The organism is Janthinobacterium sp. BJB401 (assembly GCF_013372745.1).
Lineage (GTDB): Bacteria > Pseudomonadota > Gammaproteobacteria > Burkholderiales > Burkholderiaceae_D > Janthinobacterium > Janthinobacterium rivuli.
The window spans coordinates 57672-115342 of sequence record NZ_JABXFH010000013.1; the positions used below are offsets into that span (position 1 = coordinate 57672).

At 62.2% G+C, this 57671-nt stretch carries 53 protein-coding genes and 1 pseudogene (2 of these 54 cut by a window edge); 45 read left to right on the top strand and 9 right to left on the bottom strand.

What is annotated here, in order from left to right; all coding sequences use genetic code 11:
- The 26 genes from HWE17_RS11210 to tatC form a co-directional block, all read left to right on the top strand.
- A protein-coding gene (locus tag HWE17_RS11210; protein ID WP_176388812.1) for a glutamate synthase-related protein crosses the window boundary here: on the top strand, positions 1-1922 show its final stretch. The gene continues 2779 nt to the left of window position 1, outside the view; the window shows 1922 of its 4701 coding nt (coding positions 2780-4701); its start codon lies beyond the left edge, outside the window; the stop codon is at positions 1920-1922.
- Positions 1923-1991: 69 nt separating this feature from the next.
- On the top strand, positions 1992-3455 hold the full coding sequence (locus HWE17_RS11215; RefSeq protein ID WP_070257787.1) for a glutamate synthase subunit beta: 1464 nt from the start codon (positions 1992-1994) through the stop codon (positions 3453-3455).
- Positions 3456-3715: 260 nt separating this feature from the next.
- Positions 3716-4525, top strand: coding sequence for an ABC transporter ATP-binding protein (locus tag HWE17_RS11220; RefSeq protein ID WP_034781028.1), 810 nt, complete (start codon positions 3716-3718; stop codon positions 4523-4525).
- Positions 4522-5304, top strand: coding sequence for a lipid asymmetry maintenance ABC transporter permease subunit MlaE (gene mlaE / locus HWE17_RS11225; RefSeq protein WP_035823119.1), 783 nt, complete (start codon positions 4522-4524; stop codon positions 5302-5304). The genes HWE17_RS11220 and mlaE overlap by 4 nt, the downstream gene beginning before the upstream one ends.
- 80 nt (positions 5305-5384) lie before the next feature.
- Entirely contained in the window at positions 5385-5855 is a 471-nt protein-coding gene (mlaD, locus tag HWE17_RS11230; RefSeq protein ID WP_034753810.1) for an outer membrane lipid asymmetry maintenance protein MlaD, read from the top strand.
- Positions 5852-6733 carry a VacJ family lipoprotein gene (locus HWE17_RS11235; RefSeq protein ID WP_035823117.1) on the top strand — a complete coding sequence of 294 codons (882 nt, stop codon included), beginning with the start codon at positions 5852-5854 and terminating at the stop codon, positions 6731-6733. Before mlaD ends, HWE17_RS11235 begins: the two co-directional genes overlap by 4 nt.
- A 71-nt stretch (positions 6734-6804) precedes the next feature.
- Entirely contained in the window at positions 6805-7440 is a 636-nt protein-coding gene (locus tag HWE17_RS11240) for a phospholipid-binding protein MlaC (protein WP_176388813.1), read from the top strand.
- A gap of 52 nt (positions 7441-7492) precedes the next feature.
- Positions 7493-7840, top strand: a complete 348-nt coding sequence (locus HWE17_RS11245) for a lipid asymmetry maintenance protein MlaB (RefSeq protein ID WP_035823111.1) — start codon at positions 7493-7495, stop codon at positions 7838-7840.
- 211 nt (positions 7841-8051) lie between these two features.
- Positions 8052-8969, top strand: a complete 918-nt coding sequence (locus HWE17_RS11250; RefSeq protein ID WP_035823109.1) for an ABC transporter ATP-binding protein — start codon at positions 8052-8054, stop codon at positions 8967-8969.
- Positions 8966-9727, top strand: coding sequence for an ABC transporter permease (locus HWE17_RS11255; RefSeq protein ID WP_034753822.1), 762 nt, complete (start codon positions 8966-8968; stop codon positions 9725-9727). The genes HWE17_RS11250 and HWE17_RS11255 overlap by 4 nt, the downstream gene beginning before the upstream one ends.
- A gap of 70 nt (positions 9728-9797) precedes the next feature.
- On the top strand, positions 9798-10034 hold the full coding sequence (locus tag HWE17_RS11260) for a BolA family protein (protein WP_034753824.1): 237 nt from the start codon (positions 9798-9800) through the stop codon (positions 10032-10034).
- A gap of 4 nt (positions 10035-10038) precedes the next feature.
- Positions 10039-11289, top strand: a complete 1251-nt coding sequence (gene murA / locus HWE17_RS11265) for a UDP-N-acetylglucosamine 1-carboxyvinyltransferase (protein ID WP_035823107.1) — start codon at positions 10039-10041, stop codon at positions 11287-11289.
- 12 nt (positions 11290-11301) lie between these two features.
- Complete coding sequence (hisG, locus tag HWE17_RS11270; RefSeq protein ID WP_035823105.1) at positions 11302-11982, top strand: ATP phosphoribosyltransferase; 681 nt, start codon at positions 11302-11304, stop codon at positions 11980-11982.
- 26 nt (positions 11983-12008) lie between these two features.
- Positions 12009-13334 (top strand): histidinol dehydrogenase, encoded by a 1326-nt coding sequence (gene hisD, locus HWE17_RS11275; protein WP_176388814.1) that lies wholly within the window; start codon positions 12009-12011, stop codon positions 13332-13334.
- Positions 13331-14272 (top strand): site-specific DNA-methyltransferase, encoded by a 942-nt coding sequence (locus HWE17_RS11280; RefSeq protein ID WP_176388815.1) that lies wholly within the window; start codon positions 13331-13333, stop codon positions 14270-14272. The genes hisD and HWE17_RS11280 overlap by 4 nt, the downstream gene beginning before the upstream one ends.
- A 22-nt stretch (positions 14273-14294) precedes the next feature.
- Positions 14295-15389 carry a histidinol-phosphate transaminase gene (hisC, locus tag HWE17_RS11285; RefSeq protein WP_176388816.1) on the top strand — a complete coding sequence of 365 codons (1095 nt, stop codon included), beginning with the start codon at positions 14295-14297 and terminating at the stop codon, positions 15387-15389.
- Positions 15390-15408: 19 nt separating this feature from the next.
- Positions 15409-15999, top strand: a complete 591-nt coding sequence (gene hisB / locus HWE17_RS11290) for an imidazoleglycerol-phosphate dehydratase HisB (RefSeq protein ID WP_010402123.1) — start codon at positions 15409-15411, stop codon at positions 15997-15999.
- A 38-nt stretch (positions 16000-16037) separates the two neighbouring features.
- Positions 16038-16676 carry an imidazole glycerol phosphate synthase subunit HisH gene (gene hisH / locus HWE17_RS11295; protein WP_176388817.1) on the top strand — a complete coding sequence of 213 codons (639 nt, stop codon included), beginning with the start codon at positions 16038-16040 and terminating at the stop codon, positions 16674-16676.
- A gap of 55 nt (positions 16677-16731) precedes the next feature.
- Positions 16732-17505, top strand: coding sequence for a 1-(5-phosphoribosyl)-5-[(5-phosphoribosylamino)methylideneamino]imidazole-4-carboxamide isomerase (gene hisA, locus HWE17_RS11300; protein WP_034753842.1), 774 nt, complete (start codon positions 16732-16734; stop codon positions 17503-17505).
- Positions 17506-17565: 60 nt separating this feature from the next.
- The gene (gene hisF / locus HWE17_RS11305; protein ID WP_058049664.1) at positions 17566-18327 is read left to right on the top strand and encodes an imidazole glycerol phosphate synthase subunit HisF; all 762 of its coding nucleotides are present in this window, start codon (positions 17566-17568) and stop codon (positions 18325-18327) included.
- A gap of 34 nt (positions 18328-18361) precedes the next feature.
- Complete coding sequence (hisI, locus tag HWE17_RS11310) at positions 18362-18799, top strand: phosphoribosyl-AMP cyclohydrolase (protein WP_034753847.1); 438 nt, start codon at positions 18362-18364, stop codon at positions 18797-18799.
- The gene (locus HWE17_RS11315; RefSeq protein ID WP_034753849.1) at positions 18796-19167 is read left to right on the top strand and encodes a phosphoribosyl-ATP diphosphatase; all 372 of its coding nucleotides are present in this window, start codon (positions 18796-18798) and stop codon (positions 19165-19167) included. Before hisI ends, HWE17_RS11315 begins: the two co-directional genes overlap by 4 nt.
- Positions 19168-19182: 15 nt before the next feature.
- A complete protein-coding gene (locus HWE17_RS11320) occupies positions 19183-19554 on the top strand; it encodes a histidine triad nucleotide-binding protein (protein ID WP_176388818.1) in 372 nt (123 codons plus the stop codon).
- Positions 19555-19634: 80 nt separating this feature from the next.
- The gene (tatA, locus tag HWE17_RS11325; RefSeq protein ID WP_034780931.1) at positions 19635-19871 is read left to right on the top strand and encodes a Sec-independent protein translocase subunit TatA; all 237 of its coding nucleotides are present in this window, start codon (positions 19635-19637) and stop codon (positions 19869-19871) included.
- Positions 19872-19919: 48 nt separating this feature from the next.
- Complete coding sequence (tatB, locus tag HWE17_RS11330) at positions 19920-20453, top strand: Sec-independent protein translocase protein TatB (protein ID WP_176388819.1); 534 nt, start codon at positions 19920-19922, stop codon at positions 20451-20453.
- Entirely contained in the window at positions 20450-21205 is a 756-nt protein-coding gene (gene tatC, locus HWE17_RS11335) for a twin-arginine translocase subunit TatC (protein ID WP_035823092.1), read from the top strand. The genes tatB and tatC overlap by 4 nt, the downstream gene beginning before the upstream one ends.
- Before the next feature lie 82 nt (positions 21206-21287).
- Here tatC and HWE17_RS11340 read toward each other — a convergent pair whose 3' ends face one another.
- The 5 genes from HWE17_RS11340 to HWE17_RS11360 all read right to left on the bottom strand — a co-directional run bounded on the left by HWE17_RS11340 (position 21288) and on the right by HWE17_RS11360 (position 30621).
- A complete protein-coding gene (locus HWE17_RS11340) occupies positions 21288-21755 on the bottom strand; it encodes a hypothetical protein (RefSeq protein ID WP_176388820.1) in 468 nt (155 codons plus the stop codon).
- A 171-nt stretch (positions 21756-21926) separates the two neighbouring features.
- Positions 21927-23786, bottom strand: coding sequence for a DUF885 domain-containing protein (locus HWE17_RS11345; RefSeq protein WP_176388843.1), 1860 nt, complete (start codon positions 23784-23786; stop codon positions 21927-21929).
- A 169-nt stretch (positions 23787-23955) separates the two neighbouring features.
- On the bottom strand, positions 23956-24444 hold the full coding sequence (locus HWE17_RS11350) for a hypothetical protein (RefSeq protein ID WP_035823090.1): 489 nt from the start codon (positions 24442-24444) through the stop codon (positions 23956-23958).
- Between the two features lie 55 nt (positions 24445-24499).
- Positions 24500-28681: a DEAD/DEAH box helicase gene (locus HWE17_RS11355; protein WP_176388821.1), complete on the bottom strand. Its 4182-nt coding sequence runs from the start codon at positions 28679-28681 to the stop codon at positions 24500-24502.
- Positions 28678-30621 carry a prolyl oligopeptidase family serine peptidase gene (locus HWE17_RS11360; protein WP_176388822.1) on the bottom strand — a complete coding sequence of 648 codons (1944 nt, stop codon included), beginning with the start codon at positions 30619-30621 and terminating at the stop codon, positions 28678-28680. The genes HWE17_RS11355 and HWE17_RS11360 overlap by 4 nt, the downstream gene beginning before the upstream one ends.
- 198 nt (positions 30622-30819) lie before the next feature.
- Between HWE17_RS11360 and hemE the strand changes: the two genes are divergently transcribed.
- Both hemE and HWE17_RS11370 read left to right on the top strand, forming a co-directional pair.
- The gene (gene hemE / locus HWE17_RS11365) at positions 30820-31905 is read left to right on the top strand and encodes a uroporphyrinogen decarboxylase (RefSeq protein WP_035823084.1); all 1086 of its coding nucleotides are present in this window, start codon (positions 30820-30822) and stop codon (positions 31903-31905) included.
- 841 nt (positions 31906-32746) lie between these two features.
- Positions 32747-34798, top strand: coding sequence for a primosomal protein N' (locus HWE17_RS11370; RefSeq protein WP_176388823.1), 2052 nt, complete (start codon positions 32747-32749; stop codon positions 34796-34798).
- Between the two features lies 1 nt (position 34799).
- Here HWE17_RS11370 and HWE17_RS11375 read toward each other — a convergent pair whose 3' ends face one another.
- Positions 34800-35690, bottom strand: a complete 891-nt coding sequence (locus tag HWE17_RS11375; RefSeq protein ID WP_176388824.1) for an ArgP/LysG family DNA-binding transcriptional regulator — start codon at positions 35688-35690, stop codon at positions 34800-34802.
- Positions 35691-35819: 129 nt separating this feature from the next.
- Here HWE17_RS11375 and HWE17_RS11380 point away from each other — a divergent pair, with 129 nt between their 5' ends.
- The gene (locus tag HWE17_RS11380; protein WP_176388825.1) at positions 35820-37268 is read left to right on the top strand and encodes a dihydrolipoyl dehydrogenase; all 1449 of its coding nucleotides are present in this window, start codon (positions 35820-35822) and stop codon (positions 37266-37268) included.
- A gap of 166 nt (positions 37269-37434) precedes the next feature.
- Positions 37435-38556 carry an HD-GYP domain-containing protein gene (locus tag HWE17_RS11385; RefSeq protein WP_369681722.1) on the top strand — a complete coding sequence of 374 codons (1122 nt, stop codon included), beginning with the start codon at positions 37435-37437 and terminating at the stop codon, positions 38554-38556.
- A gap of 1 nt (position 38557) precedes the next feature.
- Here the strand turns inward: HWE17_RS11385 and HWE17_RS11390 are convergent, their stop codons facing one another.
- Complete coding sequence (locus tag HWE17_RS11390) at positions 38558-39043, bottom strand: SRPBCC family protein (RefSeq protein ID WP_176388826.1); 486 nt, start codon at positions 39041-39043, stop codon at positions 38558-38560.
- Positions 39044-39252: 209 nt separating this feature from the next.
- Here HWE17_RS11390 and HWE17_RS11395 point away from each other — a divergent pair, with 209 nt between their 5' ends.
- On the top strand, positions 39253-41313 hold the full coding sequence (locus HWE17_RS11395; protein ID WP_051991465.1) for a UvrD-helicase domain-containing protein: 2061 nt from the start codon (positions 39253-39255) through the stop codon (positions 41311-41313).
- Positions 41314-41320: 7 nt separating this feature from the next.
- Here the strand turns inward: HWE17_RS11395 and HWE17_RS11400 are convergent, their stop codons facing one another.
- Both HWE17_RS11400 and HWE17_RS11405 read right to left on the bottom strand, forming a co-directional pair.
- Complete coding sequence (locus tag HWE17_RS11400; RefSeq protein ID WP_141171090.1) at positions 41321-41677, bottom strand: addiction module antidote protein; 357 nt, start codon at positions 41675-41677, stop codon at positions 41321-41323.
- Positions 41674-42060, bottom strand: a complete 387-nt coding sequence (locus tag HWE17_RS11405; protein WP_255206200.1) for a type II toxin-antitoxin system RelE/ParE family toxin — start codon at positions 42058-42060, stop codon at positions 41674-41676. The genes HWE17_RS11400 and HWE17_RS11405 overlap by 4 nt, the downstream gene beginning before the upstream one ends.
- 161 nt (positions 42061-42221) lie before the next feature.
- Between HWE17_RS11405 and HWE17_RS11410 the strand changes: the two genes are divergently transcribed.
- The 14 genes and pseudogenes from HWE17_RS11410 to HWE17_RS11470 form a co-directional block, all read left to right on the top strand.
- Positions 42222-42440 carry a SlyX family protein gene (locus HWE17_RS11410; RefSeq protein ID WP_034753936.1) on the top strand — a complete coding sequence of 73 codons (219 nt, stop codon included), beginning with the start codon at positions 42222-42224 and terminating at the stop codon, positions 42438-42440.
- Between the two features lie 154 nt (positions 42441-42594).
- Positions 42595-44730, top strand: a complete 2136-nt coding sequence (locus HWE17_RS11415; RefSeq protein ID WP_255206201.1) for a M3 family metallopeptidase — start codon at positions 42595-42597, stop codon at positions 44728-44730.
- 225 nt (positions 44731-44955) lie between these two features.
- On the top strand, positions 44956-47109 hold the full coding sequence (locus HWE17_RS11420) for a M3 family metallopeptidase (RefSeq protein ID WP_176388827.1): 2154 nt from the start codon (positions 44956-44958) through the stop codon (positions 47107-47109).
- A gap of 111 nt (positions 47110-47220) precedes the next feature.
- Positions 47221-47433 (top strand): VF530 family DNA-binding protein, encoded by a 213-nt coding sequence (locus tag HWE17_RS11425; protein WP_070219603.1) that lies wholly within the window; start codon positions 47221-47223, stop codon positions 47431-47433.
- Positions 47434-47444: 11 nt separating this feature from the next.
- On the top strand, positions 47445-47723 hold the full coding sequence (locus HWE17_RS11430) for a DUF4404 family protein (RefSeq protein WP_035823070.1): 279 nt from the start codon (positions 47445-47447) through the stop codon (positions 47721-47723).
- A gap of 237 nt (positions 47724-47960) precedes the next feature.
- Complete coding sequence (locus tag HWE17_RS11435) at positions 47961-50222, top strand: YgiQ family radical SAM protein (protein WP_217916754.1); 2262 nt, start codon at positions 47961-47963, stop codon at positions 50220-50222.
- Positions 50223-50503: 281 nt separating this feature from the next.
- Positions 50504-50611 (top strand): annotated as a pseudogene (locus HWE17_RS28950) (zinc-ribbon domain-containing protein); the annotation flags it as partial.
- 351 nt (positions 50612-50962) lie between these two features.
- Positions 50963-51523 carry a hypothetical protein gene (locus tag HWE17_RS28650; RefSeq protein ID WP_255206203.1) on the top strand — a complete coding sequence of 187 codons (561 nt, stop codon included), beginning with the start codon at positions 50963-50965 and terminating at the stop codon, positions 51521-51523.
- Between the two features lie 47 nt (positions 51524-51570).
- Complete coding sequence (locus tag HWE17_RS11445) at positions 51571-52296, top strand: hypothetical protein (RefSeq protein ID WP_152598803.1); 726 nt, start codon at positions 51571-51573, stop codon at positions 52294-52296.
- Between the two features lie 65 nt (positions 52297-52361).
- Positions 52362-53486 carry a zinc ribbon domain-containing protein gene (locus tag HWE17_RS11450; protein ID WP_176388829.1) on the top strand — a complete coding sequence of 375 codons (1125 nt, stop codon included), beginning with the start codon at positions 52362-52364 and terminating at the stop codon, positions 53484-53486.
- Positions 53487-53494: 8 nt separating this feature from the next.
- Positions 53495-54595, top strand: a complete 1101-nt coding sequence (locus HWE17_RS11455) for a zinc ribbon domain-containing protein (RefSeq protein ID WP_176388830.1) — start codon at positions 53495-53497, stop codon at positions 54593-54595.
- A 159-nt stretch (positions 54596-54754) separates the two neighbouring features.
- The gene (locus HWE17_RS11460) at positions 54755-55636 is read left to right on the top strand and encodes an EamA family transporter (RefSeq protein ID WP_176388831.1); all 882 of its coding nucleotides are present in this window, start codon (positions 54755-54757) and stop codon (positions 55634-55636) included.
- A 231-nt stretch (positions 55637-55867) separates the two neighbouring features.
- On the top strand, positions 55868-56803 hold the full coding sequence (locus HWE17_RS11465; protein WP_255206212.1) for a sugar ABC transporter substrate-binding protein: 936 nt from the start codon (positions 55868-55870) through the stop codon (positions 56801-56803).
- A gap of 79 nt (positions 56804-56882) precedes the next feature.
- Positions 56883-57671: the 5' portion of a sugar ABC transporter ATP-binding protein gene (locus tag HWE17_RS11470; protein ID WP_176388833.1), read on the top strand. 765 nt of this gene lie beyond the right edge of the window; the window shows 789 of its 1554 coding nt (coding positions 1-789); the start codon lies at positions 56883-56885; its stop codon lies off the right edge, out of view.

Below are 57671 nucleotides of genomic sequence, written 5' to 3' on the forward strand. Positions count from 1 at the left end.
ACCGCTACACGCAGGAATTGAAGGGCATCCCGATCCGCCAGGGCGACACCATGGCTTCCATCGTGGGCGCCGAGCAGATCGTCGTCGATATTCCGCTGCAGGAAGGCGATTCCATGCGTTCGCGCATCAAGCAGGTGGCGTCGGGACGTTTCGGCGTCACGGCCGCCTACCTGAACTCGGCCGACCAGATCCAGATCAAGATGGCGCAAGGCGCGAAACCGGGCGAGGGCGGCCAGTTGCCGGGCCATAAAGTGTCGGAATACATCGCCAGCCTGCGCTTTTCCGTGCCGGGCGTGGGCCTGATTTCGCCGCCGCCGCACCACGATATCTATTCCATCGAAGATCTGGCGCAGCTGATCCATGACTTGAAGAACGCCAATCCGCGCGCGTCGATTTCCGTCAAACTGGTGTCGGAAGTGGGTATCGGCACGGTGGCCGCCGGCGTGACCAAGGCGAAAGCCGACCACGTGGTCGTTGCCGGCCATGACGGCGGCACGGGCGCCTCGCCATTGTCGTCCGTGAAGCATGCGGGCACGCCGTGGGAGCTGGGTCTGGCCGAAACGCAACAAACCTTGGTCTTGAACGGCTTGCGCAGCCGCATCCGCGTGCAGGCCGATGGCCAGATGAAGACGGGCCGCGACGTGGTCATCGCCGCCTTGCTGGGCGCCGACGAGATCGGTTTCGCCACGGCGCCGCTGGTGGTCGAAGGCTGCATCATGATGCGCAAATGCCATTTGAATACGTGTCCGGTGGGCGTGGCCACGCAAGATCCCGTGCTGCGCGCCAAGTTCTCGGGCAAACCCGAGTATGTCGTCAATTACTTCTTCTTCGTTGCCGAAGAAGCCCGTCAATTGATGGCGCAGCTGGGCATCCGCACGTATGACGAACTGATCGGCCGTGTCGACTTGCTCGACAAATCGAAGGCGATTTCGCACTGGAAGGCGCAGGGCCTGGACTTCTCGGCCATCTTCCACAAGCCGGAAACCCCGGATGGCCAAGCCTGCCGCCACGTGGAATTCCAGGACCATGCACTGGAAAAGGCGCTCGACCACAAGCTGATCGCGCAAGCGCGCGCGGCGCTGGAAAAGGGCGAGCGCGTTTCCTTCATCTCGCCCGTACGCAACCTGAACCGCACGGTGGGCACCATGCTGTCCGGCGAAGTGGCGAAGAAATACGGTCACGCCGGCTTGCCGGACGACACCATCCACATTCAATTGCAAGGCACGGCGGGCCAGTCGGCCTGCGCCTTCCTGGCGCACGGCATCACGATCGACCTGGTGGGTGAAGGCAACGATTACGTCGGTAAAGGCCTGTCGGGCGGGCGCATCATCGTGCGGCCCAATACCGAGTTCCGCGGCTGGGCCGTGGACAACATCATCATCGGCAATACGGTGCTGTACGGCGCCATCGCCGGCGAAGCCTTCTTCAATGGCGTGGCCGGTGAACGCTTTGCCGTGCGCAACTCGGGCGCCACCACGGTGGTCGAGGGCTTGGGCGACCATGGCTGCGAATACATGACGGGCGGCACGGTCGTGGTCCTGGGCAACACGGGACGCAACTTCGCGGCCGGCATGTCGGGCGGCATCGCCTATGTGTATGACCCGGCGGGCGACTTTGCCAGCAAGTGCAACACGGCCATGGTCAGCCTGGACAAGGTCGTGTCGGCAGCGGAACAGCATCTCGACCGTGATGCCTGGCATACGCAGCACCGCGACGGCGTGCCGGAAGCGGACGAGGTCATCCTCAAGCGCCTGATCGAACGTCACTTCAAGCACACGGGCAGCACGCGCGCCCGCGTCCTGCTGGACGACTGGGCCGCGGCGCGCGGCAAGTTCGTGAAAGTCTTCCCGAACGAATACAAGCGCGCGCTGATTGAAATGGCAGCTGACGCCGCCATGGAAGTGCAAGCCGTCGCCGCCTGAGCCAGCCGAGATGAATGTGAAGGGAGCGGCCGAGCCGCTCCCGCCAGCTAAAAATACAAAGGAACTATCGTGGGTAAAATTACCGGCTTCATGGAATTCAAGCGCCAGGACGAACACTATCTGGAGCCTGCCGCGCGCCTGAAGAACTACAAGGAATTCGTGCTGCACCTGTCGGACGCGCAAGCAACCGTGCAGGGCGCGCGCTGCATGGATTGCGGCATTCCTTTCTGCACCACGGGTTGCCCCGTAAATAACATCATTCCTGACTGGAATGACCTGGTGTACCGCGGCGCTTACCGCGAAGCGCTCGACATTTTGCATTCGACGAATAACTTCCCGGAATTTACGGGCCGCATCTGCCCGGCGCCGTGCGAATCGGCCTGCACCCTGGGCATCCACGAAGATCCGGTCGGCATCAAGTCGATCGAACATAAAATCATCGACATGGGCTGGGAGCACGGCTGGGTCACGCCGCAGCCGGCGGGTTTCAGCACGGGCAAGAAAGTGGCCATCGTCGGTTCCGGTCCTGCCGGCCTGGCCGCGGCGCAGCAGCTGGCGCGCGCCGGCCACGCCGTCACCGTGTTTGAAAAGAGCGACCGGGTCGGTGGCTTGTTGCGTTACGGCATCCCCGACTTCAAGATGGAAAAGTCGCACATCGACCTGCGCGTGAAACAGATGGAAGCCGAAGGCGTCGTGTTCCGCACCAGCGTGCTGGTGGGCAAGGATTTCCCTGCTCACGTCAACAACTGGGCCAAGGAAACCATTTTCCCGGAAGACCTGGAAAAGGAATTTGACGCCGTCATCATGGCCGGCGGCGCCGAGCAGCCGCGCGATTTGCCCGTGCCGGGCCGGGAACTGAAAGGCGTGCACTTCGCCATGGATTTCCTGCCGCTGCAAAACAAGGTCAACGCGGGCGACAAGCTCAAGGACCAGATCAAGGCCACGGGCAAGCACGTGGTGGTGATCGGCGGCGGCGACACGGGTTCCGACTGCGTCGGCACCTCGAACCGCCATGGCGCCGCCTCGGTGGCGCAGTTCGAACTGATGCCGCAGCCGCCGGAACAGGAAAACAAGCCGCTCGTCTGGCCGTACTGGCCGACCAAGCTGCGCACCTCGTCCTCGCACGAGGAAGGCTGCGAGCGCGACTGGGCCGTGGCCACCAAGCGTTTCGAAGGCAAGGGCGGCAAGGTGGAAAAGCTGATCGCCTGCCGAGTCGAGTGGAAAGACGGCAAGATGAGCGAAGTGCCAAACTCGGAATTCGAGATGAAGGCGGACCTGGTCTTCCTGGCCATGGGTTTTGTTTCACCAGTGCAACAAGTGCTGGAAGCGTTCGGCGTCGATACGGATGCGCGCGGCAATGTCAAGGCGACAACGGATGGCGCCGGCTGCTACCAGACCTCGGTGGCCAAAGTGTTTGCGGCCGGCGACATGCGCCGTGGTCAGTCGCTGGTGGTCTGGGCCATCCGCGAAGGGCGCCAGTGCGCGCGCGCCGTCGATGAGTTCCTGATGGGCGCATCCTTGCTGCCGCGTTAAAAAAACGAGCAATTGTCCGTTTTTTGCCAGGGCCACGGCGCGGATCGCGACGTGGCCTTTGTTATTTTTACTTGCCAAGTCAACAGCTGTGAATGTCATCGGACGGGGACGCGATGTGGCAGCCGAATTTCCACTACAATATCTGACTTTCGATTCATTAGTGTTGTATTCTTCCCCTTTACGGGCCTGTCCCAAGGGGTGTCTCAGCAGAGGTTGGCGTTTCTGCACTACAATACGCCATTAAAATAGTGAGCTTCGTCGTGCCAAATCTTGTTGAGATCCGTGATTTACACTTTGCCTATGGAGAACGTTCGATTTTATCGGGCCTTCAAATGGATTTCCCACGTGGAAAAGTTGTGGCCGTCATGGGTGGCTCCGGCAGTGGCAAGACGACCGTACTGCGCCTGATCGGCGGGCAGTTGCGCCCCAGTTCCGGTTCCGTGAATGTGGACGGCCAGATCGTGCATACCTTGGGAACCGACGAGCTATACCAGCTGCGCCGCAAGATGGGCATGCTGTTCCAGCACGGCGCCCTGTTTACGGACTTGACGGCGTTCGAGAACGTGGCGTTCCCTCTGCGCGAACACACGGACTTGAATGAAGAGCTGATCCGCACCCTGGTGCTGATGAAGCTGCACGCCGTGGGACTGCGCAATGCGGCGCAATTGAAGCCGGCCGAGATCTCCGGCGGCATGGGCCGCCGCGTCGCGCTGGCGCGCGCCATCGCGCTCGACCCCGAACTGATCATGTATGACGAGCCGTTCGCCGGCCTGGACCCGATTTCCATGGGCGTGACGGCCAATTTGATCCGCAATTTGAACGATGCGCTGGGCTCCACGTCTATCCTGGTATCGCACGATGTGAAGGAGTGTTTCGCCATCGCTGATTACGTCTATTTTCTGTCATCGGGCAAGATCGTGGCGCACGGCACGCCGGCCGAGATGGCCGTGTCGACGCATCCCTACGTCAAGCAGTTCGTCAATGCCGAGGCCGATGGCCCCGTTCCGTTCCATTATCCGGGCAAGTCGCTGGCCGACGACCTGGGTCTGCAGACGGGGGGCGGCCGATGATCGCGCGTTTCCTGGCGGCGATCGGAGCGTGGTTGCGTCGTTCGGTACAAGACCTCGGCTTTGCCGTGCGCTCGTTTTTTATCATCATCGCCTCGTCGGGCGGCCTGTGGCGCCGTCCGCGCCTGGTGATTGAGCAACTGTTTTTTATCGGTAATCGCTCGCTGGTGATTACCGCCGTCTCCGGCCTGTTCGTCGGCATGGTGCTGGGTTTGCAAGGCTATTACACCTTGACCACGTACGGCGCCGAGCAGTCGCTGGGCTTGCTGGTGGCGCTGTCCCTGACGCGCGAACTGGGCCCCGTCGTGACGGCGCTGCTGTTCGCCGGCCGTGCTGGCACCTCGCTGACGGCGGAAATCGGCCTGATGAAGGCGGGCGAGCAATTGTCGGCCATGGAAATGATGGCCGTCAATCCGATCCAGCGCGTGCTGGCGCCCCGTTTTTGGGCCGGCGTGATCGCCATGCCGATCCTGGGCGCCATCTTCACGGCCGTCGGCATCGTCGGCAGCTACCTGGTCGGCGTGGTGCTGATCGGCGTCGATGAAGGCTCGTTCTGGTCGCAGATGCAAGGCGGCGTGGATGTATGGAAAGAAGTGGGCAATGGCACCATCAAGAGCCTGGTGTTCGGCATCGCGGTGACCTTCATCGCGCTGTTCCAGGGGTATCAGGCACAGCCGACGCCGGAAGACGTGTCCGGCGCCACCACGCGCACGGTGGTCATTTCGTCGTTGATGGTGTGGTGGCTCGATTTCATGATGACGGCTTTGATGTTTAGCAAGTAATTGCCGATAGGCGACAAAATTATCGGCCTGGGCAGTGTTCTGCGCAGGTGGCGGCAAGTAAAAATTATTTAGGATTGTTTATGCAACGTAAATCTTTGGATGTCTGGGTCGGCTTGTTCGTCTTGCTCGGTGTGGCGGCATTGATGTTTCTGGCGCTCAAGGCCGGCAATATGAGCTCGCTGTCTTTCAGCAAGACGTATACCATTAGTGCCAAGTTCGACAATATTGGCGGCCTCAAGCCGCAGGCGCCCGTCAAGGGTGCTGGCGTGGTGGTGGGCCGGGTCTCGGAAATCGTCTTTGACGACAAGACTTACCAGGCGCTGGTGAAACTCGACATCGAAGATGGCTACAAATTTCCGAAAGACAGCTCGGCCAAGATTTTGACGGCCGGTTTGCTGGGTGAGCAATATATCGGCCTGGAAGCAGGTGGCGATCTGGCGAACCTGGCAGAGGGCGACAAGATCGCCCGTACTCAATCGGCCACAGTGCTGGAAGACCTGATCAATCAGTTCATCTACAGCAAGGCAGCGGAAGGAAAGGACAGCAAATGAGCGAGTCGACCAAACAATCCCAAGGCAGCCTGGCGCGTATCGGCCTGGCCCTGGCCATCGCCGCCAGCGTGAGCGCTTGCGCCACCGGCACCAATCCGCGCGACCCGCTGGAAGGGTACAACCGCGCCATGTTCAAGTTCAACGACACCGTTGACCAGGTGGCCCTGAAGCCGGTCGCCACGGCCTACAAGAAGGTGACGCCCTCGTTCGTGCAAACGGGCGTGGGCAACTTCTTCGGCAATTTGTCCGATGTGTGGAGCGCCATGAACAACTTGCTGCAAGGCAAGGGCGAAGCGGGCCTGCAAGACGTCGTGCGCGTCAGCATGAACTCGACCTTCGGCATCTTCGGCCTGATCGACATCGCGTCGCAGGCCGGCATTCCGAAGCATAACGAAGACTTTGGCCAGACCCTGGGCTGGTATGGCGTGCAGTCTGGTCCGTACGTGATGCTGCCGCTGCTGGGCCCATCGACCGTGCGCGACACGGCGGCCCTGCCGCTCGATATCGCGGGCGACCCATGGCGCTACAAGGATCCGGCCTATGTGCGCAATATCGGCACGGTGACGCGTGTGGTCGACAAGCGTGCCGCGCTGCTCGACGCGACCAATTTGATGGAAGCGGCCGCGCTGGACCGTTATGAATTCATCCGCGACGGCTTCCTGCAGGCGCGCGAAAGCAAGGTGTTCGATGGCGATACGGACCGCCGCGACCGCAAAGTGCCAAAAAACGACAGCAGCGACTACGAGCCCGAGTACGAGCCAAAACCGCAGCCTGCCAATGACGCGCCTGCAGCCACGGCCGCCGCGGCGGTGGCGCCAGCGGACCTCGTAACATCTGGTAGCAATACCGTTGCCTCCGAAGCCAGGCCGCAGGAGTAAACTGGATTCAAGAACACCACGGCTGCGATCAACGCCAGCCGGTGCATAGCAACACCATGAAAGGTAGAACCATGAAATTGATGAAACAACTGCTGGCGATGGCCACCATCGCCTTTGCCACCGCCGCCCAGGCCGCCCCCGCCGTGGAAGCGCCGGACGTATTGGTCAAACGCATCAGCCAGGACGTGATCGACACGGCCAAGAACGACAAGGCCATCCAGGCTGGCGATATCAAGCGCGTCACCGAATTGGTGGAAAGCAAGATCTTGCCGTACGTGGATTTCCAGCGCATGACGGCCCTGGCCGCCGGCCGCCACTGGCGCGATGCCACGCCGGACCAGCAAAAGCAACTGGCCGCGGAATTTCGCACCCTGCTGATCTACACGTACTCGGGCGCCCTGTCGCAGATCAAGAACGAAACCGTGGAATTCAAGCCGCTGCGCGCCGATCCTAGCGATACGGAAGTGGAAGTGCGCTCGCAGGTGAACGTGGCGCGCGGCGAACCCGTGCCCCTGAACTACCGCGTGGCGAAAACCCCGTCCGGCTGGAAGATCTATGACATCAACGTACTGGGCGCGTGGCTGGTGGAAACGTACAAAAGCAGCTTTGCCAGCGAGATCAGCAAGGGCGGCATCGATGGCCTGATCAAGACTTTGTCGGCAAAAAACAAGGCCCTGGCCAGCCGTCCCGCTGCCAAAGCCAAATAATCGGCTATCATATAGCTCCTGACCCAGTTCCAGACCAGCGCAGCCCGACGCCATGCCCGACTCTCTCGACACCTTGCAGTCCCTGACTTCCCTGACCGTGCACAATGCCACTTCGGCATTGGAGCAGGGTCTGGACGCCATCCGCTCGGGCCAGACGAAGTTTGACTTGCGCAACGTCAAGGCCGTCGATTCGGCAGCCGTCTCCGTCATGCTGACGTGGCAACGCGCCGCGCAGGATGCCGGCGCCGTGCTGGAGCTGAAAAACCTGCCGAACAACCTGAAAAACCTCACCAAGCTGTATGGCGTGTGCTCGCTCGTGTCGAGCACCCTGAGCGCCGACGACTGCGCCAGCGCCGGCGGCCACGCCGAACGCAGCCCGTCCGACCTGCATCATCATTGATCCTGTCCCACTCCCCGCATCAGCAGTAGCTTTCAAGCCGGCAGGCCAGCAGCGCCGCCGGATTGATCTCCAAGTGTTCCACGAATTTTCCAACTATAATTGACTGTTGCGCCGTCCTCGCCTGAAGGCGGCGCCCTGCACCGGCCTGCCGGCCTGGATGTCTCCGGCAACTGGCGCATCACACCAGACGCATTACACTTGAAACAAGCACATGACCGCAATTCAAATCACGAATGTAGAAAAGAGCTATAAATCGCTCAAGGCGCTGGGCGGCGTGTCGCTGGCCATCGAGGAAGGCGAATTCTTTGGCCTGCTTGGCCCGAATGGCGCCGGCAAGACCACCCTCATTTCCATCATCGCCGGCCTGATACGCCCCGACGCGGGCACCGTCAAGATCCATGGCCACGATGTCGTCACGGACTTCCGCAACGCGCGCCGCAACCTGGGCGTGGTGCCGCAGGAGCTGGTGTTCGACCCGTTTTTCACCGTGCGCGAAACCCTGCGCCTGCAATCCGGCTACTTTGGCCTGCCGAACAACGACAAGTGGATCGACGAGGTCATGGAAAACCTCGACCTCACCGGCAAGGCCGACACGAATATGCGCGCGCTGTCCGGCGGCATGAAGCGCCGCGTGCTCGTGGCGCAGGCGCTGGTGCACAAGCCGCCCGTCATCGTGCTCGATGAGCCGACCGCCGGCGTCGACGTGGAACTGCGCCAGACCCTGTGGAAGTTCATCTCGCGCCTGAACCGCGAAGGCGGCCACACGGTCGTGCTAACCACCCACTACCTGGAAGAGGCGCAAGCCATGTGCCAGCGCGTCGCCATGCTGAAAACCGGCAAGGTGGTAGCGCTCGACACCATGTCGGCCCTGATCCGCCGCATCGCCGGCTCGCAGCTGCAGGTGCATCTCAAAAACGGCAGCCTGCCGGCCGACCTGCGGCACCTGGTGCTGCACCCGGAAGAACAGCAGGCGCCGAACAAGTTCAGCCTGCGCGTCAACGAATACAGCGAAGTCGAAAAAATCCTCGCCCGCCTGCGTGAAGCGGGCGCCGAAATCGATGAAATGCAATTGCAACAAGCCGACCTGGAAGATATCTTCTTGCAGATCATGGATAAAGGTACCGTATGATTTCGACAGGATTTCGCACCCTCGTCTACAAAGAGACGCTGCGCTTCTGGAAAGTGGCGACGCAAACCGTGGCCGCGCCCGTGCTCACGTCGATGCTGTACCTGCTGGTGTTCGGCCATGTGCTCGACGGCCGCGTGGAGCCGAGCCCCGGCGTCAGCTACACGGCCTTTCTGATTCCCGGCCTGGTGATGATGAGCGTGCTGCAAAACGCGTTCGCCAATTCCTCGTCCTCGCTGATCCAGTCCAAGATCACGGGCAACCTGGTGTTCGTGCTGCTCACGCCCTTGTCGCACTGGGAGATATTCTCGGCGTACGTACTCGCTTCCGTCGCGCGCGGCCTGGCCGTGGGCTTTGGCGTGTTTGCCATCACCTGCTGGTTCGCCGACCTGTCGTTTGTCGCGCCGCTGTGGATCGTCGTCTTCGCCTTCCTCGGTGCCGCCATGCTGGGCACCATGGGCCTGATCGCCGGCATCTGGGCCGAGAAATTCGACCAGCTGGCCGCCTTCCAGAATTTCCTGATCATGCCGGCCACCTTTTTGTCGGGCGTGTTCTATTCGATCCATTCGCTGCCCGCCTTCTGGCAGACGGTATCGCATCTGAACCCCTTCTTTTACATGATCGACGGCTTCCGCTACGGCTTCTTCGGCGTGTCCGACGTCAGCCCGTGGCTCAGTCTTTCCATCGTCGCCGGCTTCCTCGTGATCCTGGCGCTGGCGTCGATCCGCCTGCTGAAGAGCGGCTATCGTTTGCGTCATTAATTACCTTATTAATTGCGCCGTTGATTGCGGCACATCACATCACTACATTATTCAATATCAAGGACTTATCGTGACCACCACTCCAGAACTGATCCACGGCTATCTGTCGGCCGGCCTCGAATGCACGCACCTCGAAGTGGAGGGCGATGGCCAGCACTTCCAGGCCGTGATCGTCTCGCCCGCGTTTGCCGGCAAGCGTTTGATCCAGCGTCACCAGATCGTCTACGCGGCACTGGGCGACCGCATGCGCGAGGAAATCCACGCGCTGTCGATGAAAACCCTGACACCTGAAGAATTCCAAGGATAAGCACATGGACAAGCTCCTCATCAACGGCGGCAACCGCCTGAACGGCGACATCGCCATCTCCGGCGCGAAAAACGCCGCCCTGCCCATCCTGTGCGCCGGCCTGCTGACCGCGGGCGACCTGGACCTGACCAACGTGCCGCATTTGCACGACGTGGCCACCATGTTGAAACTGCTGGGCCAGACGGGCCTGAAAGTGCAGCAGGACGGCGACCGCGTGCTCCTCAACGGCAGCGCCATCGATACCCTGGAAGCGCCGTATGAACTGGTGAAAACCATGCGCGCCTCGATCCTCGTGCTCGGCCCCCTGCTGGCGCGCTTCGGCGAAGCCAAGGTGTCCTTGCCGGGCGGCTGCGCCATCGGTTCGCGTCCTGTCGACCAGCACATCAAGGGCCTGGAAGCGCTGGGCGCCGAGATCCGCATCGAAGCGGGCTACATCTACGCCAAGTGCGCCAAGCTGAAAGGCGCGCGCATCGTCACCGACATGATCACCGTCACCGGCACCGAGAATCTGCTGATGGCCGCGACCCTGGCCGAAGGCGAGACCATCCTGGAAAACGCCGCCTGCGAACCGGAAGTAACCGACCTGGCGCACCTGCTGGTGGCCATGGGCGCGAAGATCGACGGTATCGGCACCAGCCGCCTGGTGATCCAGGGCGTGGACGCCCTGCACGGCGCCTCGCACGCGGTGATCGCCGACCGTATCGAAACGGGCACCTTCCTGTGCGCCGTGGCGGCCACCGGCGGCGACATCACCCTGCGCAACGTGCGCACCGATATCCTCGACGCGGCGCTCGACAAGCTGCGCGCCATGGGCCTGACGATGACCTTCGGCGCCGACTGGATCCGCGCCGAGATGTCGGCCCGTCCGAACCCCGTCAGCTTCCGTACGACGGAATACCCGGGCTTCCCGACCGACATGCAGGCGCAGTTCATGGCCGTCAACACGATTGCGAATGGCGCCAGCCGCGTCACCGAGACGATTTTCGAGAACCGCTTCATGCACGTACAGGAAATGAACCGCCTGGGCGCCGACATCACCATCGAAGGCAACACGGCCATCATCGCCGGCGTCAAGCAACTGCGCGGCGCGCCCGTGATGGCGACCGACCTGCGCGCTTCGGCGTCGCTGGTGATCGCGGCCCTGGCCGCCGATGGCGAAACCCTGATCGACCGCATCTATCACCTCGACCGCGGCTACGACCGCATGGAAGTGAAATTGTCGGCCGTGGGCGCCAACATCGTACGCATCAAATAACAAGGAACGAGCATGAACGGATCGAATAACGGTGACAGCTCCCAGCTGATTCTGGCGCTGTCGAAAGGCCGCATTTTTGAGGACACCATGCCGCTGCTGGAAGCGGCCGGCATCAAGGTGCTGGAAAACCCGGAGACCTCGCGCAAGCTGATTTTGGCCACCAACGATCCGAACGTGCGCGTCATCATCGTGCGTGCCAGCGACGTGCCGACCTACGTGCAGTACGGCGCGGCCGACTTCGGCGTGGCGGGCAAGGATGTCTTGCTCGAACACGGCGGCGAAGGCCTGTACCAGCCGATCGACCTGAATATCGCTTCCTGCCGCATGTCGGTGGCGGTGCAGGCCGGTTTTGACTACGAAAAGGCCGTGCATCAAGGCGCGCGTCTGCGCGTGGCGACCAAGTTCGTGCACACGGCGCGCGAGCATTTCGCCGCCAAGGGCGTGCACGTCGACCTGATCAAGCTGTATGGCTCGATGGAGCTGGCGCCTTTGGTCGGCTTGTCCGACGCCATCGTCGACCTGGTCAGCACGGGCAGCACCTTGCGCGCGAATAACCTCGTCGAGGTCGAGCACATCATGGAAATTTCGTCGCGCCTGGTGGTCAACCAGGCGGCGTTAAAACTCAAGCGCGAGCGCTTGCAGCCGATCATCGAGGCGTTTGAACGCGCCTCGCAAACCGCCTCGCAAGCCTAGACTTATTCAGTAGCAGAAAGCCGATTATGCCGATACAGATACGCAAGCTCGATTCAAGCCAGGATGGTTTCCAACAATCGCTCGACACCTTGCTGGCGTTCGAGGCGGGCACCGATGCAGCGATTGAAACGTCGGTCGCAAAAATCCTGGCCGATGTGAAAACGCGCGGCGACGCCGCCGTGCTGGAATACACCAACCGTTTCGACCGCATCCCGCATGGCGGCGCGGCGGAAATGGCGGCCTTCGATATTTCGCAAGCCGAATTGCAGGCGGCCCTGAACGGCTTGCCATCGGCCCAGCGCGAGGCGCTGCAGATCGCCGCCCAGCGCATCCGCGCCTTCCACGAACGCCAGCGCGAGGAGTTGCGCGGCTTTAGCTACACCGAGCCCGATGGCACGGTGCTGGGGCAAAAAATCACGCCGCTGGACCGGGTCGGCATCTACGTCCCGGGCGGCAAGGCAGCGTATCCATCGTCCGTGCTGATGAACGCCATTCCCGCGCACGTGGCGGGCGTGGGCGAGATCATCATGGTGGTGCCGACGCCGGACGGCGTGAAAAACCAGATGGTGCTGGCCGCCGCCGCGATCGCCGGCGTGACGCGCGTGATCACCATCGGCGGCGCGCAAGCCGTCGGCGCCCTGGCCTACGGCACGCAGACGATTGCCGCCGTGGATAAAATCGTCGGTCCCGGCAATGCCTATGTGGCCGCCGCCAAGCGCCGCGTGTTCGGCATCGTCGGCATCGACATGATCGCCGGGCCATCCGAAATTCTGGTGCTGTGCGACGGCACCACGGACCCTGACTGGGTGGCGATGGACCTGTTTTCGCAGGCCGAGCACGACGAACTGGCGCAGGCGATTCTGCTGTGCCCTGACGCCGATTACATCGCGCAAGTCGAAGAGAGCATCGCCAAGCTGCTGCCGACGATGCCGCGCCAGGCCACCATCAGCACCTCGCTGGCCGACCGCGGCGCCCTGATCAAGGTGCGCAGCATGGAAGAGGCCTGTGAAATAGCCAATTCAATCGCCGCGGAACACCTGGAAATCTCGGCGGAGAACCCGCAGCAGTGGGCCGAGCAGATCCGCCACGCGGGCGCCATGTTCCTCGGCCGCTTCTCGTCCGAATCGCTGGGTGACTATTGCTGCGGTCCCAATCACGTGCTGCCGACCTCGCGCACGGCGCGTTTCTCGTCGCCGCTGGGCGTGTACGACTTCCAGAAGCGCTCGTCCATCATTCACGTCAGTGAAGCGGGAGCGCAAACCCTGGGCCGTGTCGCCGCCACCCTGGCGTATGGCGAAGGCTTGCAGGCGCACGCGCGCAGCGCCGAACTGCGCCTGAAGCCGCAGCCATGACGAAGTTGGCGGAGCAGCCGGACTGGGTCAACCGGGTCTATTGCGAAGATGCGCTGGCGGGGCTGGCGCGCATTCCCGATGGCTCGGTGGACCTGATCCTGACGGATCCGCCGTACAACCTGGGCAAGGACTACGGCAATGCCTCGGACCAGCAGTCGGTGGCCGACTACCTGCGCTGGACGGAACAGTGGATCGATGCGGCGCTGCCCAAGCTGAAAGCCAACGGCAGCCTGTACATTTTTCTGACCTGGCGCTATTCGCCGGAGATCTTCGTCATGCTGAAACAGCGCATGGCGATGATGAATGAAATCATCTGGGACCGCCGCGTGCCGTCCATGGGCGGCAGCGTGCGCAGCTTTTCTTCGGTGCACGACACCATCGGCTTCTTCGTCAAGCGCAAGGATTACTACTTCGACCTTGACGCGGTGCGCATCGCCTACGACGCGGCCACCAAGAAAGCCCGTTCGCGCTCGATTTTCATCGGCGCGAAATGGCTGGAAGTGGGCTACAACCCGAAAGACTTGTGGAGCGTATCGCGCCTGCACAAGGAACACCCGGAACGGGCCGACCACCCGACGCAAAAGCCGCTCGAAATCATCGAGCGCATGGTGAAGGCGTCGTGCCCGCCCGGCGGCGTGGTGCTCGACCTGTTCATGGGCAGCGGCACCACGGCGCTGGCGGCCAAGCGCTGCGGGCGCGATTTCGTCGGCTTTGAATTGAACGCCGACTACTGCGCCATCATCGAGCAGCGCCTGGCGGCATTGACGCAGGAGCTTGCCGAACCGGCCACATTGGCCGCGCCCAAGCCCGCCAGGGCGGCGGCGAAAAAACCGGCGGCTGCCAAAAAGCCGGCCGCCGTGAAGAAACCGCCCGCCGTGAAAAAAACGCCGGCCCGCAAGGCGCGCAGCGCTAGCGTGCCGGAAGACGTCGTCATTTAATTTCATCAGGAGTGTTTGCAGCATGTCTTTCCTCGATCAGTTAATCAGCAACACCGTGCGCGCCGATGTGCGGGCCGTCAAAAGCTACCAGGTCGCCGATGCCAGCGGTTACATCAAACTCGATGCGATGGAAAACCCGTATCCGCTGCCGCAGCATCTGCGCGAGGAGCTGGGCGCGCGCCTGGCCGGCGTGGCGCTGAACCGCTATCCGCCGTCGTACGCCAGCCTGCAGGCAGCCATCTGCGCCAAACTGGGCGTGCCCGCCGGCTTGGACGTCATGCTGGGCAACGGCTCCGATGAACTCATTTCCATCCTGGCCATGGCGTGCGCGCACCAGGAGCCGGGCCAGCGCGCCGTGCTGCTGGCGCCCGTGCCCGCCTTCGTCATGTATGCACGCTCGGCGCAGTTTGCCGGCATGGATTTCGTCGGCGTGCCTTTGCAGGCCGACTTCAGCCTGGACATGCCGGCCATGCTGGCGGCGATTGAACAGCATCGCCCGGCGCTGGTGTTTCTCGCGTATCCAAACAACCCGACGGGCAACCTGTTTGCCACTGCCGACATCGAGCGCATTCTCGCGGCGCTCGGCGACACGGGCATCGCCGTCGTCGACGAAGCGTATGAACCGTTCGCGCAGCACAGTTTCATGGGCCGCTTGCCTGAATTTGAAAACCTGGTGGTGATGCGCACCGTGTCGAAACTGGGCCTGGCCGGCATCCGCCTCGGCTACATGTCGGCCGCGCCGGCCCTGCTGGCGCAATTCGAGAAAGTGCGCCCGCCGTACAATGTCAACGTGCTGACGCAGGCGGCGGCCGAATTCGCGCTCGATCACATCGACGTGTTGAATGCCCAGGCGGACTTGCTCAACAGCGCGCGCGATGCATTGGCGCTGCGCCTGGCAGAGTTGCCGGGCGTGACGGTATTCCCCTCGAAGGCAAATTTTCTTCTGATTCGTGTGGCGGATTCCGACGATGTTTGTGCAAAACTGCTTGCCCGCAGGGTTTTAATTAAAAATATGAGTAAAATGCATGCTGCGCTGGCCAATTGCCTGCGCATCAGCGTCAGCACCCCGGAAGAAAATTCCCTTTTTTACGATGCCTTCAAGGCATCCCTCGTTTAGCCTACCGCCAGAGCCTCCCATGAACCGCACCGCAGAAATCACGCGCAACACCAATGAGACGCAAGTTCGCGTCGCCCTCAACCTGGACGGCACGGGCCAGCAAAAGCTCAATACCGGCGTGCCCTTCCTCGACCATATGCTGGACCAGATCGCCCGCCACGGCTTGATCGACCTCGATATCGAAGCGACGGGCGACGTGCATATCGACAACCACCATACGGTGGAAGACGTGGGCATCACCCTGGGCATGGCCGTGGCCAAGGCCATCGGCGACAAGAAGGGCATCCGCCGCTACGGCCACGCGTATGTGCCGCTGGACGAGGCGCTGTCGCGCGTGGTGCTCGATTTCTCGGGTCGCCCGGGCATCGAATACCACATCCCGTTTACGCGCGCCATGATCGCCGGCTTCGACGTCGACCTGACCCTGGAATTTTTCCGCGGCTTCGTCAACCATGCGGGCGTGACCTTGCATATCGACAACCTGCGCGGCACGAATGCCCACCATCAATGCGAAACCGTGTTCAAGGCCTTTGGCCGCGCGCTGCGCATGGCTGCCGAGCTCGACGAGCGCGCGGCCGGCATCATTCCATCGACCAAGGGCAGCCTGTAAGCGCCGCTCTCGCTATATTGTAGATTCCGGGATCAAACATGAATAAAATTGTGGTGGTGGATTACGGCATGGGCAATTTGCGCTCGGTGGCGCAGGCCTTGCGCGCCGTGGCGCCGGAAGCCGACGTGCGCATTTCCGGCACTGTGGAAGACATCGACAGCGCCGACCGCATCGTCTTGCCGGGCCAGGGCGCCATGCCCGACTGCATGCGCAGCCTGCGCGAATCGGGCGTGCTCGAAGCGCTGCTGCGCGCCGCCGATAGCAAGCCCGTGCTGGGCGTGTGCATCGGCGAGCAAATGCTGTTCGACGGCAGCGAAGAGGGCGATGCGGCCGGTCTGGGCTTGCTGCCCGGCAAAGTCGTGCGCTTCCAGCTCGACGGCCAGGTGCAGGAAGACGGCTCGCGCTTCAAGGTGCCGCAAATGGGCTGGAACCAAGTGCGGCAAACGGCGTCCCATGTCATGTGGGATGGCATCGCCGACAACGCCTATTTTTACTTTGTGCACAGTTATTTTGCTCAACCTCAAGAGGCGGCGCACACGGTGGGCGAGACTGTCTATGGCGCGCCGTTCGCCTGCGCCGTCGCCCGTGATAATATTTTCGCGACACAGTTTCACCCTGAAAAAAGCGCTGCCGCTGGCTTGCAGCTGTACAAGAACTTCGTTCACTGGCAACCTTAACGTTAGCTCTCCGGCTTTTTGTCCGCCTTTCACTCACTTTTAAATCACACTGACCATGCTGCTCATTCCCGCCATCGACCTGAAAGACGGTCACTGCGTACGCCTGAAACAAGGCGATATGGAACTTGCCACCGTATTTTCCGAAGACCCGGCCGACATGGCCCGCCATTGGCTGATGCAGGGCGCGCGCCGGCTGCACCTGGTCGACCTGAACGGCGCCTTTGCCGGCAAGCCGAAGAATGAAGGCGCCGTCAAGGCCATCCTGAAAGCGGTGCAGGATTTCGCCGTGGAAAACGACATCGAGGAAATCCCCGTGCAACTGGGCGGCGGTATCCGCGACCTCGACACCATCGAGCGCTACCTTGACGCCGGCATCACCTACATCATCATCGGCACGGCGGCAGTGAAAAGCCCCGGCTTCCTGCACGACGCCTGCAGCGCCTTCCCCGGCCACATCATCGTTGGCCTCGATGCCAAGGATGGCAAAGTGGCAACGGATGGCTGGAGCAAGATGTCGGGCCACGAAGTGATCGACCTGGCGAAAAAATTCGAAGCCTACGGCGTCGAATCGATCATTTACACGGACATCGGCCGCGACGGCATGATGGGCGGCATCAATATCGACGCCACCGTCAAGCTGGCGCAAGCCGTCAAGATCCCCGTCATCGCCTCGGGCGGCCTGCACAATATCGGCGACGTGGAAGCGCTGTGCGCGGTCCAGGCCGAAGGCATCGAAGGCGTGATCTGCGGCCGTTCCATCTATGAAGGCACGATCGACCTGGCGCAGGCGCAGGAACGCGCCGACGAACTGACCGACGCCGCCGTTTAAGCCAGCCCGGCCGGGAGCGTGCCTGCGCACGCCCGGCCTGGCGACAATCTGGATACCATCATGCTTGCAAAACGTATCATCCCCTGCCTCGACGTGACCAACGGCCGCGTCGTCAAAGGCGTCAATTTCACGGAATTGCGCGATGCCGGCGACCCGGTGGAAATCGCCCGCCGCTATGACGAGCAGGGCGCCGACGAAATCACTTTCCTCGACATTACCGCTTCCAGCGACAACCGTGGCCTGATCTTCGACATCATCGAAGCCGTCGCGTCGCAAGTGTTCATTCCGCTGACCGTGGGCGGCGGCGTGCGCGTGGTGGAAGACGTGCGCCGGCTGCTCAACGCGGGCGCCGACAAGGTCAGCATCAATACCTCGGCCGTGACGAACCCGCAACTGGTGTACGAGGCGTCGCAAAAGCACGGTTCGCAATGCATCGTCGTCGCCATCGACGCCAAGCAAGTGTCACCCGGCAAGTGGGAAGTGTTTACCCATGGCGGGCGCACCGCCACGGGCCTGGACGCGTTCGCATGGGCGCGTAAAATGGAAAGCCTGGGCGCCGGCGAGATCTTGCTCACCAGCATGGACCGCGACGGCACCAAGGTGGGCTTCGACCTGGGCCTGACGCGCGGCGTGTCCGACGCCGTCAGCATTCCCGTGATCGCCTCGGGCGGCGTGGGCGGCTTGCAAGATCTGGTCGACGGCATCAAGGTGGGCCGCGCGGACGCCGTGCTGGCCGCCAGCATCTTCCACTATGGCCAGCACACGGTGCAGGAAGCCAAGCGTTTCATGGCGCAGCAGGGCATTCCCATGCGCCTGGCGTAAATAGCAGCAGTCAATATCAGCAGGATAGAAGAACATGCAAAACGGAACCATCGTAGCAAGCAATGCCAAGTGGCTGAAAAAGGTCAAATGGGACGAGCACGGCCTGGTGCCCGTGATCGCGCAGGAAGCGGGCAGCAATGACGTGCTGATGTTTGCCTGGATGAACCGCGATGCGCTGGCGCGCACGGTGGAGCTGGGCGAAGCCGTGTACTGGAGCCGTTCGCGCAAGAAACTGTGGCACAAGGGCGAAGAGTCCGGCCACACGCAAAAGGTGCTGGAAATCCGCCTCGATTGCGACGAAGACGTGGTCTTGCTGAAAATCGAGCAAGCGGGCGGCATCGCCTGCCATACGGGCCGCCACTCGTGCTTCTTCCAGAAGTTCGAAGGCGACGAGAAAACGGGCGAATGGCAAGTCACCGACCCCGTCCTGAAAGATCCTGAGACGATTTACGCGGAAAGCAAGAGCAAATGAGTGAAACCCTGAAGCGCCTGGCCGCCGTGATCGAATCGCGCAAGCTGGCCAATGGCGGCGACCCCGCCACCTCGTATGTCGCGCGCCTGTTTGCCAAGGGCGACGATGCGATTTTGAAAAAAATCGGCGAAGAGGCGACGGAAACCGTGATGGCCGCCAAGGATGCGCGCCGCGACAACGACCCGTCGAAGGTCCTGTACGAATGCGCCGACCTGTGGTTTCACAGCTTGGTGATGCTGGCGCAGTTCGACCTGACGCCGCAGCAGGTGCTCGACGAGCTGGCGCGCCGCGAAGGCCTGTCCGGCCTGGAAGAAAAGGCGGCACGCAAGGATGAATTGCGCGACGCCGGCGAAACAGACAAACACTGACCTACTGGAGCGTACGTGGATAACTGTATTTTCTGCAAGATTGCTGCAAAACAAATTCCTGCGTCCATCGTGTATGAGGACGAGGACTTGCTGGCCTTCAAGGACATCAACCCGGCCGCCCCCGTGCACCTGCTGCTGATCCCGAAACGCCACGTGGCCACCCTGTCCGACTGCGACGACAGCCATACGGACATGCTGGGCAAGCTGCTGCGCCTGGCGCCGAAACTCGCTGCCGAGTTTGGCTGCGCGGTCACGTATGACGCCGATGGCACGCCTGCCGGCGGCTTCAAGACCATGCTCAACAGCGGCCCGAACGGCGGGCAAGAGGTGTATCACCTGCACATGCATGTGTACGGCGGTCCCCGTCCCTGGCGCGGTCAACACTGATTTCGCTGCGCGCCGGGTTCACGTGTATACTACCGGCATTGGTTGACGCTATTCGGGCACCGTCCCGCAAGGAGAATGTGATGGGTTCATTGAGTATTTGGCACTGGGTAATCGTTCTGGTCATCGTCATGCTGGTCTTCGGCACCAAGAAACTGGGCAATATCGGCGGTGATATCGGCAAGGCCGTCAAAGGCTTCAAGGATGGCGTTAAGGGCGAAGATGACGCCCCGGCAGCCAATACCCCTCCTGCTGCGCCATCGCAAGTGGCCGACAAAAGCACCATCGACGTCGAGACGAAAGAGAAAAGCAAGTTCTGATAGCGTGGCGGGGCGCTTGCCTCGTCCGGTAACAGCCCTTGTCCGCTTATGATCGATCTCGGTCTCTCTAAAATCGCCATCATCGGCGTGGTTGCGTTGATAGTCATCGGCCCTGAAAAGTTGCCGAAAGTGGCGCGCATGGCCGGTACTCTGTATGGCCGCGCGCAACGCTACCTGAACCAGGTGAAATCCGAAGTCTCGCGCGAAATTGAAATGGAAGAGCTGAAAAACCTGCAGAAGGAAGTGCAGGATGCGGCCCATTCCGTCAAGCAAAGCGTGGAGAAATCCATGCATGGCGTGGAAAACTCGATCTCCGGCAACCTGGCCGAGGTGGAAAACGCCTGGCGCGGCGATTCGAGCGCGTATGATGCGCATCACGATGCCCATGAAGCCATGCTGCGCGCCACCAATGACGACCTGGCCCGCAAGGCGCGCGAATTCCGCCGCAAGAAGCTGGTGCGCAATTCCGCCATCCCTGGCTGGTACAAGCAGCGCCACGGCGGCAAGCTGCACGTGCAATCGGCGGCCGCCCGCGTGGCGCGCTTCCGTCCGCGCACCAGTTCCTCCTCCTTTTACTCATGAGTAGCAAATCCCCGGTGGAAGAAACTTTTATCTCGCATCTGGTCGAGCTGCGCAACCGCCTGGTCAAGGCCTCGATCGGTATCGCCGTCGTCTGCGCCGTGCTGTTTTACTGGCCCGGTCCTTCGCATATCTACGATTTTATTGCCGCGCCGATGATCGCCTCGCTGCCGGCCGGCTCGAAAATGATCGCCACCGGTGTTATCTCGCCCTTCCTCGTGCCGATGAAAGTGACCCTGGTGATCGCCTTCATCGTCGCCTTGCCCTGGGTGCTGTACCAGATGTGGGCGTTTATCGCCCCCGGCCTGTACACGCATGAAAAACGCCTGATCGCGCCGCTGGTCATCTCGTCTTCCCTGCTGTTCATGGCCGGCGTGGCCTTCTGCTATTTCTTTGTGTTTGGCCGCGTCTTCCACTTCATCAGCGACTTTTCGCCCTCGTCGATCGCGGTGACGCCCGATATCGAAAACTACCTCGATTTCGTCATGTCGATGTGCCTGGCCTTTGGCGCCACCTTCGAAGTGCCCGTCGTGGTGGTGATCCTCGTGCGCATGGGACTCGTGTCTATCGCGAAACTCAAGGAAGTGCGTCCCTACATCATCGTCGGCGCCTTCGTGATTGCCGCCATCGTCACGCCGCCGGACGTCGTCAGCCAGTTCTCGCTGGCCATCCCGATGTGTTTGCTGTTCGAGCTGGGCCTGCTGGTGGCGCCCATCTTCGTTAAGGCCACGCAGGCGCCGGAAGAAGCGTCCTAGACGGTCTACAATACTCGCAAGCAAAAGCCGCTGACCTCCTTCGGGAGCAGCGGCTTTTTTTGTCAGGAAAGTTGCTAGGTGCTCACTGCAGCATCAGTTTGCTGAGTATGCCCAGGTTGAGCAGGATCAGGGTGCTCATCATCCAATAGACGTGTTTCATGTCCGCGCCATGGCGCAAGTCCAGACGTTCCAGGTGGGCGTCGAATGTGTGTTCCAAGGCATCTAATTTGGTATCGAATTTGTGCTCCAGCGCATCTATCCTCGTATCGAGTTTCAGGTCCAGCGCATCGATCCGGGTATCGAGCCTGAGCTCCAGCGCATCGATCTTCAATTCCAGGGCACCCACCTTGGTATCGACGTTGTGCGCCGCCAGCTTGATTTCCCCCAGCAGATTGCGCTCCAGCGCCGCCAGTTCGCCATGCACGACCACGGCCGAGCCCAGTACTTCGCCCAAGGCCGTGGCATGGGCTTCCGCCTGCTGCGTGGGCACGCCGGCCGAGGCGAGGCGTTTGGCGTAATCGAGGGTGTCGAACTGGATGGGCATATGCATGGACGCTCCTGAATCCAGCGTAGCAGGAAAATCGGCAATTGCCAGTGAGGAGTGCGGTGGCGCCTGCCTTCCCGTCAGCTTAATGGACCGGCATGCCGGTAGTTTGCGATGGCGCAAACGCATGCAAAAAGGGCGCCGCAGCGCCCTTTGCAAGGTATGAAGGCGTACCGCTTAATTCATCAGTTCCTTGATGACTTTCACGGGCGCGCTGCCGTAGCTGAGGAATTGTTCGTGGAAATCCTTCAGCACGAACTTGTTGCCCAGCGCCTGCTTGCGCTGTTCGCGCAAGTCCATGATTTCGCTGTAGCCGCTGAAATAGCTGGTCAGTTGCACCGAGCTCAGCTGCACGCGGCGCCATTTTTCCTTGGCTTCACGCTGGGTCTGGAAGGCCTGGCGCGTCAGCAGGTCGAGCGCTTGCGCTTCCGTCATGCCCAGCACGTGCACGCTGTAGTCGAGGATGGTGTTGGTGACGCTGCGCAAGTTCCACTTCGAATACATCAGCCACATTTCCGGCGCATTGTTGCCATAGCCCGATTCGAGCATCATGCGTTCGCCATACACGGCCCAGCCTTCGATCATGGCGCCGTTGCCGAAGATGGATTTGACCAAGGACGGCGACTTGTTGGCGTAGACGAGCTGCGTGTAATGGCCGGGGATGGCTTCGTGGATGTTCAGGATCTGCAAGATCCAGTGGTTGTATTCGCGCAAGCTGCTTTCCGCCTGTTCCGGCGTTTCGCCATCGAGCGGCGTCACGTTGTAATAAGTGCGGTCCTGCGGGCGGTACGGACCTGGCGCCTCGATGCTGGCGCCGGCCACGCCGCGCTGGTAAGCGGGCGTTTCACGAACGACCAAGGGCTTTTTCGGGTCCATCGTCAGCAGGTTGTGGCTGGTGACCCATGCCTGCAGTTCGGGAATCTGGCGGCGGATTTCCGGCACGAAGTCGGCGGCCGCCACGTGGTTGCTGGACAGCTTGTCGATCACCATGCCGATCTTCGCCGTGCGGTCCGCCGGCTTGGCCGTGGCGCCCATGGTTTTCACCCACAGCTCGTCGGACAGGCTATCCATGTGCTCGAGCAGCTTTTCGCGCGCGGCCAGGGCTTTCTGGTACATCTGCTCGGCGCTCACGCTGGCCTGGATATCGTAGGCGAATTTCTGTTCATACAGCTCCTTGCCGATGCGGAAGGAGCGCGCGTTGCCGTTCTGCGCCAGCGCCGCATCTTGCTCCGTCAGCCAGGCCGCGTAGCCTTGCACGGCCGTGCGGGCCGCGGCGATGCGCGCGTTGTACAGCTGTTTTTCCGTTGGCGTCAGGATGGAGCCCTGCGCCGTCTTGTTCAGGTCGTCAAGCACGCTGAGCACGCCGGCGCTTTGGGCGATGGCCAGTTGTGTGTGTTCGCGCGTGGGGTTGACGATGCTGGCGCGCGCGGCCGCATAGTATTGCGGTACGGTGGCGATGCGCTTGAGCAAGGTGCGCAGGCGTTGCGGCTGGGCCGCGTATTCCGTGTTCAGGATGAAGTCGATGGAACCGGCCACGTTGTACTGGGCGGGATTCCATTCGAATTCGCGGAAGGTGGTCAGATACCAGCGGTCCGATTGCAGTTTATTCGTCAGCAAGGCCAGGTCGGTACGTTGCTTGTCCGACATTTTGCCGGCATTCAGCTTGCCGAACTTGCCCAGCCACTCTTCGATGAAGGCCAGTTGCTTCTGGCGGCTGGCCGCGTCGGGAATGCTCAGGTTGGCGGCGCCATCGTACTTGCCGACGGAAATTGCGCTTTCCGGGTCCAGGCGCCACAGGGCCGTGAGGAACTGGCCGCTGAGGTTATTCATGGAACGGTCGCTGCTGTTCTCGCTGGCGACGGCCGCGACCGTGGCTGCCGTGGCAGCCGTGACGACGGCCGCTTTCTTGCCGACGGTTTTCTTCTTGCTGCTGCTGGTGCTGGCCTTGCCGTTTTTCTGCGGCTTCTTGGCGGCGCTGGCCGGTGTCAGGGTAAACGCCATCATCAATGCGGCGAGCGCAACTTTATTTTTTATCAGCATAGTTTATCTCTTGAATATTTTGTCGTTTGTCCTCATCAGAAAATAATAAACTGATAATATAAGTAACAAACAACTATTGAAAGGTTGGCCTTGCTTGCCTGGGCGGCCCAAAGATTAGCATTAATTGCCGCCGCTGCGCAGTTTTTTGCGCCGGGAGCGCGCGGCGCTAGACGACGATGGCGTTGCCGTGCAGCAGTTCCTGCTGACGCGCATTGATGGCCGCCACGGCATCCTTGCCGCGCGCCATGCCGGTGGCGTGGATTTCCGTTTCCTGCGTGTAGCGCTGGCTGACGCGCACCGTGTAGGACTGGAACAGCCAGCTCCAGAAGTTCGTTTCATAGACGGCTTCATCCATGTCGCGCCATTTCACGCCCGTGAGTTTCTTTTTCCACGGCAAGATACCGGAGGCCAGCCACACGCCCGCCTCATCGAGGTACAGCTGGTAGCTGCGTATCGTCAGCAGGCGGTAGCCAACGATCAGGGCCGAGCCGATCAGCACGACGAAGGCGGCGCGCGCGTTGTACTTGAAGGCCAGCGGCAGGGCGGCAAAAAACAGCAGCACGGCAATGAGGAAAGTGCTGACGTAGGCGGTCCAGGATTTGCCGCACAAAAAAGTGGCGCGCTGGCCGGCGCTGGTGGCGATATAGTCGGTCATGGGGCAGGAAAGAAAAACGGAAAAACGATCATCGCATGGAACGCGGCTTCGCCGTTCATTTTTTCAACCCCTCTTGGAGCATGCCCAGCATGTCATGGGCCGACATGCGCGCGGCGGCGTCGCTGCCTTCCAGCAGGCTGTCGGCCAGGTCGCGCTTGTGCTGATGCAATTCGACGATGCCTTCCTCGATCGTGTGCTTGGCCACCAGCCGGTAAATGGTGACGGGACGCAATTGCCCCATGCGGTGGGCGCGGTCCGAAGCCTGGTCTTCCACGGCCGGGTTCCACCACGGGTCCATGTGGATCACGTAATCGGCGGCCGTCAAATTGATGCCCATGCCGCCCGCTTTCAGGCTGATCAGGAAAACGTCGCCCTCACCCGCCTGGAAGGCATCGACGCGGCGCTTGCGCTCCTGCATCGGCGTGCTGCCGTCGAGATACTGGTAACTGACGCCATGCTGCTCCAGGTGCTGGCGAATGAGGGTCAGATGGTCGACGAACTGGCTGAAGACGAGCACCTTGTGGCGGTTTTCCAGCAAGCCCGACAGCAACTGGGCGAACGCGGCCAGCTTGCTGCTGGCCAGACCCAGCTCGGGCGCCACCAGTTGCGGATTGCAGCAGGCGCGGCGCAGCTTCATGATTTCCGCCAGGATCTGGATGGCCTTCTTGGATGCCGGCCCTTCCACCATGGCCAGCTTTTCCAGCGCTTCGCGGCGCAAGGATTCGTACAGGGCCGTTTCCTGCGGTGACAATTCCACCTCCAGCACGATTTCCGTGCGCGACGGCAATTCCGACAGCACTTGCGTCTTCGTGCGGCGCAGGATGAAGGGCGCGATCAGGCGGCGCAGCCGCAGGCGCGCGCCGGCCGCCGCCCGTTTATCCTGATCTTTCTCAATGGGACCGGCGAAGCGCAAATTAAACTGGTCCAGGGTCCCCAGCAAGCCGGGATTGATGAAGCGGAACAGGTTCCACAGTTCGCCCAAATGATTTTCCAGCGGCGTGCCGCTGGCCACCATGCGGAAGTCGCCCTGCAGGGCCATCACGGCTTGCGAGCGCTTGGTGGCGCCATTCTTGATCGCTTGCGCTTCGTCGAGCACGATCGTATGCCAGCGCACGCCGGCAAACAGCGCCGCTTCCTGCTGCAGCAAGCCGTAGCTGGCCACCACCACGTCGAAGGGCCGCAGGGTGTCGAGCATGTCGGCCCGGTCACCGCTGCCGAACAGTTTGATGTTCAAGGTGGGCGCGAAGCGCTGCGCTTCACTGATCCAGTTCATGCACACGGACGTGGGGGCGACGACGAGGGTGGGGCCGTTGGGCGCGCGCGCCAGGATCAGGGCCAGCGCCTGCAAAGTTTTACCTAAGCCCATGTCGTCGGCCAGGCAGGCGCCCACGCCCCAGTGCGCCAGGCGCGCCAGCCATTCGTAGCCGGCCAGCTGGTAGTCGCGCAAGTCCGCCTGCAAGGTGCTGGGCAGCTGCGGCTGATAGTCATCGAGGGCGCGCAGGCGCAGCAAGTGTTCGCGCCACAATTTGTCGGCCTTCACGCCGCCCGCATCGTTGGCCAGCTCTTCCAGCGCGAAGGCGGCCAGTGGGTGGATGTGCACGCCATCGGCATGCGCTTCGCCATACGCGGCCAGCTCGGACAGCCGACGGTGCAATTCGTCGCTGAGCGCCAGGAACTGGTTGTCGCCCAACGCCACGAAGCGGCTTTTATTGTTCTGCATCAAATCGAGCAGGGCGCGCAAATCCATCACCTTGTCTTCGTCGATCTGCACTTCGCCGCTGGCGGCAAACCAGTCTTTTTCGCTCTTGATGTTCAGGCGCATCTGGCCGCTGTCGATGCGTTTCGACACGCGCATGGTTTCGCCTTCCGGCCACGCCAATACCATGCCGGCGGGATCGAGCGCCTGCAGCTCCACCAGCAATTGCAAGCCCAGCGCAGGCTGGCCCAGCAGCCACTCGCCATGCTCTTCTTCCGCCTCTTCCAGCACCAGACATTTCCCGATGAGCTGACGCTGCGCTTCGCGTTCCGCATTCAGGTCGCGCCGCGCCTGCACGGCCCGGCCCGCCACGTCGGCAAACACGCTTTCGGCGCCGCTGCCGGGCGCGTAATAGGCGCCGTTGTCGAGCAGCGGGCGGACCAAGATCTGCATTTTCAGGCCTTGCTGGTAGGGCAGCAGGTGCACGTGCAGGCGGTGGTCGGCCGTGATCGCTTCCGCGTCGCCGGCGCCGCCGCCAATATCGGACTGCACCGTGACCATGGACGAGATGGCGCCGATGGCCTGCATCACCTGTTTTTCCGCATGCAGGGGCACGGACAGGCCCAGGCCCACGATGGCGCCGATGCGCCGGTGCTCATCGAGGATATGTACCACGCGCAAGCGCGTCGGCGTCTCGCGCTGCACCACGACATTGCTGCCGTTGTCGGGCAGGGGCGGCTGCATGCCCAGCCACAGCTGCCCCTCGTGGGATTTGATCAGGAGTTCCGGCGCGCCGGCGATCAGTTCCACTCTTGTGTCGGGGTGATCGAGCCAGAAGACGAGCGGGTGGCCCACCAGCAAGATGGCAGCCTTGTCCAGCTCGACTTCATAGCGCGGTGCCGACGAATAGTATTGTTTAAAAGGCGCGATGCTGCCCGCCGCGCGCGCGTCCTGCGGCGTGAGGAAATCGATGTCGCCCGCCTCTTCGGCCAGGCGTTTCAAGCCCATGGCGCGGCCTTTGCTCCAGCCGCCGCGCGCATCGCGTTTCTGCTCGCGCACTTCCACGGCCGTGAGGCCGAAGCGCGGGTCGAATGCCACCAGCCAGACGAGGCGCGAGACGCCGCCCAGCGCTTCGGCGGGCGCGTTCTGCTGCAGGTTGATCAGCGCGCTCAACTGGCGCTGCCACGCTTCCTGGCGCTCGAACCACGGCGCCATGTCCGTCAAGCCATGTTGCGCCCGTTTTGCCGTGGCATAACGCTCCTGCTGCGGCTCGCCCATCAAGCCCAGCAAGCCGGCCGCCTGCGCGGCGATCAGGTCGTAGCCGGCCGCGTCCGCCTGCTGCACCAGCGACCGCAGCTGGTCCTTGCGTTCGCTCAATTGCGGTAGCGCCAGCCAGTAGTACAGCAAGCCCTGGAACAGTTGCGCCTGCAGTGCCGTTTCCCAGCTGCGCGTGGGGATGCTTTCCGCCAACTGCACGCCGGCGCGCACCAGGCGCAAGGTATTGAGTTGCTGGTAGACGATGCTGTCGTGGTTGGGCTGTGCGTGCAGGGCGATATCGAGATAGGTTTCCGCGCTTTTCAGCAGCTTGGCGTCGTTGCCGCGCAGCAGTGCAAGTACATACAGGTGGCCGCCGATGCCCGTAAAGCACAGCTTGCGCTTGCCTGCTTCCTTGCGCAGCCCTTTCAGGGCCGTCTCGAAGCCTGCCACGGCCTGCGCATGTTCGCCGCGCAACAGGGCAATGCTGCTGTCGACAAACAGCGCTTGCGGCCCCTGCTGGCCCGCCAGGTAACGGGCGGCCGCGTCGAGTTCGCCGCATAGCAGGGCGTCTTCGGCCAGGGCCAGCGGCAGGGCGGCGCCGATATGGTCGCCTGCGGCCGCCTGGCGCGCATGGTGGGCGCGCGCGTACGTGCGGATGGCGTGCGCCGTGCCTGGTTCACGCGGGGCGTTGCCCAGCAGCACGGCGAGGATGTCATCTTGCAGTTGCGGCATGACGAAAGACAACATTTCCGGCTCGAATGGCCGGCCGAAAATCTCGATCAGCGGATGCAGCTGCTGCGCTTCATAGCACGCCATGCAGGCGGCGAGAATGGCGGCCACGTGGCGCACCTCGTCATTGCGCAACAGGGCGATGCGCAGGCGCGCCACGCCTTGCCGGTAGCTGCGCAATTCCACATAGCCATCCCAGTTGCGGCGCACGGGGTTGATCAGCTCGATAGCCTGGCACAGGTCGCGAAACACCAGGTGCTCGATGGCCGCGCGCATGGCAGGCCAGCGCAGCCTCGCTTCGCAGGCAAAACCGCGCCCCACCACCTCGCTGGCCAGCGCCAGACGCGTCAGCCGCTGCAGCATATTGGTCACCACCAGCAGGGAAAACGGCGTGCCATCCGGCTCGACGACATTGGCGCGCTGCAAGTGTTCATACACGGCATGCTTGCCCACCGGTTCGCCTGTGATGGCCAGCAGGGCCAGGATCATCTGTTCATGCTGCTCCAGGGCGGCGAATTCGTCCAGCAGATGTTGTTCTACATGTTGCTCGTTCATGCGGGCAAATTGGCGATATGCACGGGCGGCTCGCCGGCCGCCACGGGCAGGCCGAACACGCGCTGGTAGAAATACAGTTCAGCGTCCAGCGTGCGCACGATGTTTTCCGCCTTGCGGAAGCCGTGGCCCTCGCCTTCGAGCGGCACGTACGCGACGGGCACGCCGCGCGCCTGCAGGGCGTCGACCATCAGCTGCGATTGCTGCGGCGGCACGACCTTGTCATCGAGGCCCTGGAAGAAGATCATCGGGCGCGACAGTTTATCCGTGTGGTGGATGGGCGAGCGCTCAAGGTACAGGGCCTCGGCTTGCGGCTGCGACGCGATCAGGTAATCCGTGTAGCGCGATTCGAACTTGTGCGAATCGTTGTCCAGGCCCTTCAGGTCGGAGACGCCATAGTAACTGGCGCCCGCCTTGAAGACGTCGTGGAACGTCAATGCGCACAAGGTCGTCAGGCCCCCCGCGCTGCCGCCGCGGATGATCAGGCGTTCCGGGTCGGCCAGGCCGTTGGCGGCCAGGTAGCGCGCGCCGGCGATGCAGTCTTCCACGTCGACGATGCCCCATTGCCCGCGCAGCGCGTCGCGGTATTCGCGGCCGAAGCCGCTGCTGCCGCCATAGTTGACGTCGAGCACGCCGATGCCGCGGCTGGTCCAGTACTGCGTCGCCAGCTTTAATGTATTGCTGGCCATGCTGGTGGGTCCGCCGTGACTGATGACAATGACGGGCGGCAAGGTTCCTGCCAGCGCCTGCACGTCAGTGTTGTGCGGCGCATAGAAGAAGGCGTGCGCCGTGCGGCCATTGCTGCTGGCAAAACTCAGGCTGCGCGGCACGGACAGATAAGCGAGCGCAGGCAGGGCCGTGATCGACTGCGCCAGCACTTCCAGCTCGTGGTTAGACAAATCGATGCGCGCCAGTTCCAGCGCAATGGTGGGGCTGCCGCCCAGCAGCGCGACGAAGCCGGGGCCCACGCGCAGTTCGCGGATTTCCTGGTACGGATGCGGAATCGGTTCGAGCTTGGCCGCCGCCACGTTCAATTGCGCCAGGTAGCTGACGCCGGCCTGGATATACGTGCAGACGATCTCGTCGTCGGAAAGGAAGCCGTACATGCTGCCGCCAAAGGTCCAGTGCGGCGTGGCAAATTCCGCTTCCATCGGGCACAGGGCTTCGATGTCGGCGCCATGCAGGCGGTACAGATTCCACCAGCCGCTGCTGTCGGAGACGAAATGCAGCAAGCCGTTCGGCGACCATTCCGGCTGGCAAATCGACTCGCGCGCGCCGCCGGCGATCAGGCGTGGCGAACCGAGGCTGCCGTCCGCGTGCACGTCGGCCAGCCACAATTCCGTGCCTTGCCACGGCAGGCGCGGGTGATCCCAGCTGATCCAGGCCAGCTGGCTGCCGTCCGGCGACAGGCGCGGCGCCGCATAGAAATCGTGACCGCGTGCCAGCACCGTTTCGCGTCCGTCGAAGCCGACGGCGGCCAGGCAGTTTTCCGGCTGTGCATGGCCTGCTTCCGGATGCTGCTCGCGCACGGCGATCAGGCGGGAACGGGCCGCGTCGACAACGAAATCCGCGTGGCGCGTATTGCCGCCCGTGGTGAACGCTTCGGGCATGGCGTCGCCGGCCACACGGTACAGGCAGTTGTCGGCGAAATGCGAGAAATATACGCTATCGCCGGCCACGGCATATGCGCCGCCGCCGTATTCATGCACGCGGGTGCGCACATTGAACGGCGCCGGCGTCAGTTCATCGACACGCGCGCCGCGCTGGCGCAGCAGGGTGTTGCGGCCCGCTTCGCTGGCGCGTCCGGCCAGCCAGAATACATCGGCGCCATCCGCACCGCCCAGGGCCAGCTGCGTCAGCGGCGAGGCGCCGGCGGCGACGATGGCCGCGCTGATCGGCGATGGCCAGATGCCATAAGGGGTGCTGGATGCGGTCGAGGTCATGCGGGCTCCGTGTAGTGAGGGGATCAAGGGTCGCCAGGCAGGGTCAGGGCGCGCGGCGGCGTGCATCATCATAATGGAAGGGCTGGCACAACGAAAGTCATCGGTGTGCGTGGCAAATGCTGCAAAGCGGCACCGGAATCAATGATTTGGCGGCGATTGGATGCGATAATACCGCTTCTTCAAGCTCGATTGCCTGCCATGCCACAATTTGCTCCGCTCCAGAATGATACTTTCCTGCGCGCCCTGCTGCGCCAGCCGACCGAGCACACGCCTGTCTGGCTGATGCGCCAGGCGGGCCGCTACCTGCCCGAATACCGCGCCACGCGCGAGCGGGCCGGCTCCTTCCTGGGCCTGGCAAAGAATCCCGATTACGCGACCGAAGTGACCTTGCAGCCCCTGGAGCGCTTCCCGCTCGATGCGGCCATCCTGTTTTCCGACATCCTGACGGTGCCCGACGCCATGGGCCTGGGCCTGTATTTCGCCGATGGCGAAGGGCCGAAGTTCGAGCGTCCGCTGCGCACGGAGCAGGACGTGAAGGCATTGCAGGTGCCGGATCTGGAGTCGCTCGACTATGTTTTCAAGGCCGTCACGCAAATCCGCACGGAACTCAATGGCCGCGTGCCGCTGATCGGTTTTTCCGGCAGCCCGTGGACCCTGGCGTGCTACATGGTGGAAGGCGGCGGCTCGAAAGAGTTCCATACCATCAAGAAGATGCTGTACAACCGCCCGGACCTGATGCACCACATTCTGGCGATTAACGCCACCTCCGTGGCGCAGTACCTGAATGCGCAAATCGATGCCGGCGCGCAAGCCGTGATGATTTTCGACTCGTGGGGTGGTGCGCTGGCCGATGGCGCCTACCAGGAATTCTCGCTGGCCTACATGCAGCAAGTGGTGGCGCAATTGAAACGCGACAAGGATGGCGTCAAGATTCCCGCCATCGTGTTTACCAAGGGCGGCGGCCAGTGGATCGAGCAGATCGCCGACATCGGCGCCGATGCCGTGGGCCTGGACTGGACCGTCAACCTGACGCGCGCGCGCCAGCTGGTCGGCCATAAAGTGGGCTTGCAGGGCAACCTCGACCCGGCCATCCTGTTCGCCAGCCCGGATCAGATCCGCGCCGAAGTGGCGAAAGTGCTCAACGCCTTTGGCGCGCCATCGGCTGGCACGGGCCATGTATTCAACCTGGGCCATGGCATTTCCCAGTTCACGCCGCCCGAATCCGTGGAAGCCATGGTGGAAGCCGTGCACAGCATGAGCCGCGCCATGCGCAGCGGCCAGTAAGTATCCGTTTTCCCCTGGCGCAGGGGCGGAAAAGGCAGGCTTTCCAGCGGAAGCCTGCCTTTTTCTTTGCTTCGCCCTAGCAAGAAATACCGACTTATGCACAATTTTTTTTGCTGCGGAAATAAGAGGCAGCGTCAAAGCCATGCCCGGAGAGGCTCTGCAAGTGCTTGATTATTAAGACTTAAAAAATGCATTGTCCGACGGACTTTGTTGCTATTGATAAGGTTATTCTTTCGTTCGCCTGCCTTATTCCTTCATTGTCCACAAAGTTATCAACAGATTCTGTGGATAAAATTGAAAAGTATTTTGTTAACCGATACTTAGCGTCGATGTTCAGGTTTCACCTGAAGTGCATGTTGCAGTGCATGATAATTGAACAATGTTTCGCCGCCCGGCAGCAAAAAACGAACGCTTGCCCGGCAATTGTCAACTTTGCCGCATGCCGCCGCTGTTTTTCCCGCTCGGGCGCCGAAAAACGCCGCTGATTTCTGTATAAATACATTACAAATGGTTCAGTTATGCACAGCGGCGGAAATGCCCCCCGGATTTCCAGCCTCCCGGGCATCAATTTTTAAGCCATTGATTTTAAATGCTTAATTTTTCTTGCGTGCCGCTCTTGACGGCGATCGAAATTTTCTATCCACATTTTTCTGAAAGTTAATTTTGCTTTGTCCACAAAGTTATCCACAGAATTTTCTTCAGGCACGATGACACGCTGTCGCGCCTGCCGTTAGGTGTTTGATGGGTGAAACAAGTATCATGGCCCGCTGGCTTGATGCCGGACATCCCGCGCGCCATCGATCCTGCGGCGCGCTTTTTTATTCAGATAGGCCCACCTTCCATGTCGCAGTGCATTTTGACGTCGTGCATCCTGAAAATCGCGCTCGACACGCCCTTGAACGCCCTGTTCGATTACCGCTGGAACGCGGCGATGGATGCGGACGTCGCCGCGCCGTTGCCGCAAGTGGGGCAGCTGGCGCTGGTACCGTTCGGCCGGCGCGAAGTGATGGGACTGATCGTCGGCATCTCAAGCAGCACCGACGTGCCCGCCGCGAAACTGAAGGACGTGCTGGCCGTGCGCAGCCAGCTGGCGCCCTTGTCGGAGCAGTGGCTGGCGCTGGCCGCCTTTGCCGCCGATTACTACCAGCGCCCGCTGGGCGAGGTGGCGCTGCCGGGTTTGCCGAAGAATCTGCGCGTGCTGACCACCGTGGCGCTCGACCGCGCCATCAAGAAGCTGGCCAAGCTGGCCGATGCCCACGATGGCACGCCGCTGAACATGCCGGCACTGAATACCGCCCAGCAGGAAGCGGCGGACGCCATCGGCGGCGCCCGCGGTTTCAAGCCGACCCTGCTGTACGGCGTGACGGGCAGCGGCAAGACGGAAGTGTATCTGCAAGCGTGCGCCCAGGTGCTGGCGCGCGAGGACGATGCGCAAATCCTGATCCTGGTGCCGGAAATTAACCTGACACCCCAGCTGGAAGGCAATATCCGTGCGCGCTTTCCCGGCGTCATGCTGGCGACCCTGCACAGCAGCCTGTCCGAAGGCGAGCGCATGCTGCACTGGCTGGCCGCCCACCAGGGCCAGGCGCGCATCGTGCTCGGCACGCGGCTGGCCATCCTGGCGTCGTTGCCCAAGCTCAAGCTCATCGTCATCGACGAGGAGCACGACCCATCCTACAAGCAGCAGGAAGGCTTGCGTTATTCCGCGCGCGACCTGGCCGTGTGGCGCGCCTGGCAATTGCAAATTCCCATCGTGCTCGGTTCGGCCACGCCCTCGCTGGAAAGTTGGCACCACGCGCAGACGGGGCGCTACCGCAAGCTGGAATTGCGCGAGCGGGCGGTGAAAAATGCCGTCTTGCCACGCGTCAAGATCCTCGACATGGAGCGCGACAAGCCGAAAGACGGCCTGACATCGCACTTGGTGGCGGCATTAAAACTGCGCATGGAGCGCGGGGAGCAGTCGTTGCTGTTTCTGAACCGGCGCGGTTATTCCCCCGTCATCTGTTGCGAATCGTGCGGCTGGATCAGCAATTGCACGCGTTGCACCTCGTTCATGGTGCTGCACAAGCCCGAACACCGCTTGCGCTGCCACCATTGCAGCCTGGAATTGCGCATTCCCCGCCATTGTCCCACCTGCGGCAACGTCGACCTGCAGCCGCTGGGACGCGGCACGCAGAGGGTGGAAGAGGGCTTGCAGCAATTGTTTCCCGAGGCGCGCATCTTGCGCATCGATGCCGATTCCACGCGCAAGAAGGGCAGCGCGCAGGAAGCGTTCGACACCGTGCACCGGGGCGAAGTGGATATTCTGATCGGCACGCAGATGGTGGCCAAGGGCCACGATTTCAAAAAGCTGACCCTGGTCGGCATTTTGAATCCGGATACGGCCCTGTTTTCCCAAGACTACCGGGCCAGCGAACGCCTGTTCGCGCAGCTGATGCAGGTGGCCGGCCGCGCCGGGCGGGCCGCGCAGACGGAAGGGGGCAGCGTCAGCGAAGTGCTGATCCAGACGCGCTATGCGCGCCATCCGCTGTACGACGCCGTCGTCAACCACGATTACGACCACTTCGCCACCACCTTGCTGGAAGAGCGCGCGCAGGCGGCGCTGCCGCCCTACCTGTTCCAGGCCCTGCTGCGCGCCGAGGCGCCCGAGCTGGCGACCGCTATCGAGTTCCTGCAGGCAGCCAAGGAATGCATGGCACACCCGCAAGTGACCATCAATGACCCGATTCCCATGAGCATGACGCGCGTCTACAACGTGGACCGCGCCCAGTTGCTGCTGGAATCGCCCTCGCGGCCGGCCCTGCAGGCGTTTTTAAAAGAATGGCTGGCGGAACTGCGCGCCATGAAGTCGCGCGTGAAATGGTCGCTGGAAGTCGACCCGCTGGATATTTAAATCAAATCAGGTAGTCGCGCGCCGACTTGACGATCTGCTCGGACAGCAGCTTGGTAAACGGCGTGTCCAGGGTCCATGCATGCCAGCTCAGCGGCACGTCCAGGGTGCTGCCCGGCATCAGATCCACGAGACGGTCAGTTGCCAGCGCCTGCGCGGCCAGGCGCTGCGGCATCAGGCCATAGGCCAGGCCATCCTGGACGCAGCCGCGGCGCGCCGCTTCCACCGGTAAAGTATGGTGCGGAAACGGTTCGCGCAGGTTCAATTGTTCAGCGAGGAAACGCGCCAGCAAGCCGTGCTGGCCCACGACGGCCGGCGCCAGTTGCACCGCCTCGGCAATAAAACCATCGCCGAACCAGTGGCCGGCAAACACGGGTGTTGCCACGCACACATAGCGCAAGGTGCCCAGCGGCGTGACGCTGGTGGCGGCCGCCGCGTCGATCGCTGTGCCGGACTCGGCTGCCACGCAGCCAAACACGGAGCCGTCGCGCACCATTTGCAAGGCGCTGTCGCTGTCGGCCAGGCGCACATCGAGCTGGCAGCGCGGCGGCGCCAGCAGGGCGGACAAGGTGTCGGGGAACCACGTGGCCAGGCTGTCGGCGTCGATGGCGATGGCGATTTCCGGCATGCTGACGCTGTTGCCCAGGTCGATGTCGAGCGACGCTTCCATCAGCTTGACGTTGCGATGATGCACGATCAGGCGCTGGCCCAGGCCCGTCGGCACGGCTGGTTGGCCACGGATGATCAGCAATCGCCCGCTGGCGTCTTCCAGCGCCTTGATGCGCTGCGAGACGGCCGACTGGGTGATGCCCAGCGCCAGGGCAGCCTTGTCGAAACTGCCATGGCTGGCGACGGCGTCCAGCACGGCCAGCGCGCGATAATCGAGTGATCCCATTAGCTCAGCTTATAAATTTTGAAAATGATTAGTTATACTAATGCATATATTGCTGCAAAGTAAAACCTTATTTTCGGCAAACGGGTAGTATCGAACGCTGTGAGCAACCTCGGTGGGATGGATAGCACGATGAAAACACTACAAGTGGATGTGGCCGTGATCGGCAGCGGCACGGCCGGCATGACGGCGCACAAGGCGGCGCGCATGCAGGGCAAGCGCGTGCTGATGATCGAAAGCGGACCGTACGGCACGACCTGCGCCAGGGTGGGCTGCATGCCCAGCAAACTCTTGATCGCGGCGGCCGAGGCGGCCCATGCCGTGGCTGCCGCGCCCGGTTTTGGCGTGCATCCGGGCCCCGTGCGCATCGATGGCCGGCAAGTGATGGCCAGGGTGCGCAGTGAGCGCGACCGTTTTGTCGGCTTCGTGCTCGACGGCGTCAACGCCATCCCCGAGGAAGAAAAACTGCGCGGCCATGCGCGTTTTATTTCCCCCGGAACATTGCAGGTGGATGAGCACACGCTGGTGGAAGCGGCCAGTGTGGTGATCGCCACCGGTTCCACGCCCATCGTGCCGCCCGAGTGGCAAGCGGCCGGTGAGCGTGTCATCACCAGCGACGCCGTGTTCGAATGGACGGATTTGCCCAGCTCGGTGGCCGTGGTCGGCAGCGGCGTCATCGGCCTGGAACTGGGCCAGGCGCTGGCGCGGCTGGGCGTGCGCGTGACCCTGTTTGCGCGCGGTAATAAAGTCGCCCAGCTGACGGACCCGCTGGTGCTGCGCGAGGCGGATGCCGTGCTGGCGCGCGAACTCGATATCCGTTTCATGACCAAGGTCGCGCACATGGAAAAAACGCCTGACGGCAACGGTATCCTGCTGACCAGCAGCGATGGCGCCGGCGTGGAAAAAACCGAGCAGTTCGAGTATGTGCTGGCCGCCATCGGCCGCGCGCCAAACGTGGACAAGATCGGCCTGGAAACGGCGCAAATCGAGCTCGACCGCCACGGCATTCCCCGGCATGACCCGCACACCATGCAGTGCGGCAAAAGCGCCATCTTCATCGCCGGCGACGCCGACAACGAACTGCCGCTGTTGCCCGAGGCGGCCGACGAGGGCCGCATCGCCGGGGAGAACGCGGCGCGCTTTCCTGACGTCAAACCTGGCTTGCGCCGCACGCCGTTGGCGATTGCCTTCACGGAACCGCAGATCGCCACCGTGGGCGCCACGTACCAGCAATTGTGCGTGAGCCACGCGGGCCGTTTCGCCGTCGGTGCCGTGTCGTTCGGTAACCAGGGCCGCAGCCGCGTGATGCTGCAAAACCAGGGCTTGCTGCGCGTGTATGCGGAATTCGGCAGCAAGCGTTTTCTCGGCGCCGAGCTGATCGGCCCGCGGGCGGAGCACCTGGGCCATTTGCTGGCCTGGGCATGCCAGGCGCAGCTGACGGTGCCGGCCATGCTCGATATGCCGTTTTACCACCCCGTCATCGAGGAAGGCGTGCGCACGGCCTTGCGCGAGCTGGCGCTGCACCTTGAAAAAGACCCGGAACACGCGCCCGGCTGCGCCGACTGCACACCGGGACCTTGAAGGCAACTTTATGATTTACATAATTTTGTAGACAAGCTCACATGATTGCGCGATCATCGCTGCCACATTGAAATATTGATTAAAAGCAAAAAACATTTCAATTGGTATATGCCGCCCATGCCGTAATGGTAAAAAGGGTAGCGGCTGGCGATGACACGGAGACGATGTGAAAATTCGGCGCATTTATGCGGGAGAACTCGCCCTGGGCGTGGCCCTGCCCTGGGACGTGCATGGCGAAACGGGCAGCTTGCTGGCCAGGCTGGGCCATGTCATCAGCAGCGAAAACCAGATCGCATTGCTGCTGGCGCGCGGCGTCATCGCCGATACCAGCGCCGACGTGCCGCGCACGGCCACGGAAGCGCCGTCGGCCCTGCGCATGCTGAACCTTGTCACGGCCGGCCTGGCCCTCGTCTTGCCGGCCATTGCCACCGGGCAGGCGGGCAGCCATGCATCCCTCGCGCCGCTGGCGCAGCTGGTGGAAGAGGCCGTTGCACTGGACGCCGATGTGGCGCTGGCCTGCATCCTGCACAACCAGGGCGCGGGCGACTTTGCCGTACGCCACAGCGTCGACACGGCCGTCATCACGGCCCTGCTGGCGCGTGCTCTGAAACTCGATGATGATGTTGTGCGCAGCGTGGTGCTGGCCGCGCTGAGCATGAATGTGGGCATGCTGGAACGCCATGCGGATTTCCAGCACAAGGCGGGGCCGCTGGACGCGCAGGAACGGGCCTATTTGCGCGCCCATCCGCAAGCCGGTGTCGACCTGCTGCGCGCGGCGGGCGTGACGGACGCCGTCTGGCTGCAGGCCGTGCTGCAGCACCATGAAAATATCGATGGCAGCGGCTATCCGCTGGGCACGCAAGGCGAGGCGATCGGCATCGGCGCCCGCCTGATCATGCTGGCCGACCGCTATTGTGCGCGCGTCTCGAAGCGCAGCTACCGCCAGCCCTTGCTGCCGAACGTGGCCCTGCGCGAAATGCTGATGGCCGACAAGGCTACCCTCGATGCGCCGCTGGCGTCGCTGCTGGTGCGCGAGCTGGGCATCTATCCGGTCGGCACCTTCGTCAAACTGCTGAATGGGGAAATCGGCGTCGTCACACGCAAGGGCTTGAACGCCACCACGCCGCACGTGCAGTCGCTGGTCGGCCCCCGCGGCGCGCGCCTGGACGTGCCGCTGCGGCGCGATACGCGCGTGGACTTGCACGCGATTCGCGAAGTGCTCAGCGCGGAGCAGGCGGGACTGCAGTTTCGCCCCGATCAGCTGTGGGGCCGCAGCGCCAGAGTTTGATTTAGTTCAGCAGACCCGCATCCAGCCGTCCTTCGAGCGCCAGTTCGCGCATGACGCGCACGGTATCGATATCGGACTCCTTGTAGGCGGAACGGCGGAAGTCGTCATACAGGGCGTTGGCCTCGTCGGTGGCCGCGTCGTGGCCGTCGTCGTACTGGAAGCGCACCCACAGGCTCGCTTCGTCGGGCATCTCGATGGTCATGATCAATGACGAGGCGCTGATGTCCTGTTGCGCCGGCACTTCGTAGCGCACCTGCAGTTGCGGCACCAGCACCACCCTGTCGTTGATGACCAGTTCGCCATAGCGCAGGCTGCGCGCGAAACCGGCATCGCTGCGCTCGCTGATCTGGCATTCATCGAGGTGCGGCACGAACAGCTTGGGCGACTCGGCACGCAAGACGAGGCCGCGCCAGACTTGCTCCAGGGTCAAGGTGTCGATCAGCGGGTTCAAGGGATCGTTGATTTCAATCAGGTGTTCAAATTTCATGGGACTGCCATTCGGTAAGTGGGCGCGCACGGGCGATATAGGCGGAATGGTACTCCAGGCGTGGCCGTGCCGCACGCATTGAATCGGCCGAGATGGCGGCATATGGCGATATATCAATGCCATTGCCTGTTTTTCAGGCATGGTCCGCCATGCAAATAGCCCACGCGACGCTGTTACAATGGGCTGCTGTTCCCTGCGGAAATACCCTGATGTCCAAAGCACCACAGTTCGGTCTGAATGCGCCCCAAAGCGAAGCGGTTACCTACCTCGACGGCCCTTGTCTGGTGCTGGCGGGCGCCGGCTCGGGCAAGACGCGCGTGATCACGCAAAAGATCGCCCATTTGATCGAAGACCGGGGCTATGACCCGCGCACCATCGCCGCGCTGACCTTCACCAACAAGGCGGCGCTGGAAATGCAGGAACGTATCGCCAAGCTGTTGAAACAGCCGCGCCAGGCAAAGCAGTTGACGGTGTCGACTTTCCACTCGCTGGGCGTGAAAATCCTGCGCCAGGAAGCCAATGGCGTGGGACTGAAGGACCGCTTTTCCATCATGGACAGTGACGACTGTTTTTCCCTCGTGCAAGATCTCGCCATTACCACCGATAAACAGGTCATTCGTGGCATCCAGAACGCCATGTCCCTGTGGAAAAATGGCCTGATCGACCCGGACATGGCCCTGGCGCAAGCCAAGGATGAAGATGAGGCGAACGCGGCGCGCATTTACCGCAGCTATGTGGCAACCTTGTCCGCCTACCAGGCCGTCGATTTCGACGATTTAATACGCCTGCCCGTGGAACTGTTCCGCAACAACGGCCCCGTGCGCGACAAGTGGCAGCGCCGCCTGCGCTATCTGCTCGTCGATGAATACCAGGATACGAACACCTGCCAGTACGAACTGGTGAAATTGATGGTGACGGGCATCGGCAAGAAGCCGATGTTTACGGCCGTGGGTGACGACGACCAGGCGATTTACGCGTGGCGCGGCGCCACGGTGGAAAACTTGAAAACCCTGGAAACGGACTTCCCCGATCTGCGCGTGATCAAGCTGGAGCAAAATTACCGCTCCACCATGCGCGTGCTGAACGCGGCCAATGCCGTCATCGGCAACAACCCGAAACTGTTTGAAAAGTCTCTGTGGTCCGAGCACGGCCTGGGCGAACCGATCAAGGTGCTGGGCATGCAGACGGACGAGCAGGAGGCGGAGCAGGTCGCCATCATGATTTCGGCCGACCATTTTGAACGCAAGAATAAATTTTCCGATTATGCGATTTTGTACCGGGGCAACCACCAGGCGCGCATCATCGAGCAGTGTTTACGCAAGGAACGCATCCCGTACACGATTTCGGGCGGCCAGAGTTTCTTCGACAAGGCCGAGATCAAGGACATCATCAGCTATCTGCGCCTGCTGGCGAATGAAGACGACGACCCGGCCTTCATCCGCGCCGTGACGACGCCGCGCCGTGGCGTGGGGCAATCGACCCTGGAGGTGCTGGGCGCATTTTCGGGGCAGTGGCAGTGCTCGCTGTTCCAGGCTGTGTTCAAAGGCGGCATCGAAGCCAAGCTGACGGACCGCCAGCTGGGGCCGCTGCGCGACTTCTGCAATTTCATCAACGACCTCGAATCGCGCGCCAGCCGTCCCGGTGCGGCCGGCAGCGGCGACAACGCGGCCGAAGTGCTGGACGACATGATGAAGGAAATCCACTACGAATCGTATCTGTACGATGCTTTCGAGGAACGCCAAGCGCAAAGCAAGTGGCAGAACGTGCTGGAATTCGTCAACTGGCTCAAGGAACGGGGCCGGGGCGGCAAGGACCGCGACGGCGAAGAAAAGAACGTGCTGGAATTGACGCAGATGGTGGCCCTGATGACCATGCTCGAGGGCAAGGACGAAGAGCAGGACGCCGTGCGCATGTCGACCCTGCACGCGTCGAAAGGCCTGGAGTTTCCGCACGTATTTCTGGTCGGCGTGGAAGAGGGGATTTTGCCGCACAAGGGCGACCCCGACGCGCCGGCCGAAACCATCGCCGCGCGCATCCAGGAAGAGCGGCGGCTGATGTACGTGGGCATCACGCGGGCCCAGCGCACCTTGCACATCACCTGGTGCAAGAAGCGCAAGCGGGCTGGCGAGCAAGTCCATTGCGACCCGTCGCGCTTCATCAAGGAAATGGAACTCGACGTGGGCGACGCCGTGCCGACGGAGGCGGAAGTGATTTCGCCGAAAGAGCGTCTGGCGCGCATGAAAGCCTTGCTGGCCGCGCCGAAGGGCTAAGCGGCGTTCACGCTTCCACGGCGCCGTCGGGCGTGGTTTTTGGCACGATGGCCAGCTGCATGCCCAGCGCATCGAGCATCTTCAAAATGGTTTCGAAGCGCGGTTTGCTGCCTTCGCGCAAGGCTTTATAAGCGCCTTCACGCGTGATGTCGGCCCGGGCCGCCACCTTGCCCATGCCGTAGGCGCGCACCACGTCGTTCATGGCGGACTGGAACAGTTCGGCATTGCCGGTGGCGACGATTTCGCTCATGTAGGCGGCCACGGCGGCCTTGCTGGTCAGATGTTGCGTTGGATCAAATTTGCTCAGGCCTAATGCTTCCAGGTCATCGAGGTCGAAGGTGTCGTGATGGATGTCTTGGTTCATTTCTTTCGTGCTCCTGTCGATGGGCTGGCTGCCGCTTTTTGCTTCCGGATGGCCGCCTGTTGGGCCTTCAATGTTTTCAGTATCGCTTGCGCGTGCTTGATGTCGCGCTGCTGGCTCGACTTGTCGCCACCGAGCAGCAGCAAGATCAGGGTGCCCAGGTTGGTCTCGTGAAAATACACGCGCCAGCCGGGTCCCGTCTGTAAAAAACGCAGCTCGCACACGCCTTCGCCCACAGGCCGCCAGTCGCCCTTTTTACCGTGCTGCAAATGCTTGATGCGCGCATCGATGGCGGCGGCCGCCACGTCGTGCAGCGAGTCTTCCCAGCGCCGGTATTCAGCCGTCTTGCGCGTGTCGATCAGGTCAGGCAAAGTGGATACGTCCATTGTAATCGTTTGTTCTCATTCGTCAAGCGGTTTGATTCAGCCATAAGGGAAGAATAGGCAGAAATCGCCGCCTGGCCGATGGGGAATGGACGAGGTTTGTGCTGGCTCACGCCGTGACGGCGGTAGAATGCCGCTTTCAGTCAGGAGTCACCGTGAGCACCATGGACAATGCAGAACAGATGGAAGTACGTTTCGTCGATATCGAGATCAAGCTGGCGCAGCAGGAAGACCTGGTCGAGTCGCTGAACCAGATGGTGTACCAGCAGGGCAAGCGCATCGACCAGCTCGAAGCGATGCTGCACAAGCTGGGCGAACACGTGCGCGACGGGGCGCAGCAGGCGAATGGCGGACTGGTCAACGAACGTCCGCCGCATTATTGAATCGGCATCGTGACGCGGGGCGCATGAAAACCGTTCATCACTGGCTGGCGCGCTACCATCGGTAGTTGCGGGTGACGCAAGTATGTCAGGCTGTTATTATTTCAGGCTGGCCCGCGACACAATCGCGGCTCTCTTGCGTTCCTTGAAAGTAGACATGACCCGTCCAACAATGCTCGTCATCGCCGCCAGCCTCATGCTGGCGCCAGCCGCCGCCGTTTTTGCCGCCACCGCGGCCGCAGCGCTGCCTGCTTCGAACCCGTTTGCGCAGGCCAGCAGCCTGCCTTTTAACTATCCACCGTTCGATAAGGTGCAGGACGCTGACTACGCGCCCGCCTTTACGGCAGGCATGGCCGCCAACTTGGCGGAAATCAATGCGATTGCGAACAACAAGAAACCAGCGACCTTCGACAACACCATCGTGGCCATGGAACGCTCGGGCCAGCTGCTGAGCCGCGTGCGCACCGTGTTTTCCGTGATGTCCGGCTCGAATACGAATGATACGATCCAGGGCCTGGAACGCGAACTGGCGCCGAAAATGGCGGCCCACAGCGACGCGATCATGCTCAACGACAAACTTTTCAAGCGCATCGACAGCCTGTACGCCAAGCGCGACAAGCTGGGCCTCGATGCCGAATCGAAACGTCTGCTGGAACGTTACCACACGGATTTTGTACGCGCGGGCGCCAAGCTGTCGGCGGCGGACAAGGAAAAGCTGCGCGCCTACAACGGCCAGCTGGCCGCCCTGTCGACCAAGTTCGCACAGAACGTGCTGAAGGAATTGAACGCGTCGGCCGTCGTTGTCGACACGCGCGAAGAACTGGACGGCCTGTCGCCGGCCGCCATCGAAGTGGCCGCCGGTTTGGCCAAGAAGCGCGGCCTGGACGGTAAATACGTGATTGCCCTCGTCAACACGACGGGCCAGGCGCCGCTGTCGCTGCTGACCAACCGCGCCGTGCGCGAACGCATCATGGCCGCTTCGCAAGCGCGCGGCAGCCGTGGCGGCGAGTTCGACAATACCCAGGAAGTGCTGGAGCTGGCGAAACTGCGCGCCGAACGCGCCGCGCTGATGGGCTACCCGAACTACGCGGCCTATTCGCTGGAAGACCAGACGGCACACGACACGACCGCCGTGAACGCCCTGCTGGGCGAATTGGCGAAACCGGCCGTCGTCAACGCCCGGCGTGAAGCGGACGATATCCAGAAGGTCATCGATGCGGGCAAGGGCGGCTTCAAGGTGGGCGCCGCCGACTGGGCCTTCTATAGCGACAAGGTGCGCGCCGAACGCTACAACTTCGACGAGACGCAACTCAAACCGTACTTTGAAATGCACAGCGTATTGACCAAGGGCGTGTTCTTTGCTGCCGGCAAGTTGTACGGCCTCACCTTCAAGCAGCGCACCGACTTGCCCGTCTACACGTCCGACATGCTGGTGTACGACGTTTTCAATGAAGACGGCACGCAACTGGCCATCTTTACGCTCGATCCTTACGCGCGCAGCAACAAGCGCGGCGGCGCCTGGGCGAATGCCTATGTGGGCCAGTCGAGCTTGCTGAACCGCAAGCCGGTGATTGCGAATAACCTCAACATTCCAAAGCCGGAAACGGGCCAGCCGACCCTGATGACGTTTGACGAAGTCAACACCATGTTCCACGAATTTGGCCATGCGCTGCACGGCATGTTTTCGAACGTGAAATATCCACGCTTCGCCGGCACCAGCGTGCCGCGCGACTTCGTCGAATACCCGTCGCAAGTCAATGAAATGTGGGCGCTGTGGCCGGAAGTGCTGCAAAACTACGCCAAGCACTACCAGACAGGCGCGGCTATTCCTGCCGAACTGCTGGCGAAAGTGACGGCGGCTGACAATTTCAACCAGGGCTATAAAACCACGGAATACCTGGCGTCGGCCCTGCTGGACCAGCGCTGGCACCAGCTGACCCCGGCGCAGATCCCGACCGACGTGCTGGCGTTTGAAAAAGCCGCCTTGACGGATGCCGGCGTCGATTTCGCCCCGGCGCCGCCGCGCTACCGCACCACGTACTTCTCGCACGCGTTCGCGGGCGGCTACTCGGCCGGCTACTACGCGTACTTGTGGTCGGAAAAGCTCGACGCGGACACGGTCGAGTGGTTCAAGGAAAACGGCGGCCTGACGCGCAAGAACGGCGACTGGTTCCGCACTAAACTGCTGTCGCGCGGCGGCAGCGCCGATGCGCTCGACATCTACCGCAACTTCCGTGGCCGCGATGCGAAGATCGAGCCGCTGCTGCAACGCCGTGGCCTGAACGGCAAGTAAATCGTCTGATTCCGGCGTCAAAGCCGGGTGCATGAAAAAGGCTGCCAAGCGATTGGCAGCCTTTTTTATTTGGCGATGTTGATTGTAGACCGTGGTAAACCGCGCAGTTGGCGTGATGCACCACAGGATCGCCCATGTTGGATGACGCCTGTGTGACAGACTGCTATGATCTGCCACTGGCCCGCGACGCGATCGCGGTTCTTCCCGCGCTTCCTGAAAGATGTCATGATCCGTCCACAACTGCTCGTCATCGCCGCCAGCGTCATGCTGGCCCACGCCGCCCCATCCGCCATGGCTGCCGCCACCGCAAAATCCGCGCCTGCCGCTGCCGTCAGCGCCCAGAACCCCCTGCTCAAAGTGAGTCCGCTGCCATTCCAGATGCCGCAGTTCGGCCTGATCAAGGATGAACACTATGCGCCCGCGTTTGCCGAAGGCATGAAACGCCAGTTGGCCGAAGTCAACGCGATTGCCAGCAACCGCCAGGCGCCCACGTTCGAGAACACCATCGTGGCCCTCGAGCGCACGGGGCAGTTGCTGCACCGCGTGCAAAGCATCTTCAGCAACATGACGTCGACCAACACGAACAGCGTGCTGGAAGCGGTGGAAGTGGACGTGTCGCCGAAACTGGCCGCGCATGGCGACGCGATCACCTTGAATCCAAAATTGTTTACCCGCATCGACACCCTGTACGCCAAGCGCGACAAGCTGGGCCTCGATGCGGAATCCTTGCGCCTGCTGGAACGTTATCACACGGATTTCGTGCGCGCCGGCGCCAAGCTGTCCGATGCGGACAAGGAAAAATTGAAAGCCTACAACGCCGAGCAGGCGGGCCTGGAAACGGCCTTCGCGCAAAACGTGCTGAAGGAAACGAATGCCAAGAGCATCGTCGTCGACACGCGTCTTGAGCTGGCCGGCATGACGGACAGCGATATCGACACGGCCGCTGCCGCCGCCAAGGAGCGCGGCCTGACGGGCAAGTTCCTCATCGCCTTGGTGAACACCAGCGGCCAGCCGCCATTGGCCGTATTGACGGATCGCAAGACGCGCCAGCGCCTGATGGATGCGTCGCTGAACCGGGGCAGCCAGGGCGGCGAGTTCGACAACCGCGCCATCGTGCTGAAACTGGCCAAACTGCGCGCCGAACGGGCCACCCTGCTCGGCTACGCCAATTACGCCGCGTATTCGCTGGAAGACCAGACGGCCAAGACCACCACGGCCGTCAATACCCTGCTGTCGGAGTTGGCGAAACCAGCCGTTGCCAACGCGCGCCGCGAAGCGGCCGACCTGCAGCAAGTGGTCGATGCGGAAAAAGGTGGTTTCCAGGTGGCAGCAGCCGACTGGGCCATCTACACCGACAAGTTGCGCAAGCAACGTTTCAATTTCGATGAAAACGAGCTGAAACCGTATCTGGAATTGAACAGCGTACTGAACAACGGCGTTTTCTTTGCCGCGAATAAACTGTATGGCATCAGTTTCAAGGAACGTAAAGATCTACCGGTGTACAACCCGGACGTGCGCGTCTACGACGTGCTCGACGCCAACGGCAAGCCGCTGGCCCTGTTCATCGCTGACTTCTATGCGCGTGGCAACAAGCATGGCGGTGCGTGGATGAATGAATACGTGTCGCAATCGTCACTGATGGGCACGCATCCCGTCGTCGCCAACCAATTGAACATTCCGAAGCCGCCCGCCGGCCAGCCGACCTTGCTGACGTTCGATGAAGTGACGACCATGTTCCACGAATTCGGCCATGCGCTGCACGGCATGTTCTCGAACGTGAAATACCCGCGCTTTGCCGGCACCAGCGTGCCGAGCGACTTCGTCGAGTATCCATCGCAAGTTAATGAAATGTGGGCCGTCTGGCCGGAAGTGCTGCAAAACTACGCCAAGCACTACCAGAGCGGCGCGGCCATGCCGCAGGAATTGCTCGACAAGGTGACGGCAGCGAAGAAATTCAACCAGGGTTTCATGACGACGGAATACCTGTCTGCGGCCCTACTGGACCAGCGCTGGCACCAGCTGGCGCCAAGCCAGATCCCGACCGACGTGCTGGCCTTTGAAGCGGCATCGTTGAAGGATGCAGGCGTCGATTACGCGCCCGTGCCGCCGCGCTACCGCACCAGCTACTTCTCGCACAGCTTCTCGGGCGGCTATTCGGCAGCTTATTACGCTTACCTGTGGTCGGAAAAGCTGGACGCGGAATCGGTTAACTGGTTCAAGGAAAACGGCGGCCTGACGCGCAAGAATGGCGACTGGTTCAGAGCTAAATTGCTGTCGCGCGGCGGCAGCGTCGATGCGCTGCAGCTGTTCCGTGACTTCCGTGGCCGCGATGCCACCGTGGAACCATTGCTGGAACGCCGTGGCTTGAACGCCAAGTAAAAGCCGTCCTCATCAGAAGCTTGCGTTGCGTTGACATGGCGCACGCAAGCTTTCCGTGCCGGCGGCGTAGAATTGAGTAAGATGTAAATAAGAAGGCAGTCGAAAGAGTATATGAGTCAGCAAGATTTGAATGGCATTACCCTGGAAGGTATCGTGACGCGCCTGCACGCCCACTACGGCTGGGACGGCCTGGCCAAGCACATCGATATCAATTGCTTCATCAGCGATCCCAGCATCAAGTCGAGCCTGAAGTTTTTGCGCAAGACCCCGTGGGCCAGAAGCAAGGTGGAACAATTGTTCCTGGACACGCAATTTACCGACTGACAGGAAAAAACATGGATAGCAAACTCAAGGAATCGTTGCAACAGCTGCAATCGACCATCGCATCTGGCGATCCTGTGGATGAAGAAACGCATGGTTTGCTGCAAAAGCTCAATGGCGATATTCAGCAACTGCTGGAAAAGCGCGCCGCGCAGGAGCAGGAAGAAGAGTCGATCACCTATGGCCTGGCCGAGCGCAGCCAGGAATTGTCGGCCAAGTTTGCCGTCAAGCATCCGAAACTGGAGCCGGCGTTGCGGGAATTGGGTGAGATTTTAGCTAATATGGGGATCTGATGTAACCCGGGGAAAAGCTGGGGTCAGACCCCGGAAGGGTCTGACCCCAAGGGCCTTTTTTCCTCAAGTGATTGAAAAATAAACGTTTTTTGTACTGAAATCCAACAGTAAAAAGCAGGCCGTCAGGTTGGAAATGGCCAATTCCGGTACAATCCGTACCCTATGAGCTCCCCTACCAATTTATTTGCGACCGTTCCCAAGCGGTCTGCCCGCGCTGCCGTGGCGCCTTTCCTGCCGATGTCGCGTGCCGAGATGGACGCGCTGGGCTGGGACCAGTGCGACGTCATCCTCGTCACGGGCGACGCCTACATCGACCATCCGAGTTTCGGCATGGCCCTCGTTGGCCGCCTGCTTGAAGCGCAGGGTTACCGCGTTGGCATCATCAGCCAGCCGGACTGGCTGTCGGCCGACGCCTTCCGCATCCTCGGCAAGCCGCGCCTGTACTACGGCATTACCGCCGGCAACATGGATTCCATGGTCAACCAGTACACGGCCGACCGCAAGATCCGCTCCGACGACGCCTACACGGCGAACGCGGAACCGAATAAACGCCCGGACCGCGCCGTCACCGTGTACGCCCAGCGCGCGCGCGAAGCATATCCCGACGTGCCCATCGTCATCGGCAGCATCGAAGCGTCGCTGCGCCGCATCGCCCATTACGATTACTGGTCGGACAAGGTCCGCCGTTCCGTCTTGCCCGATTCCAAGGCCGATTTGCTGATCTTCGGCAATGCCGAGCGGGCGCTGGTCGACCTGACGCATCGCCTGGCCGCCGGCGAACACATCAAGGATATCCGCGACTTGCGCGGCACGGCCTTCATGGTGCCGTCCGGCTGGTTGCCTGGCGACGACTGGGGCGTGCACAATTCCACCCGCGTCGACGTGCCCGGCAAGGTCGATCCGCACTACAGCCCGTACGAGATGGTGCAGGAAGACAAGACCGCCTGCGCCACGGAAAATGCGTCGAAATCGGCCGAAGTCATCAAGCCGATCCGCATCATGAGCCGCGAAGAGCGTCTGGCCATGGCCAAGGAAAAGCACGACAAGACGGTCGTGCGCCTGCCCGCCTACGACGTCGTCAAGGATGACCCCGTCATGTATGCGCACGCCTCGCGCGTGTTCCACCTGGAATCGAATCCCGGCAATGCGCGCGCCATGGTGCAGGCGCACGGCGAACGCGACGTGTGGCTCAATCCGCCGCCGCTGCCGCTGGCCATGGATGAGATGGATGGCGTGTACGACATGAATTACGCGCGCGCCCCGCATCCAAGTTATGGCAAGGCGCATATTCCCGCCTGGGAAATGATCCGCTTTTCCGTCAACATCATGCGCGGCTGCTTCGGCGGCTGTACTTTCTGCTCGATCACGGAACACGAAGGCCGCATCATCCAGAGCCGCTCGGAACCGTCGATCTTGCGCGAGATTGAGCATATCCGCGATAAAACCAAAGGTTTTACGGGCACCATTTCCGATATGGGTGGCCCGACGGCGAATATGTACCGCCTCGCCTGCAAGGAAAAAGAGATCGAAGTGTCGTGCCGCCGCCTGTCCTGCGTGTACCCGTCCATCTGCGTGAACCTGGGCACGGACCACAGCAAGCTCATCTCGTTGTACCGCAAGGCGCGCGCCATTCCTGGCATCAAGAAAGTGCTGATCAGCTCAGGTCTGCGCTACGACCTGGCCGTGCGTTCGCCCGAATACGTCAAGGAACTGGTGACGCACCACGTCGGCGGCCTCTTGAAAATTGCGCCCGAGCACACGGAAGAGGGGACTTTGTCGAAGATGATGAAGCCCGGCATCGGCGCGTATGACGAGTTCAAGGAAATGTTCGACCGTTTCTCCCTGGAAGCGGGCAAGAAGCAGTATCTGATCCCGTATTTCATCGCCGCCCATCCGGGCACGACGGACGTGGACATGCTGAACCTGGCCCTGTGGTTGAAGAAGAACAATTTCAAGCTGGACCAGGTGCAAACTTTCATGCCCACGCCGATGGCCATGGCGACGACCATGTATCACACGCGCAAGAATCCCTTGCGCAAGGTCACGGCGGATTCGGAAGTGGTGGAAACGGCCCGCAGCGGCAAGATCCGCCGCACGCATAAAGCCTTCCTGCGCTATCAGGATCCGGCCAACTGGCCGATCCTGCGCGAAGCGCTGGTCAACATGGGCCGTGGCGACTTGATCGGCAATGGCGACAAGCATTTGATTCCGGCCTGGACCTCGTCCGAATCGGGCGGCCTGGCCGCAGGCGAACGCAGCCGCCAGACGCATGGCGCCGGCACGCCGGACAAGTTCAAGGTCACGCCGGGCAAGAACCGCATCGCCCTGGGCGGCACGGCCGCCGCGCCGAAGGCGACCGCCGTCGAATCGAAAGTGCGTCCATCGATCCTGTCGACCATCAAAACGAAGGCCAAGCCGGCCGCCGTGCCGATGGGCCGTGGCAGCAAGCCGCCAGCCAAGGGCGCTCATGCCGCACCGGCACGGGGCGGACGCAAGTAAGCCAGCGTCACTGTCACCGGCATCGACTGAGAACCCGGCAACGCATACAGCGTTGCCGGGTTTTTTGCCATCTGCGCACCAACATGGGGCGCAGCACGCCATGCTGGCAGGATTTTTACCAATATTTAAAAATTGAATAGAGCAAAAGGCAATTTTCCCTTGTGGCAACTTGGTATTTGAAAATATACTCGTTGAACATTTAGCCGTACGTCAACAATACTGCCATTCTGGCAAGCGCCAGCGTACGCGGCTCCCAGCGTTGATATGAAAAGAGATGCCAATTGAAATGCCTTTCCTGCCAGGCCGAGAATAAGCCGGGCGCCAAATTCTGTTCTTCCTGCGGCACGACGTTTGCCGTTGCCACGACCGTTGCCGCCCCGGTGCCGGGAAAATCCTGTGGCCAGTGCGGCCATGACTGCAAGCTGGACGCCCGGTTCTGCCCCAAGTGCGCGTTCAGCTTTGCCGTGGCGCCGGTGGCCGCAGCGGTGCCGCCGCCGTTGCCAGAGCCGGTCATCGCGCCGGAGATTGCGCCCGTCATTGAATCCGTGTCCGTGCCTGAGCCTGCCCCGGCACCGGTGGCGGAACCGGTCGCGCCACCTGCGCCACCGCCCGTGCTTGAAAAGCGCCGTGCCGATCCGGTCCCTGTGCCCACCCCTGCACGGGAACCAGAAGCCGCTCCCGCAGCAGTGACAGACAGCGTTCCCGACACGCCGGCTGACAGCCCACCGGCTGGCAAGCGCATGAAACTGATCGCCGCGGCCGTCGCAGCGGTAGTGCTGCTGGGCGGTGCGGGCGCTTACTATTTCTTGTCAGGCAAGCCGCCTGTCACCGTGCCTGAACCGGAGGCAACCTTGCCGGTGCAGGAAGACCCTGCGCCGGCCGCCGAGCAGCCGCTGGCCATCGATGACGCTGCGCTCGATGGCGGCTCGGCGGGCGACCTTGCCGCGACACCTGCTGCCGAGCCGGAGCCTGAGCCAGCGGCAGCGGCAGCGGCAGCGCCTGCTCCGGCACCCGAGCCGGCTCCAGCAGCGGCCCCAGCCCCTGTCGTGGAAAAACCGGCCAAGCCCGTCAAGGTGACCCCGCCACCGGCGCCTGTCAAACAGACGACGGGCCTGGAAAGCGTGATCACGGACAGCCTGTCGGAAGCGAGCCACTGCATGAGCCAGCGCAAATACGACTGTGCCATTGCCAATGCGAATGCCGTGTTGCGCATGGACAAGGGCAACCGCCCTGCGCAGGACATCAAGCGCAAGGCGAAGGAAGCGCAGGACAAGGCGCTGTCGCAAATTCAGATCGAGTAAGCCGCAGCTTTCCGCCCATTCCTATTTTGATTCTTTCGGAGAATAACGTGAAAAACTTGAAACAAATGGCCAAGCCCCTGGTGGCGATGCTGGTCGTGTCGTCGATGCTGGCCGGCTGCGCCGCGCCGGGCGGCCCTGGCGCCACAGGCAATACCACCACCGCAGGCACGGAAGCGGCCAGTGGCGAATGCAATACGGCCATGCTGGCCGGCATCGGCGCCGTCGTCGGCGGCTTGCTGGGCGGTGGCAACAACACCGTGCGCGGCGCGGCCCTGGGCGCCAGCCTGGGCGCGCTCGCCTGCGTGGCCCTGAATTATCAAAGCCAGCAAGTCAAGACGGCGCAGCAGGTACAGACGGACTACAAGGTGGCCAACAAGGGCAAGCTGCCCGAGCAGTCGACCCTGGTGAAATACGAGACGGGCTTTACGCCATCCTCCGTGCGTCCGGGCCAGAAGGCGCAGACCAATTCGTACATCGAAGTGGCGGCCGGCACGCGCGATCCGAACCCGCTGGTGGAAGAGGAATTGAGCCTGTACAAGCCAAATGGCGACCTGATCAAAACCGTGCGCAAGGTGGTCAGCAGCAATAACGGCAGTGGCGCCTACAAGGGCGGCTTTTCGATCCCCATGCCTGAAGGCGTGCCGCAGGGCATTTACCCGGTACGCACGGCGCTGTACCTGAATAGCAAGCGCGTCGGCGGCCAGGACGTCAAGCTGCAGATCGTCCAGCGCCAGGCGCCCGCGAACGAGTTGCAACTGGCGCTCGCCTACTGACACAGCATGACCATGGGACGGCCAGGCAGGCCGTCCCCTCCCGATTCACCCCTTCCAGGCCAGACATGACCATTTCCACACAAACACATCAACCTCTTCCATTTTCCTCCGCCGTGGGCTCGCTGATCGAAGCGACCGACGCCATCAGGAACTTTCGCGCGATTGCGCTGCTGGCCCTGACCTTCATCAGCGCCGTGCTCGTCGGTGGCGTGCTGACGATGCTTGCCGGCGGCATGAGCAGTCCGCTGCTGGTCTTTGTCGGTGGCCTGATGGCTTTCCTCGTGATGTTTTACGGCTCCAACGCCGTCGGCATCATGCTGATGCGCGATGCGCAAGGCCAGCCTGGCATGAGCCTGGTTGATGCCATGCTCGTTTCGCTGGTCACGAGCCACCGCCTGATCGCGGTCGTCTTCCTTGAATTTTTAATCGTGCTGGCGGCCATGATCACCATCGCCATCATCTTGTTTGTCTGCAAGATTCCCGTGCTCGGCCCCGTGCTGTACACGGTCGTCTTCCCGCTGTCGGCCATCGTGCTGGGCGTGCTGGTGTTTGCGCTGTTCTACGTGATGCTGCCGCTGGCCGGCCCTGCCGCCTGGTCGGGCGCCACCATATTCCAGATCATTGCCCGCCTGAACCTGATCGTGCGCACCAAGCTGGTGTCCGTGATTCTGCTGGAAGTGCTGCTGTTCCTGATCACGACGTTTGTGGCGCTGCTGATCTTTGGCGTGGTCGGTACCGGCGTATCGCTGACCAGCGGCATGTCCGCAGGCATCCTGGGCCTGGGCGGCCAGATGAATATGTATACCCTGGCTTCGGGTCTGAATGGCGGTTCCGGCTACATCATCGCAGCGGGCCTGGGCGGCGGCTTGCTGCTGGCGGCCGCGGCCGTGGTACCGGGCCTGATCTTCACCAAGGGCGTGTGCATCATTTACCTGAACGCCACGCGCAATGTCGATTTCAGCGCCTCGGAAGCGAGCCTGAACGACGGCCTGGCCACGGTCAAGAAAAAAGCCGAGGAAGCGCGTGACCGTGCGCGCGCCCTGGCCGAGCAAGCTGCGGCACCGGCCACGCCAGCCGCTCCCGCTGCTTCGGCCGCTGCGCCGGCCGACAGCCTGCAATGCCCGAGCTGCAAAGCGCCGGTCGCGTCCGATGACGTGTTCTGCGGTGAATGCGCGCATAAACTCAAGTAAGGCACACCATGGCTCACTTCTGCACCAAATGCGGCACCGCCCATGCCCCCGGCGCGCGCTTCTGCGATGAATGCGGCAAGGCCGTCAACGCCGCACCGGCGCCCGCGTCCGCTCCTGTACCGGCATCCGCACCAGCCGTGACGCCGGCGCTGTCCGGCATGAAGCGGCGTCACGTGGTGATCGCCGGCGGCGTGCTGGCGGTCGTCGTCGTGGCTGGCGGCGCCCTGGCGTGGCTGCTGAAGCCAGAGGCGGCCTCGGCCAGCAGTTTCAGCCGCGCCATCGATGCCCACCTGGCCGCTGACGAGGCGGTGCGCGACAAGCTGCTGTGCCTCACCAACTTGCCGTACCAGAAGGAAGAGATCCGCGTGGCGTCGTACGACAGTTCGACCCGGCAATGGCTGGATATCCTCGTGCGTAGCGGGCTGTACAACGCTCCCGTCGAACAGGGCAGCGGGGGCTGGGTTGCGCAATCGCAATTTGTCTACGCGCTGGCCGCGCCGGGCAAGGCGGCCTTGCGCGGCGACAAGCTGTGCGTGGCCAAGGGCGTGAAAGTGGCCAAGGTCAGCGGCTACGATCAGGTGCGCGACCTGGGCGCACAGCAAGTGGCGATGGCCAAGGCCACCCTGACGCTGACCGATGAGGCGGCGTGGTTCGCCAAGTCTGCGGATCGCGCACTGATCCTGCAGCGCTTGCCGGACGGCGATCTGCAAGTGCGATTGCCGATGGCGCTGGTCGACAAGCAATGGCAAGTCATCGACGAAACGCAGATGAGCCAGGCGGCCATGACCGGTGTGATAGGCAAAGCGCCAGCCGCGCAGGGTGCGGGCATGCTGGACAAGCTGAAAAGCGTGTTCAGCTTTGGCGGCCACCCGGCGGTGGGGAAATGGCAGGCGGCGATGGGCAACGTCCTGGAATTTACCAGTGACAGCGTGATCAATAACGGCACCTCGACCAAGGCCACCTTCACCACCAAGGGCAATACCGTGACGATCGCGCCGGAAGGCACGGGCGAAGCGGCCATGGATATTATCGTCAGCGACGATGGCAGCACGGCGCAGATCAGCATGGGCGGCGTGCGGGTAACAACCCTGCGCCGCGTGCGCGATTAAATCTGTCAGGCGGTGCAGCTTGCCGCCTGATCTGCTCCCCGAGCCCGGCCACGCCGGGCTTTTTTACGTCCGCAGGCAGCGGCGCGCACGCCCATTTATCTTGACATCAAGATAGTTCGCGTCCACACTGAGTTTTTATCTTAGTGTCGAGATAGTTGTATGGCTTCTTCTTCCGTCCGCCCCGCCTGGGGCGATATCGTGCTCACGGCGCTGGCGCCCCTGATCTGGGGTTCCACGTATATCGTCACGTCCGAATTGCTGCCGCCCGACCGGCCCTTCACGGCGGCCCTGATCCGCGTCCTGCCGGCCGGCTTGCTGTTGCTGCTGGTCATGCGGCGCCTGCCCGCGCGGCGCGACTGGATGCGCGTGCTGATCCTGTCCGCGTTGAATATCGGCGTATTCCAGGCGCTGCTGTTCGTCGCCGCCTACCGCTTGCCGGGCGGCCTGGCGGCCGTGGTGGGCGCCATCCAGCCGCTGCTGGTGATGGGCCTGGCCTGGGGCGTGGAAGGGCGCCGTCCGGCCCGCCTGGCCTTGGGGGCCAGCGTGCTGGGCGTGGCTGGCATGGGTGTTTTGTTGCTGTCGCCGCGCACCGTGTGGGAACCGGTCGGCATCGCCGCCGCGCTGGGTGGCACGGCCTGCATGGCGGCCGGCACCTATCTGACGCGGCGCTGGAAGCCGGACTTGCCCGTGCTGGCGCTGACGGGCTGGCAATTGCTGCTCGGCGGCCTGATGCTGGCGCCCGTCGCCTGGCTGGCTGACGCGCCCTTGCCTGCATTATCCCTGCAGCAAGTGCTGGCCTACGCCTACCTGTGCCTGGCCGGCGCCCTGCTGGCGTACGCCTTGTGGTTCCGCGGCATCGCCAGGCTGTCGCCCGTGGCCGTCTCTTCGTTGGGTCTGCTCAGTCCCCTGATGGCCGTCGTGCTGGGCTGGGCCTTGCTGGGCCAGGCCATGACGGGCTGGTCGATGCTGGGCTTGCTGCTGGTGCTGGCCAGCGTGCTGGCCGTGCAATGGGCCAGCGCCCGTCCCGCAGCAAATTCCTGAATCCACGCATTTCCCCTCGCCAGGCTGATCGCATCAGCCTGGATGTTTCCCTCTGGGCGCTGCCTTTTTGCTGCACCGCACATACAGTTTTGCTTGCACTGTAATAGGGCATTGAGGCACTATTCGCTTCGCGCAAACGTTTGCGCGCAACGAATTTCCTAAAAAGCATGCAGTACACGTGCTTGACCAACAACTCTGGAGACGCTCATGACATCCCGTATTCGCCTGAAAATGATTGCCGCCGCTGTCCTCGTGTGTGCCTTGCCCGCCGTGCCGGCGATGGCGCAGACACCTGCCAAACCGAAGGTCGCATTGGTGATGAAGTCGCTCGCCAATGAATTTTTCCTGACCATGGAAAATGGCGCCAAGGCGCATCAGAAGGCCAATGCCGCCAAGTACGACTTGCTGTCGAACGGCATCAAGGATGAAACGGATACGTCGAGCCAGATCAAGCTGGTCGAGCAAATGATCGTCTCGCGCGTCAACGCGCTGGTGATCGCCCCGGCCGACTCGAAAGCGCTGGTGCCGGTGCTGAAGAAAGCCATCGACGCGGGCATCATCGTCGTCAATATCGACAACAAGCTCGACGAAGGCGCCCTGAAAGAGAAGGGTATTTCCGTACCGTTCGTCGGCCCGGACAACCGCAAAGGCGCCAAGGTCGTCGGCGACTTCCTGGCCAAGCAGATCAAGAAGGGCGACCCGGTCGGCATCATCGAAGGCGTCTCGACTACCTACAACGCGCAGCAGCGCACCCTGGGCTTCCAGGACGCCATGAACGCGGCCGGCGCCAAGGTCGTCAGCGTGCAGTCGGGCCAGTGGGAAATCGCTCCTGCCAACACGGTCGCGGCCGCCATGCTGAACGCCAATCCGAACATCAAGGCTTTGCTGTGCGGTAACGACAACATGGCCATCGGCGCCATTTCCGCCATCAAGGCGGCCGGCAAGACGGGCAAAGTGCTCGTCGTCGGCTACGACAACATCAACGCCATCAAGCCGATGCTGGCCGATGGCCGCGTGCTGGCTACCGCCGACCAGTTCGGTTCGCAGCAAGCCGTGTTCGGCATCGAGACCGTGCTGAAAGCCCTGGCGCAGAAGAAGAAACAGGCCGATCTGGGTGGCGTCATCGAAACCAAGGTCGAACTGGTCGCCAAGGGCGCCAAGTCCTGATCGTTTGATCCCGCCGGGGCCAGCGCCATCGCAACCTTGCTGGCGCCGGCCCCGCCGTCTTTTCCCGCGGAGTTTTATCATGCCCATCGACATTCCCCCGGCGCCATCAGCCGCCACCCCTCTATTGACCCTGGATAACATCGGCAAATCCTATGTCGGCCCCGTGCTGGGCGGCGTGGGCCTGCGCTTTGCCCCTGGCCAGGTGCTGGCGCTGACGGGCGAGAACGGCGCGGGCAAGAGCACCCTGTCGAAGATCATCTGCGGCCTGGAGCAAGCCACCACGGGCACGATGCTGCTCGACGGCAAGCCCTACCAGCCCGCCTCGCGTGGCGCCGCCGAGGCGCTGGGCATCCGCATGGTGATGCAGGAACTCAATCTGATCCCCACCCTGTCGATCGCGGAAAACCTGTACCTGAAAAATCTGCCGCAACGCTTCGGCTTCATCGACCGTACGCGCCTCGAACGCGACGCGCGCGAACAGATGGAAAAAGTGGGCCTGGGCGGTCTCGACCCGTGGACCCTCGTGGGCGAACTGGGCATCGGCCACCAGCAAATGATCGAGATCGCGCGCAATCTGATTGGCGCCTGCCGTCTGCTGGTGTTAGATGAGCCGACGGCCATGCTGACGCACCGCGAAGTGGAATTGCTGTTCCTGCAAATTGAACGCCTGAAAGCCGAAGGCGTGTGCATCATCTATATTTCCCACCGCCTGGAAGAACTCAAGCGCGTGGCCGACCGCATCGCCGTGCTGCGCGATGGCCAGCTCGTCTGCGACGACGACATCGCGGGCCATTCCGCCGCCGACCTGGTCAGCCTGATGGTGGGCCGTTCGGCCGACGATGCGGTGGACCTGAGCGGTCGCACCATC

Bases quoted from the DNA above. Each gene is read 5' to 3' on its own strand.
- HWE17_RS11425 (WP_070219603.1), top strand. From the start codon at position 47,221: ATGAGTCAGCAAGATTTGAATGGCATTACCCTGGAAGGTATCGTGACG.
- HWE17_RS11435 (WP_217916754.1), top strand. From the start codon at position 47,961: ATGTCGCGTGCCGAGATGGACGCGCTGGGCTGGGACCAGTGCGACGTC.
- HWE17_RS11360 (WP_176388822.1), bottom strand. From the start codon at position 30,621: ATGACCTCGACCGCATCCAGCACCCCTTATGGCATCTGGCCATCGCCG.
- HWE17_RS11340 (WP_176388820.1), bottom strand. From the start codon at position 21,755: ATGCATATGCCCATCCAGTTCGACACCCTCGATTACGCCAAACGCCTC.
- HWE17_RS11430 (WP_035823070.1), top strand. From the start codon at position 47,445: ATGGATAGCAAACTCAAGGAATCGTTGCAACAGCTGCAATCGACCATC.
- hisA (WP_034753842.1), top strand. From the start codon at position 16,732: ATGCTGCTCATTCCCGCCATCGACCTGAAAGACGGTCACTGCGTACGC.
- HWE17_RS11370 (WP_176388823.1), top strand. From the start codon at position 32,747: ATGTCGCAGTGCATTTTGACGTCGTGCATCCTGAAAATCGCGCTCGAC.
- tatA (WP_034780931.1), top strand. From the start codon at position 19,635: ATGGGTTCATTGAGTATTTGGCACTGGGTAATCGTTCTGGTCATCGTC.
- HWE17_RS11250 (WP_035823109.1), top strand. From the start codon at position 8,052: ATGACCGCAATTCAAATCACGAATGTAGAAAAGAGCTATAAATCGCTC.
- HWE17_RS11235 (WP_035823117.1), top strand. From the start codon at position 5,852: ATGAGCGAGTCGACCAAACAATCCCAAGGCAGCCTGGCGCGTATCGGC.
- HWE17_RS11465 (WP_255206212.1), top strand. From the start codon at position 55,868: ATGATTGCCGCCGCTGTCCTCGTGTGTGCCTTGCCCGCCGTGCCGGCG.
- HWE17_RS11415 (WP_255206201.1), top strand. From the start codon at position 42,595: ATGACCCGTCCAACAATGCTCGTCATCGCCGCCAGCCTCATGCTGGCG.
- HWE17_RS11245 (WP_035823111.1), top strand. From the start codon at position 7,493: ATGCCCGACTCTCTCGACACCTTGCAGTCCCTGACTTCCCTGACCGTG.
- murA (WP_035823107.1), top strand. From the start codon at position 10,039: ATGGACAAGCTCCTCATCAACGGCGGCAACCGCCTGAACGGCGACATC.
- mlaD (WP_034753810.1), top strand. From the start codon at position 5,385: ATGCAACGTAAATCTTTGGATGTCTGGGTCGGCTTGTTCGTCTTGCTC.
- HWE17_RS11315 (WP_034753849.1), top strand. From the start codon at position 18,796: ATGAGTGAAACCCTGAAGCGCCTGGCCGCCGTGATCGAATCGCGCAAG.
- HWE17_RS11380 (WP_176388825.1), top strand. From the start codon at position 35,820: ATGAAAACACTACAAGTGGATGTGGCCGTGATCGGCAGCGGCACGGCC.
- HWE17_RS11400 (WP_141171090.1), bottom strand. From the start codon at position 41,677: ATGAACCAAGACATCCATCACGACACCTTCGACCTCGATGACCTGGAA.
- tatC (WP_035823092.1), top strand. From the start codon at position 20,450: ATGAGTAGCAAATCCCCGGTGGAAGAAACTTTTATCTCGCATCTGGTC.
- hisD (WP_176388814.1), top strand. From the start codon at position 12,009: ATGCCGATACAGATACGCAAGCTCGATTCAAGCCAGGATGGTTTCCAA.
- tatB (WP_176388819.1), top strand. From the start codon at position 19,920: ATGATCGATCTCGGTCTCTCTAAAATCGCCATCATCGGCGTGGTTGCG.
- hisB (WP_010402123.1), top strand. From the start codon at position 15,409: ATGAACCGCACCGCAGAAATCACGCGCAACACCAATGAGACGCAAGTT.
- HWE17_RS28650 (WP_255206203.1), top strand. From the start codon at position 50,963: ATGAAACTGATCGCCGCGGCCGTCGCAGCGGTAGTGCTGCTGGGCGGT.
- hisC (WP_176388816.1), top strand. From the start codon at position 14,295: ATGTCTTTCCTCGATCAGTTAATCAGCAACACCGTGCGCGCCGATGTG.
- HWE17_RS11460 (WP_176388831.1), top strand. From the start codon at position 54,755: ATGGCTTCTTCTTCCGTCCGCCCCGCCTGGGGCGATATCGTGCTCACG.
- mlaE (WP_035823119.1), top strand. From the start codon at position 4,522: ATGATCGCGCGTTTCCTGGCGGCGATCGGAGCGTGGTTGCGTCGTTCG.
- HWE17_RS11390 (WP_176388826.1), bottom strand. From the start codon at position 39,043: ATGAAATTTGAACACCTGATTGAAATCAACGATCCCTTGAACCCGCTG.
- hemE (WP_035823084.1), top strand. From the start codon at position 30,820: ATGCCACAATTTGCTCCGCTCCAGAATGATACTTTCCTGCGCGCCCTG.
- HWE17_RS11450 (WP_176388829.1), top strand. From the start codon at position 52,362: ATGACCATTTCCACACAAACACATCAACCTCTTCCATTTTCCTCCGCC.
- HWE17_RS11420 (WP_176388827.1), top strand. From the start codon at position 44,956: ATGATCCGTCCACAACTGCTCGTCATCGCCGCCAGCGTCATGCTGGCC.
- hisI (WP_034753847.1), top strand. From the start codon at position 18,362: ATGCAAAACGGAACCATCGTAGCAAGCAATGCCAAGTGGCTGAAAAAG.
- hisF (WP_058049664.1), top strand. From the start codon at position 17,566: ATGCTTGCAAAACGTATCATCCCCTGCCTCGACGTGACCAACGGCCGC.
- HWE17_RS11240 (WP_176388813.1), top strand. From the start codon at position 6,805: ATGAAATTGATGAAACAACTGCTGGCGATGGCCACCATCGCCTTTGCC.
- HWE17_RS11350 (WP_035823090.1), bottom strand. From the start codon at position 24,444: ATGACCGACTATATCGCCACCAGCGCCGGCCAGCGCGCCACTTTTTTG.
- HWE17_RS11280 (WP_176388815.1), top strand. From the start codon at position 13,331: ATGACGAAGTTGGCGGAGCAGCCGGACTGGGTCAACCGGGTCTATTGC.
- HWE17_RS11375 (WP_176388824.1), bottom strand. From the start codon at position 35,690: ATGGGATCACTCGATTATCGCGCGCTGGCCGTGCTGGACGCCGTCGCC.
- HWE17_RS11405 (WP_255206200.1), bottom strand. From the start codon at position 42,060: ATGGACGTATCCACTTTGCCTGACCTGATCGACACGCGCAAGACGGCT.
- HWE17_RS11355 (WP_176388821.1), bottom strand. From the start codon at position 28,681: ATGAACGAGCAACATGTAGAACAACATCTGCTGGACGAATTCGCCGCC.
- hisH (WP_176388817.1), top strand. From the start codon at position 16,038: ATGAATAAAATTGTGGTGGTGGATTACGGCATGGGCAATTTGCGCTCG.
- hisG (WP_035823105.1), top strand. From the start codon at position 11,302: ATGAACGGATCGAATAACGGTGACAGCTCCCAGCTGATTCTGGCGCTG.
- HWE17_RS11455 (WP_176388830.1), top strand. From the start codon at position 53,495: ATGGCTCACTTCTGCACCAAATGCGGCACCGCCCATGCCCCCGGCGCG.
- HWE17_RS11395 (WP_051991465.1), top strand. From the start codon at position 39,253: ATGTCCAAAGCACCACAGTTCGGTCTGAATGCGCCCCAAAGCGAAGCG.
- HWE17_RS11410 (WP_034753936.1), top strand. From the start codon at position 42,222: ATGGACAATGCAGAACAGATGGAAGTACGTTTCGTCGATATCGAGATC.
- HWE17_RS11255 (WP_034753822.1), top strand. From the start codon at position 8,966: ATGATTTCGACAGGATTTCGCACCCTCGTCTACAAAGAGACGCTGCGC.